The sequence below is a fragment of the Chitinophaga niabensis genome, assembly GCF_039545795.1.
Lineage (GTDB): Bacteria > Bacteroidota > Bacteroidia > Chitinophagales > Chitinophagaceae > Chitinophaga > Chitinophaga niabensis_B.
In genome coordinates this window covers 1677476-1735146 of sequence record NZ_CP154260.1, presented here as the reverse complement: position 1 = coordinate 1735146, position 57671 = coordinate 1677476, and the positions used below count along the sequence as shown (strand labels likewise).

The window sequence follows — 57671 nt, the reverse complement described above, 5'->3', positions numbered from 1 at the left end:
CGGCAAAGATTTCGAACTGTTACCGCATGTAGAAGGTAAAGGTCGTTTCCTGGGTGTGAATGTTGGTGTGAACGCGAACCCTGCTTATAACAATAGCTGGTGGGGCGAGGGAGAAGTGAAAATGTTCATCGATGGCGATAAGGACCTCCCTACTCTCGTAGGCACCGGTACGGAAGATTATATCGGCACCGCATGGTCTCAGGGTTGGTTCTGCAACCAGTATTCCGGTTGCCTGGTAGATGATTGGCCAAACAAACAATGGTCTTTCTACCGTTTTCACATTCCTGATCCCGTGTTCTTTTCCAGCGACTGCCGCGTAACCATTCAGCAGATAGGGGGAGATTTCAAAAAGAATATGATCCCAATCCAGCAGGAAGGAAAAGCGGAAGTGATACCGGTAACTATCGGCGGGGAGTATGCCAAAACCAATCACCTGTTCAGTAAGGATAGTGTGAGGACCTTAACCGATCCCTCCTTACCCGAGGGCTGGACCAATTACTATCGTTCAGACGATGTGTCTGCCACCGCCTATTTCTACCTGGCCACACCATCAAATAATTTACCGGCATTACAAAGCGCCGGCATCCGAACAACGCAGTTAAGAAGTAAAGTGCCGCCGCCGCAAAAGTGACAGCACCGCCAGACGAGGCCGCCGCTTTTTAGTGGCAGCCTTTTATTTGGATAATTGGTTTTAGCGGCTATCTTTGGAACCGGCCCGAAGTGTTAATGGCTGGTATGCAGGAATTCAACCAAGATAAAGAACTATTCCGCCTGATTGCAGCAGGTGACGAAGCAGCTTTCCGCCGCCTGTTCCATTTGCACGTACCTAAACTACTGCCCACAGTGCAGCACCTTACCAAAAATGCTGCCGTTACAGAAGATATTTTGCAGGAAGCCTTTCTCAAGTTATGGCTGAGCCGCGATAAACTCCCTGAAATAGAAAACCCTTACTCCTGGCTGTTAAAGATCGTTTACTACCAGTGTTTCTCCTACCTGCGTCACCAGGCGGTGCATCATAAGGCTATGGGGATCATTGCGGAAAGACAATCCCCTGTGAGCGCTATGGAGGAGGATATGGTTTTCAACACGCTTATGCGAACAGTAGCTGAAGCCGTACAGCAATTACCTCCACAGGCCAAACGTATTTACCTGCTCAGCCGGGAAAACGGCATGAAAATTCCCGAGATCGCCGGAGAACTGCATATTTCGCCCAATACCGTTAAAAATTCCCTTGTCCGTTCCCTTCAGAGCATCCGCCACTATATAGAGCGGGCGGGGCATTTCCTTCCTTTATTTATTCTCTGGTATTTTTTTTAGAACCGATAGGTCCTAATCTTTCACTTGCGCGTCTGTATAATAAACCGATGCAAAATTGACATTCCACGAACGCTTTGCTTACCTGTTGAAACAGGCTGCACAACACTCCGCTACTGCTGATGAGCTGGAAGAACTGGGTGAATTGCTGAAAAAGGAAGAAATCTCGCCTGAACTGCTGCCCGATATGCCGCCGGTATCATATGATGCTGCGCATTGGGATAATATTGCCTCCAATATCCTGGCAGCGGATAAAGTTGCTAAAGAAAATATTATTCCTATACGCGCCAAACGCCGCTGGTTATGGGCGGCCGCTGGCGTGGCCTTGCTCATTACTGCCGCAGGGTACTTCCTGTTACAGCCAAAAGCTGTGCAGCAACCCATTACAGCCGTTAAACAATCCAACACACAGGATATAGCCCCTGGCGGCAACAGGGCTACCCTGGTGCTCGGAGATGGCTCACAGCTCACGCTGGACAGCGCAGCTAATGGTACACTCAGCCAACAGGGGAACACACAGGTAGTTAAACTGGCCAACGGCCAGCTGGCCTACCACACAGCCGGCCAATCATCCACCCAGACCATTCTTTACAACACCATCTTTACGCCCCGTGGCGGAAAGTACAAGGTAACCCTGCCGGATGGCAGTAAAGTATGGCTCAATGCAGCAAGCAGCCTTCGTTATCCCACCGCTTTTACAGATACCCGCAGTGTAGAACTGAACGGGGAAGCTTACTTTGATATAGCACCGGATGCATCACATCCTTTCATTGTTAGTCATGGTAAAACAGTTGTAGAAGTATTAGGCACCACTTTTAACATGATGGCTTATACAGATGAAGCCAGTATCAGAACCACCCTGCTTAGCGGCGCCGTGAAAGTGAACGGGCAAAAACTAACACCCGGCCAATGTGCCAGCATCACCAACGGTCAATTGCGCATTGAAGAAGAAGTGAACACAGAAGCGGCTGTTGCCTGGAAGAATGGGTATATACAGTTTGAAGGGAACGACATCCGTTCCGCCATGCGCCAGATCAGCCGCTGGTATGATGTGGAAGTAACGTACAAAGGAGAAGTGCCTTCCCATTTCAGGGGTATTATTCCCAGTGATGTGCCGGTATCTGAAGTATTGAAAATGATGGAGATGACGGGAGAAGTAACATTTGAGATCAGCGGGAGAACGATCATTGTATCGCCCGGTAAGTAATTTATATCATTCGCCTTTAAAAATCCACGTAGTATGAGTCCCTAGACGAACCGCACCTGTATGGGCCTGAAAAAGCCGGAAGTGTTCTCAGCACCCCCGGCAGGTTTCGGGCTTGTAATTTCACAATCGATTTCGGCAATCATTAATTATTTACCCTAACCATACAAAAGTATGCAATTGACGCTTTTTTCCCAAAGCAGGCCTATGCGCGCTGCCAGTGGTAAAAAACATTTTCCACGATTATTCGTAAAAACGTTCCTGATCATGAAATTAACGCTGTTTTTGATCACCATGGCTATGCTGCAGGCACATGCAGCGAGCTTTGCGCAAACAGTAACCCTTGCTCACCGCAATGCCAGGCTGGAGAAGGTTTTTAACGACATACGAAAACAAACCGGCTACACCTTCCTCTATACAGATGAGCAATTATCCCATGCGAAAGAAATTTCCGTACAGGTAAAGGACCTTCCTTTGAAGGATGCGCTGGACCTTTGTTTCCGGAACCAACAGCTTTCCTACAGCATCAATGGCAATACCATCATTATCAAACGGAAGGAAAAGGTGCCCTTACCTGCAGATATCCCTGTTAAAGGGAAAGTACTGGATGAAAAGGGCAATCCCATTCCCGGCGCTACCATTCAGCTAAAAGGCACTTCCAGGGGAGTGGTAACAAATGGAAACGGAGAATACAGCATTGAGGTACCGGAAGGAGAAGCCGTACTGATTATTTCTTCCCTGGGTTTCAACCGGCAGGAAATAAGCGTGAATGGCAAAACAGAGATCCCTGTTACATTGACCACCTCAGCGGCTAAGATCAATGAACTGGTAGTGATCGGTTATGGCGAACAGAAAAAAGGGACGCTCACCAATGCCATCACCACCATTTCATCCAAAGAATTCCAGGAGCAGCCGGTGAATCGTTTTGACCAGGTATTGCAGGGCCGCTCACCTGGTGTGCAGGTAACCAATGCTACAGGTGCACCTGGTGGCAGTGTACGCATCCGCATCAGGGGCTCCAATTCCATCAATGGAGATAACGGGCCTTTGTATGTGGTAGACGGTTTCCTCGGTGCAGAATTCTCTTCTATCAACCCGGATGATATTGAGAGCATCCAGATCCTGAAAGACGCTTCCGCCACTGCTATCTATGGTAGCCGTGGTTCTAACGGGGTGATCATTGTTACCACCCGGAAGGGATCTAAAGGAGGTTTGAAAGTGAACGTCACTTCCAGGTTCTCTTCTTCCTCCGTGATCAAAAAAATGGACCTGCTGAATGCCGGAGACTTTGCGGAAACAGCAAATACCCGCGCCACCGCATTGGGTACCACACCTCCTTTTTCTGAAGCACAGGTAAATGAATTCAAAGCAAAAGGCGGCACCAACTGGCAGGACGAGATCTTCCGCAATGCCATTGGCCAGGAGTACCTGCTGAATCTAAGCGGCGGTACGGAGAAAGCTGGTTATTTCATTTCCGGTAATTACCTGGACCAGGATGGTGTGATCGAAAACTCATCTTTCAAAAGATATGTTATCCGCTCTAACATCAATGCCAGGATGACTAACAAGCTGAGCACCTTCCTCAATGTCATCGGTACTTATTCCAACGCACAGAATATAGACATACTGCCGGATGGACCGCACAGTCCACTGGCACAGGCCATGACCTGGTCTCCCACCCTGCCGGTTCGCAATGCAAGCGGTGCTTATACCCCCAGCGATCCTGTAAGCTCTGTGTTCTTTAATCCCGTTGCCTTAACTACTGATCAACTGGCCATTACAGAAAGGCTGATAGCCAACCTTACCGGTGGATTTAAATATGAGGATATCGTACCAGGCCTTTCCTTCAACCTGCAATATGGCATCAACTACCTTGATTATGATAACAAATCATTTGCAGGTAAAGTGGTGAACTCCGGTTCTTCTACTACCAGCTGGCGCTCCAACAAAGAGGTCAAATTACAGAATTCCAATACGCTGAACTACCATAAGGTATTTAACGGTAAACATACACTGGACCTTACCGGTGTAGTGGAATATCAGCAATCAACTTACAATTATGTATCCGCCGGCAGCAGCAATCTTGTGTATGAAAGTTTTATGTGGAACAATCTCGCGCAAGGAACACCGGGCATACCATCTTCCGGTTACTCCAAGTGGAGTATCTTCTCCCTGGTAGGCCGCGCTATGTATAGCTATAAAGATAAGTACCTGGCATCTGCTGCTATCCGCCGTGATGCGTCCTCTAAATTCTTCGATGATAACAAATACAGTTACTTTCCCTCTGTGTCCGCCGGCTGGGTGATCTCTGAGGAAGATTTCATGAAAGGCCAGAACAAGCTCAGCCTGTTGAAACTGCGCGGTAGCTGGGGTTTTACCGGCAGTGAAGGCGTAGGCTCCTACAGTACTTTCTCTGCCTATTCCAACCGTACCGGTTCATTCACCAATAACAGTTCAGTTACCGGCATTATCCTCAACAATATCGGCAACCCTGATCTGAAATGGGAAACCACGGAACAAAAGAACATCGGGCTGGAAGTGGGCTTTTTACGTAACCGCTTTATGCTTACAGCAGACCTGTTTGTAAAAGATACGCGCGACCTGCTGCTGACAGAAACACTCCCTTATTACCTCGGTGGCAACCCCATCACACGTAACGTAGGATCTGTGCAGAACAAAGGTTTTGAATTTTCCCTGGAAGGCGCGGTGATTGATAAAGGTGCTTTTACCTGGAACAGCTGGCTGAACTTTTCATTCATCAGGAACAGTGTACAATCCATCGGCAGCAACAAGATCATTTTTGATGCTAACCGCAAGATCGGTGGTGGCATGAGCCCGCAAGCAGAATTTATTGTACGGCCCGGGGAACCGCTGGGTGCTATCTGGGGCCTCACTTACCTGGGTACCTGGAAACCGGCAGATGCAGCCAAAGCTGCTACTTTTGGCGCCAAACCAGGTGATGCACGTTACTTCGACAAAGACAACGATGGTACGATAGATGCCGATGATTACGATGTAATTGGTCATGGTGTGCCCACCTTCTCTTTTGGTTTTAACAATACTTTCAGCTACAAGAATTTCTCCTTTAACTTCCTGCTGCATGCATTAACCGGTTTTGATAAACTGAACTACAATAATGCCGCTACCATGTACCTTGGTGGGGATGCAAGAGAAGCCACGAATGTTGATATCAAAAACAGGTATATACCCGGTGTGAATGAAACATCCGATATCCCTGCATTCAGTTCCACGAACCGCAACTATACACAAAGCACCCGCTTCCTGGAAAAGGCAGACTTCCTCCGGTTAAAGAACATCAGCCTGAGCTATACCATACCAAAAGCCAAACTGGCGAACAAAGTGGCACTAAGGGTATTTGCCAGTGCCACGAACCTGTTCACCATCACCAATTACAGTGGCATAGACCCGGAAGCCAATTCCAGTGCAGGCGATATCCGCCAGGGCATCGATTATGGTGCATATCCTAATTCCAAAACATTTACAACGGGTGTAACACTCAGTTTCTAAAAAGATATTCCATGAAGAAGATATTTATCATCACACTATTATTCCTCGCTACCGGTTGCAGCAAACAATTGATAGAAGAACCGCAGGGCCTTGTGATTGGCTCCGAAGGGCTGAGCAGTGAAGGTGGCCTGGAAAGCGCACTCACCGGTGCATACGGCAGCCTGATGGTTCCCTGGGAAAGTGGATTCACCACGGTGAGCCAGATTGCTATGAGCATGGGCGCAGATGACCTCACCACACATCCCGGCTCTAATAAAGAAGAGTTCAGGGAGTTTGACCTCTTTACCGTGTCGTCCCTCAACAGCCGCATGGTGCCTATCTGGCGGGGTTGTTACAAAACCATTCAATCCACCACTAATATCATCAATAACTATGCTGCTATAAAAGATGGTAATGAAGCCACCATTAAAGTGATCGTAGGAGAAGCCTATTTCCTGCGCGGATTGTGTTATTACTGGCTTACACGTTTCTGGGGAGCAGTACCCATTATTCCTTCTGAAAAGTACAGCCCGGAATACCTGACCCTCAAAAAAAGCACACCTGCGGAAGTGTATAAATTGATTGAAGCAGACCTTGCCAAAGCAGAAGAATGGGTACCCAACACCAAACGTGCAGCTGGCAGGCCCAACAAAGGATCTGTAAAAGCCCTGCTGGCAGATGTATATCTCACACAAGGCGGCTGGCCCATTAAAGATGCCACCAAATATGCATTAGCTGCTGCAAAGGCAAAAGAAGTAATAGACAATAAAGCAGCCTATGCATTTGATCTTTACCAGGGTGGTTTCCTGAAGATCTTTGCAGGCGGTACTTCCGAAGATGTATTCACCCTTTTCACCCGCGGACAGTGGATCACTTATAATTCTTTCTATGGCCTGTCCACCATGCCCGAAGATGAAAGCGGCTGGAGCGATTTCTTCCCTGAGATCAAATTCTTCAATGATTTCCCTGCCGGCACCCGTAAAGACGCAACGTTCTCAACGTCCTTTGTAGTAGCCGGCAATACCATTCCCTGGCAGAGCACTACCACTAAACATCCTTACTATAAAAAGTTCACCATCCAGTCCGGCACCAAGGCTACCTACATGTCTAACAACCCTGTGATCATGATCCGGTACGCGCATGTATTGCTCATTTATGCAGAAGCGCTGGCCCGTTCCGGTACTGCTCCGGATGCTGCAGCTTATACTGCCTTGAACGATGTACGTGTACGTGCAGGCCTGCTGCCGCTCTCAGGTTTATCTTCTGCAGATTTCCTGAATGCAGTAATGGATGAACGCAAATGGGAATTTGCCGGTGAATGGAACCGCTGGTTTGATCTTGTGCGCCTGGAACAGGTGGAAGCTGCCAATGCAGTAAAAGATCCAGGAGATCTGAAGTTCACTGGCACCATTACCAAAGAAGATTACGTGCTGCCCATACCAGGAGCAGATGCACAGGTGAACCCTAATTTGTAATACCCTTTTTACTGCCCCGTAAGGCAGTGTTTCCTTTTAAAAAACCCACAATCCCATCGTTATGAAAAAAAAGATCACTGCACTTTTAATGGTGCTCAGTTTGCTGTTATGCGGCAAACTCCAGGCCCAGTTCCTGCTTTTCGATGACATGGAAGGCAATGGCCCCTGCTCCGGTCACTGGACCTCCTGGATCGGCCCGCCCACTGCTACCGGAAGCATACTGTTTAACGCAGTAAACCCAAGTATTTCAGGATTAAATCTCAGTTCACATGTAGCGAAATTTACAAAAGACACTACCTGTTCCGAATGGATGTCCACAGGCTGCACCCTCACAGATTCGCTGGACATCAGCGTCAACAGCACATTTAAACTACTTGTTTACAGCAGCCTGAAAGAAGATGTGCTCTTCAAATTACAACCCGGTTCAGATCACACCAAAGCCGTGTATTTCACGTACAGGATCAAAAACGCGAACACCTGGGAAGAAGCCACCTATAACTTCTCCAGTGTAAAGAACCGTAAAGACTTCAACCGCATTGAAGTGCATTTCATGGATGGCAGAAAAGCGAACGGCACCCTGTATTTCGATTATGTACAAGGCCCCAACCCCATTACCATCGCATTGAACAATGCTTCCATTGCCATGGGGCAGGAAGACAGTACAGTACTGGTAGCCAACCTGCACGGCAATACTTTCGATTCCGTGTTACATGCTGCCAGCTGGCAGGCACTGAACCTGCCTTCCGGTGTGAGCATCGGTAACGTGGTACGGGTGAATGATACCACAGCCCATATTATACTGGCTGGTAATTCACCTGTTATCTATTCCCGTACTAATTTAAAGTTCACTGTTTCCGGTACAGAACTGGCCAGCCCTAACATGAGCACCTATCAGCTTACCGGCAATGTGGTACTGGAAGGAAACCCCAACTGGACGCTTGTTTTCAGTGATGAATTCAACACCACCGGCCATCCTGATTTCAGCAAATGGACGGTAGATCCACGCCCTAAAGGTTGGATCAACGGAGAACAGCAGGTGTATACTGATACCAGTTATGATAATACCCGCCTGCGGAATGGCAACCTGGTGATCACGGGTAAAAAAGACTATCCCAATATTGTAACCACAGAACCCTGGTCCTCCGGCCGTATCATTACCCAGAACAAGTTTGATTTCAAATACGGCAAAGTGGAAGTAAGAGCGAAGCTGCCTAAAGCACGCGGCTCCTGGCCTGCCATCTGGCTTATGCCTACCACCAGTGCATACGGTGCCTGGCCTGCCAGTGGAGAACTGGATATTATGGAACATGTAGGTAATAACCTGGGAAAAGTACTTTCCACTGTACATACCAAAAATAGTAACTGGCAGAACGGTGGCCATTTGTCCAACACCAAAACCATCCCTACCGCGCATACAGCATTTCATAAATACGCGATAGAGTGGAGCGAAGATTCCATCCGGTTCACATACGATGATACGGTACACGTTTATACTTATCAGAACCCACATACGGATTATAAGGACTGGCCCTTTGATCAGAAGTTCCACATCATCCTTAACCTGGCCATCGGCGGTGGTATGGGTGGTGCCATTACACATGCGGACTGGCCGGACAGCCTGCTGATAGATTATGTACATGTATATCAAAAAGGCCTGGGTACGCCTGTGCTGGATAGTATGGTGATCAGTCCGCTGAGCCGTTCCGTTGTAGCAGGTAAACAGTTACCGTACAGTGTAAGAATATTCGACCAGAACCAGCGGCCAATGAGCATTACGCCCACCTGGAGTATTACCGGCACCGGCAATACCATTGATACGAATGGTGTAGCAACCATTAACACAGCAGGCACTGTAAAAGCAACCGCGATCTATGGCGGAGATACTTTGTCCGTTTCCACCGGTGTTAATATAAGAACCCCCAATTACAAACTCATTCCTGCACGGATAGAAGCAGAGGCCAATGATTATACCAATATCTGCTGTACAGAAACTGCAGCAGACACCAGCGGTGTGCTGAATGTGAGTTATATTGGTTCTTCTTCTTTCCTGGAATATGATATTCATGTACCAGCCGCAGGCGCTTACCGCTTTCAGTTCAGGGTGGCTGTAAGTACAGCCAGCACCATTCAGCTTGTACGCGACAACAATGTACTTTCCACTGTTAAGTTTGCACCTACCGGCGGATGGCAGAACTGGAGAACCTTTACCACTGTTCCCATTAATCTCCCCGCAGGTAATCAGACCATCAGGATAAATGCACTTACCTCGGGCTGGAATTTCAACTGGCTGAAGATTGTGAATGCGGCTGATCTGAATGTGGCCAATATTGATATTACGCCGGACAGTACGAGTGTATTTGTAGGTGGTAAAAAACAATTCACTGCAGTAGTCTACGCATCAGACAATAGCCGGTTGGATGTTACGCCCCTGTGGAGCGCACAAAGCGGAGCAGGTAACTTCAATTACAAAGGAGTGTTCACGGCAGATTCCACAGCCGGTATATACAATGTATATGCATCGGTAGACAGTTTTAGTAATTCAGCGAAGATCAATATACTGCCATTACCCAGGCTGGCACGTATTGAAATAGTGCCTGATACCATCGTTATTCCTTATGGCGCATCACAACTGTTCACTACTAAAGGGTATGATCAGTATGATAGCGCATTTGCCGTTACTGGTGCCACCTGGAGTGTTACAGGTGCAGGTAACAGCATCACACAGGCCGGTGCATTAACAGCTGGCACAAATCCCGGTATTGTTACTGCCACCAAAGATTCCATTAGCGGATCAGGTGTATTTACGCTGGACTACATTTGTACTTTCAACAAACGTTACGAAGCAGAAAGCGCTTCCTCCCGCCATAGTGCTCCCACGCTGGAAACAACCACAGACACCAGTGGTGTACAGAACTTCACCGGTTTGCTTGTGAACCATTGGTTCGCGTATAATAAACTGAATATCCCTGTGCGTGGCAGGTACAATATCCGTTTCAGGGTATCCACTACTGCAGCGGCGAAGATAAGGATAGAAGAAAGTGGTATTAACTATGGCTATATTGCCCTGCCCAATACCAATGGCCAGTGGGCAACCATTTCTGATACCATCACTTTACCCGGCTTCAGTTATGCGAACGTAAGGGTGTACCAGGGCAGCTTTAAGTTTAACTGGTTCAGCATCGATAACTGTGCTGCAGATCCCGGCGCCGGCTTCATGGCAGCAAACAGCAACCAGCACTTTAAATTTGAAAATCTCAGCAATACACTGAAGGTATATCCCAACCCGGCCACCGGTACCATTACCATGGAACTGGGCGAACATGATTACCAGTTAGTGGAACTGCTGGATATGAATGGAAGAATGATACGCAGATGGAATATCAGCAAAGGGGATACAAGATTCACCAAACCGGTGGATTTCCTCGGAAGCGGTACTTATATTTTGAGATTGGAAGGGAAAGCAGGATCTAAATCCGTACAGTTCATCAAACTGTAATACATGAAAAAGGGTCCGTTTAATACGGGCCCTTTTTTAATCTGATATTCTTATATATCCATAACCAACGGTGCTATCTGTAGCATCTGCATCCTTCTTTTTTGAACAGGCAGCCAGCGGTAATACCATTGAGGGAAAGTTCGTATCTTGAGGTTAATCTCCTCTTAAAGCCCTCCTTTTCTAATACTATTTTAACACATCTTCACATAGGGTTCTTGTTCGGTTCTCCTTCGGTTCAGGTTCGGTTCACGTTCGGTCAGGGTATATGGGTAATATAGCATCATTGCATAGAATGCAGGGAAACAACATTTCCTTCGGTATCCTCAAAAGTACCCAGGCAGCCGAATGAAGGAGATACCTTCTTTTTAGGTTTGATCACTTTACCTCCTGCCTTCTCCACACGATCTAATACTTCCCCAAGATCCTTACCGCCATTCAGCACGATCTTTATCCCAATATTTGCCGGTGTATAATCCGGCCCTGATACAATAGCTGCACCAATACCTCCTGCATCTCTATCGTGTGGCAGAAAGCCCATACGGCCATCACCTGTATCGATATCCGGCATATCATAATCATAAATAGTGCTGTAGAATTTCTTTGCCCTGTCAAAATCAGATACGGCAATTTCTACCCAGAAAATGGAATCTTTGAAGAGTTTCATGAGTTAGCTATTAAATTGACGAAGATGATGATCTGTATGTTTGTAGGCTAAGCGCCCTACCTGGTCTCTATTCAGTTTACCGAAGAAAGGATGCATAATACTATGATGAGCACTTAAATGCGGATACGCTTCTATCAGGCTGATCCATTTCTTTTTTTCTTCGGCTATATTCACAGTGACAGGTTCTTTCACCTGCACTTCAGGACTGGCAGGCACATTTTTATCAAAAGGCCGGTCATTACGCATAGTAGCCCACCAAGCGAACTTTCCGAAGATCTTTCCGAGGAATTCCTGCTTTAAATGCAACCTGCCCTGCGGCAGATCTTCCCACAATGTACAATGCCTCAACATTTGATGAAAGTTCATTTTACCCCATTGCGCGGTACTGTTTTCATCGAGAGCAATGATCCGGTTGATCAGTTCATCTCTTGTTGCTTTATCGAATATTGTTTTCATACACCAAAGGTATTGTCTAATTCTCAGCCGTATGGGGTGTTAAATTGACATAATGAGGGGTTGTTTTGGACAATGCACGTGCTTAGCTTTACAATATGAAAAATCTGGCCATCTTAATCCCGGAAAATCATTCTAACCTGAGCAGCGTGATACTTGCTTACGAAGTATTCACGAAGGCGAATGAATATCATGGAGAAGTGTTTTCAATAAAGCTGGTGAGCAACTCCCGCAAAACAGTACTGCATAAAGGTTTGTTCTCCATACATCCGGATGTATTGCTAACCGATAAACCCAAAGCAGATCTCATCTTAATACCTGCTTTGGATGAACACGTCAATAAAACACTCAAACATAATAATCCGCTGATTGAATGGGTGACCGCAAAATATAAACAGGGTGCTGAAGTGGCCAGTCTTTGTACCGGCGCTTTCCTCCTTGCTGCAGCAGGGATACTGGACGGCAAACAATGCTCCACGCACTGGCAGGCTGCAGAAGTGTTCAGAGAGATGTTCCCCGAACTGGAATTGAAAACAGAAAAGATCATCACAGATGAACAGGGTGTTTATACCACGGGTGGCGCGCTTTCTTCCATGAACCTCATACTGTACCTCGTGGAGAAGTATTACAACCGGCAAACAGCTATCTTCTGTGCCAAGTTCTTTGAAATAGACCTGAGCAGAAGCAGCCAGTCCCCTTTCACCATTTTCACCGGGCAAAAGAATCATGAAGATGAAGCCATCAAAGCAGTGCAGCAGTATATGGAAAATAATCTCAGTGATAAGATCAGTATGAAAGAACTGGCAGCTGCTTTTAATATCGACCGGCGGAATTTCGACAGGCGCTTTAAGAAAGCCACGATGAACACACCTGCGGAATATTTACAGCGCATAAAAATAGAAGCAGCAAAAAAGAGCCTGGAAACAACAAGGAAGAATATCAATGAAGTGATGTACGATATAGGATATAACGATGTGAAAGCATTCAGGTTGTTGTTTAAAAAGATCACCGGGTTATCACCGCTGGATTACAGGAACAGGTATAATAAGGATGCACATCATTCCTGAGCAAAAAAAACCGCTGACACCAATCAGCGGTTTAATAAGTTGATTACTGCCAGGACTGGCAAGTACCTTTCATGTTGAGTATTATCGTTGATCCGATATCAGCCTAAAAAAAGTATATTTTACCATTTTACCCGCAATTCAGAACGCCTGTTTGCTTTATACTCCTCTTCATGGCAAGGCACACCATCCTTACACCGGTTCACAGGCTCCTGCTCTCCTTTGTTACTATAGTAAAGGCGTTTGGGATCAATACCTTTGCTCACCAGGTACTCTATAGCAGCAAAACAGCGCAGCGCAGACAGATCGATGTTATATTGATCGTTGCCACGGCTATCAGCATAGGAAGCTATTACTATCTTCCAGTCCGGATGTGCCCTCAATACATTTGCTACATCATCCAGCACGCGGCGGGATTCAGGAAGCAACTTTGTGCTGTTATAGTCATACAGGAACTTTAATTGTTCCAGCCGTTGTTTATCTTCTTCCTCTTCTGCGGTATGTTGCCGGGCAGGAACCGGTTGCTGGCCTGAGCCGCTTGAAGAGGTAACAGGAGGTTTGTTTTGATCGGGTATACCCACCAGAGGGGTGATATGATTCACCCTGTTGAAATAACCAGGATCATTAAAGTAATAGATATCATCCCGGCCCATGCCTCCCTGTTTATTGGATGCCATGTAACCTTCTGTGCTATTTTGTTTTAAGATCAGCCCGATATCGTCAGCACCGGAATTAAATGGCGCTTTCATATTCTCAGGTGTTTCCCAGCTGGTCTTCATGCCTTTTACACGGTATATATCGTAGCCCCCTAAACCGGCGTACCCCCTGCTGGAAAAATACAGGATGCCGTCCTCGTTTACTGTGGGAAAAGTTTCTGCAGCAATGGTATTGATCTTATCTCCGCAGTTCACAGGTGTTCCCCAGCTGCCATCAGCCTGCTTTTCTGCGTACCAGAGATCCATTCCTCCAAAACCGCCGGGCCGGTCTGAAACGAAATACATGATATTCCCTGTTGTGTTTAACACTGCATGGCTGGAAGAGTAACCGGCCACATTAATGCCTGGCAGCAATACCATCTGGCTCCATTTCCCATCTGTTTTTACGGACTGGTAGATCTGCAAGCGGCGTACCCCATTCACTGGTCCTTTACGCGTGCCGGGTATATCTTTCCCTTGTAAATTAATTGTTGCGTACAATGTGTCTTCAGTTCTGTTCATGCAAACCGGCCCGATATGGTAATCGTATTTACCAAGCAACCCCGGCACCAGTTCTTCCAGGTACATATTGGCATTACCCTGTGTGTATTGCTGGTATACGTATGCTTTGTAATAGGGCTGCAACGTACGTTTATCTTTGTCCGGATGCTGTTCTGAACCGCCATTAAGCAACAGCGTGCGGTATCCGTTGGACATCAGCAGCAAGCCCTGGTTGATCACTCCGCTCACCAGGTCAGAACCAGGTGTATTCAGTTCTTTGAGTGGCTTTAACTGAACAGGAGCAGGTGCCTTCATCCATATCGCTGCGCTGTCGCAACTTTGAAGTGCGATGGCTTTTAGTTTAGTACTGTCTGCATTGCTGGTATTGAACATAGCATATTGCTGGCGGGCAGAGTCATACTGTTCCATCTGCCGGAGTGCTTCCCCATAGGCAAAGTACGCGGAGGAAGGATGGTCCGGCCGCATAATGACCTGGCGGTAAATATCTGCTGCATCCTTAAAGTAACCTATTTCCTGGTAGCTGTGTGCCATCTTCATCAGCAGCGCAACCGGCGTTTTGTTTCCCTTGCTGCGGGCCTGCCGTTTATAAAGTGCTCCCGCTACTGCATATTCTTCCCGGGCATAGGCTTCTTCCGCCAGCTTTGATATGCTTTTCTGCTCCTGTGCATACAGGTTAGCTGTCAGCAATATTGATAAGGCTATAGTTAAACTGCGTTGTATCATACTCGTGAGGTTAAAAATACCGTGGGTTCTGTACCGTGAACTTTTTTGAAGGGAATAAAAATCCTAAAGACATTTCATGAGAGCCTCCCTGGTAACCAGCCATCTTATTTACATTCAGATCGTAGGAATAACCGATGCGGAAGGTTGGCGTTGCATAAAATTCTACCATAGCACTGGCTGCATTCAACTGGCTCAGGTCCTTCGGCAGGTTACCTTTTTTCCAGAGCTTCGCATTCGTACGGTAAGATCCTCCCAGCCATATTTTTTCACCGATCAGAAGAAAAGCATTCAGATCCACACTTGTAGGGCCTTTAAAGTCTTCCTTGATCAGGATGGAAGGTTTCAGCTGCAGCATTTCGTTCAATTGAAACATTGTACCTGCGGTTAAATACATATGCTGCGTTTTACGGATAGTGGAATAATTATTCCCTTTCCATGTGTAACGCGAGGCATCAGTATACAGCGAGAAAAGGTCCATTACGGAAACACCGGCATAAAACTTAGATGTGTAATAGTAGATCCCGAAACGTGCATCCGGCACCCATACGCTCTGCTTACCGGTGGGGATGGCTTCATCATCGTTATCTACATAAGCCAGGGCCGTACCGTCAATAGCGTACTGTGTAACGCCGGCGCCTATACCAAGGCATAAGCGGCGGGTATCTTCATCATCCAGCGGAATACGGTAGGAATAGGAACCATATAAGGACAGGGCGTCCTGCGGACCCAGCCTGTCAAACAAAAGCTGCATGCCCAGCCCTACCTTTTTGTCATTACCCGTGGCTCCGTCTATGGACGCCCCTCCTGTTCTCGGCGCGCCCGGAAAACCAGCCCATTGATGCCGGTAAGTGGCATTCACATACAAATCTTCCTTATACCCTGCATAAGCCGGGTTAACACTTAAACCGTTGAATACGTACTGGCTGAACTGGATGTTCTGCTGCGCCGCAGCACGGAAACTTATGTTTAACAGCAGGATCATTATTCCTGCCCTGATTACTGTTCGCATCTTTTAAACTTTAGATCAACAGATGATACATTATCTTATTTCAATTTCTTCTGAGGCAGATGCCGGGTGCTGCTTTTATTGCAGCACCCTGGTCCGCAGCTGCTATTATCTCAGTATCGTTACCCAGCCTTTATACTTCTTAATGCCATCCGGTTTTTTCACTTCGAGGATATAGTAATACGTGCCTTCATTCAGGTTGGAACCATCCCAGTTGTTGCGGTAATCCTTAGACTGGTACACCATGCCGCCCCAGCGGTTGTAGATGTAGATAACAGATCCGGGATATTTTTCGAGACCGCCGATCACGAACTTCTCATTCTTACCGTCTCCGTTCGGGGTGAACACATTCGGGAAGTTGAAGTCCTCTCCTGCCACACTGATAGCAGCCAATGCCTTGTTATCGGCAGAATCCAGATCCGGCATTGATGAACTGTATGCACTGGCTTCGTTGATGAGCTGGCCACCTTCTATTATGCGGGTTGTCAGTGTCATTTGTACCCTGGCGCCAGGTAACAGGTCTCCGATGTTCCACTCTACCAGCTTGCTGGCAGGTATTACCGTTGCCTGACCTCTTTCAGCGGAAATGCTCGTTGGCAGGTCCAGCTGTACAGGCAGACGGTCTTCCGCTCTTACCCCGCTCACCGCTATAGTACCTTTATTGATCACGGTGATGCGGTAGGTAATGTCCTGACCCATCCGGTATGGACCTGTTGCAGGTGTTACCACTTCTTTGGTGACGAGCAGATCACCTGATTCATTATCGGTGATGGTCACTGTTGCCTGCGCCGCTGTGCCCGGCGTGTAAGTGTAGCTGGCAGAGGTGCCGCCCGTAACGATGAACACAACAGTTTCTGCGTTTTCCTGATCGTTATCATCCTGAACAGTTACCGGTACCGTTACACTGCTGGCGCCGGCCGGGATGGTGATAGTGCCGGTGATGGCCCTGTAATCCGCATCCAGTGTTGCGGAACCACTGATCATGTATTGAACCGTGATAGGATCTGCAGTGCGTTTGCCGCTTGCCAGCCTGATCGTGAATTCACCGTTGGTGGCCGGCTCTGCTGCATCCCTGCTGGTTATTACCTCCAGGAGCAGATTGGTATTATCGTCATCGCTGATGTTCACGGTGGCCACATTACTGCTGCCGGGCGTAAAGCTGAGGCCGCTTGCGCTGCCACCTGTGATAGTGGCTATCACTGTTTCAACTCCTTCAATGAGATCGTCATTTAGTACCGGCACCGGAACAGATACACTGTTATTGCCTGCAGTGATGATCACAGTACCCGTGAGTGCGGTATAATCTGCACCGCTGGCAGCTGTACCACTGATGATATAATTGGCCGTGATATCCCTGGATGAAGTGAAACCTGCCGGCAGGCTTACCGTAAAGGAGCCGTTGGTGCCAGGTTCTGATGCATCACTGCCTTTCGCCACATGTAATACCTGGTTAGCCGCTGTGTTATCATCATCTGTAATATCTATCGTTGCATTGCCATTGGTAGCGCTGGCTGTGAAGGTAAAGCTGGTACTGGTACCACCGGTGAGTGTCACGATCACCGTTTCTGTTCCTTCTATCACCTGGTCGTTGTTAACTGTTACCGGCATACTTACACCATTGCTGCCTGCTGGGATCACAACCGTACCGGTAGTGTAATCTGCATTGGCTGTTGCTGTACCGCTTAAAGTATAAGTTACGGTGATCGCTTCCGTTGCTGTTACCCCGCCAGGCAGGCTGATATCAAAGCTGCCATTGGTTCCCGGTTCCGCACCGTTTGCTGCCCTTGCTATGCTCAGCACCAGGTTACCCGGGTTCATTTCATCGGTGATATTCACCGTAGCATTACCGGTACCCGTGAATGTAAAGCTGGTGGAGTTGCCGCCGGCTAAGGTCAGGATCACTGTTTCCGTTGGTTCAATAACCTGGTCGCCCATTACGGCAACCGGCAGGGACACGCTGTTCTGGCCGGCAGGGAGGATAACTGTGCCGGTGAGGGCAGCGTAGTCCGCACCTGCAGTAGCAGTACCTGCAATAGTGTAGTTCACCGTAATATCTTCCGACGAAGTAATATTTGCCGGTAAACTGATGTTGAAGCTGCCGTTAGTGGAAGGTTCTGATGCATCGCCGCCTTTGGTAACAGTCAGCATGAGGCTGGCTGGTGTTGTGGCTTCTTCATCCGTGATATTCACCACAGCGTTACCTGTTGCTGTGAAAACAAAGCTGGTAGAATTTCCGCCGGCAAGCGTCATGATCACGGTTTCTGTGTTTTCTATGATGCGGTCATCTGTTACGGCCACCGGTACAGGCACGCTGTTCTGTCCTGCAGGGAGGATGACTGTGCCGGTAAGAGCGGTATAGTCTGTACCTGCGGTTGCCGTGCCTGTTATTGTGTAGCTCACCGTGATATCTTCGGATGAAGTTATACCTGTTGGTAAGCTGATGTTAAAGCTGCCGTTGGTGCTTGGTTCTGATGCATCACCGCCTTTGGTCACACTCAGCGCCAGGCTTGCAGGTGTAGTGGCTTCATCGTCTGTGATATTCACCACGGCATTACCAGCGACTGTGAAAGTAAAGCTGGTAGCTGTTGCACCGGTGAGGGTGGCTATCACTGTTTCTGTATTTTCTATGATCCGGTCGTCTTTTACGGCTACCGGCAGAAGCACGCTGTTCTGGCCTGCGGGGAGGATCACACTGCCGGTGAGGGCGGTATAATCTGCATCTGCTGTTGCGGTGCCGGCTATCGTGTAGTTCACCGTGATATCTTCTGATGAAGTGATACCACCAGGGAGGCTGATATTAAAGCTGCCATTCGTAGCCGGTTCTGATGCATCAGCACCCTTGGATATGCTCACCACAAGACTGGCCGGAGTAGCGGCTTCATCGTCCGTGATGTTCACCGTGGCATTACCTGCCCCTGTATAAGTAAAGCTGGTAGATGTTCCGCCCGCTAATGTCAGGATCACTGTTTCAGTGTTCTCTATTACCTGGTCATCTGTTACGATTACTGGTACGTTTACACTGTTCTGGCCTGCCGGGATGATCACCGTGCCGCTCAGGGCTGTGTAGTCTGTGCCTGTCGCTGTACCACCGATGGTATAAGTCACCGTGATGTCTTCAGATGGAAGAACACCTGCTGGCAGGCTGATCGTAAAGGCGCCAGGAGTGGAAGGTTCTGCACCGTCCGCTGTTTGAGCTACGCTCAGTACCAGTTTGGCAGGGTCCGTATCATCTGTGATATTCACAGTGGCGCTACCGGTACCGGTGAAAGTGAAGCTGGTGGATGTGCCACCGTTCAGCGTCAGGATCACGGTTTCTGTAGGTTCAATCAGCGCATCGCCAGTTACTATAACTGGGATGGTTACACTGTTCTGGCCTGCCGGGATAATAACACTGCCGCTGAGGGCGGTGTAATCTGCACCCGTGGCTGTGCCTGCCACCGTATAGTTCACCGTGATATCTTCTGCTGAGGTAATACCCGCAGGCAGGCTGATCGTAAACTCGCCATTGGTAGATGGTTCTGCACCATCCGCTGTTTTAGTGGCAGTGAGTGCCAGGTTAGCCGGCGTGTTGTCATTGTCTGTAATATTCACAGTAGCATTACCGGTACCAGCAAATGTAAAGCTGGTAGATGTACCGCCCGTAAGGGTCATGATCACGGTTTCGGTGTTCTCAATCACCTGGTCATCTTTCACAGGTACCTGCACGGCTACACTGTTCTGGCCTGCCAGGATAACCGCACTGCCGGTAAGGGCAGTATAGTCATCACCGCTGGCAGCTGTACCACTGATCGTGTAACTCACCGTGATATCTTCAGATGGGAGAATACCTGCAGGCAGGCTGATGTTAAAGCTGCCGTTGGTAGCCGGTTCTGCACCATCTGTGGCATTCGTAACATTCAGTACCAGGTTGGCAGGGGTATTTTCATCATCCGTTATGTCTACCGTGGCGGCACCATTGGTGCCATTGGCCGTGAAGGTGAAGTTAGCAGAAGTACCCCCTGTAAGCGTAGCTATGACTGTTTCTGTTTGTTCAATTACCTGGTCATCCGTTACAGTAACTGGTATGGCTATACCATTTTGACCCGCGGGGATCACTACGGATCCGCTGAGCGTAGTATAGTCTGTACCGCCGGCAGCTGTGCCGCTGATGGTATAATTCACCGTAACGTCCTCCGGTATGGTGATGCCTGTTGGAAGGCTCACCGTGAAGCTGCCATGAGTAGCCGGTTCTGCGCCATCCGTTGTTTTTACAATACTCAGTGTGCGGTTGGCCGGTGTGTTTTCATCATCGATAATATTTACCGTAGCATTTGCATTTGCGGTGAAAGTGAAGCTGGTAGAAGCACCGCTGCTAAGCGTGAGTATTACTGTTTCCGTGATTTCCAGTTCCGAATCATTCAATACCGGTACCGGTACAGCAACACTGTTCTGGCCAGCCGGTATCACAGCCGTATTGCTGAGCGCCGTATAGTCTGTTCCAATTGTAGCTGTGCCGCTGATTGTGTAATTCACGGTGATAGCTTCGGTGGAAGTGAACCCGGAAGGCAGCGCAATGCTGAAGCTGCCGTTTGTTCCTGGTTCCGTTGCATCACCAGTGTTACTTACATTCAATATAAGGTTAGCCGGTGTATTGTCATCATCCCCGATGATCACCGTTGCGTTTGCGTTGGTAGGATGAGGAGTAAGCGTAAAGCTGGAAGAAGATGCACCTGTAACCGTCAGTATCACGGTTTCATTACCTTCTATGATCTGGTCATTTATAACCGCCACCGGCACCTGTACGCTGGTCTGGCCGGCTGGTATTACCACAGAGCCGCCCAGGGCTGTGTAATCACTACCACCTGTGGCTGTACCGCTTATGGTATAGTTCACCAGGATATCCTGCGATGCAGTGTATGTAGCAGGCAGGGTTACAGTGAAGGCGCCGGGAGTATTCGGCTCAGCCGCATTGGCAAAATTCGCAACGCTTACCACCAGGTTGGCGGCAACATTATCGTTATCCAGTACATTCACGGTTGCGCTACCATTGGCAGGACTGGCCGTGAAAGCCAGGTTGCTGGTTGTTCCGTTCGTGATTGTAAGCACCACCGTTTCAGTGATCTCTATGATCTGATCATCGATGATCGGAACAGGTACCTGCACGCTGTTTGAGTTTGCCGGGATGATTACCGAACCGGTCATTGCGGTGTAGTCTGAACCGCCTGTTGCCGTACCGCCGATCGTATAGTTCACCGTAATGTCTTCAGGAACTGTTACGCCTGCAGGCAGGCTGATCGTAAATGCACCATTGGTGGCGGTTTCCTGGGCATCCGTTGTATTTACAACGCTGAGCACCCGGTTGGCCGCGATGTCGTCATTATCGGCTATGTTAGCTGTAGCGCTGGGGGCAACAGGATCGGGCGTAAAGGTGAAACTGGTGGAAGATCCGCCGGCAACTGTAATTATCACTGTTTCTATCCCCTCTATGATCTGGTCATCTACCACAGTAGCACCTGTGAAAGCACTCCCTGTTCCCGGCCCCATGAGCACTGTTCCGGTAAAATGTACCGGTGTAAGGCGGTTATAATCCGTGCCTAAGATCGCAGTGCCACCTATCGTATAATTTATTGTTACGTTCTCAGAAGTGGTAACTCCCGCAGGCAATAAGAAATTAAACCTGATAGTGCTGCCACCGCCTTCGGCTACATCGCGCACTGACACTACCCTTATTTTAAGATTATCCGGCGTATTGTCATCATCCGTAATATTTACAGTAGCAGATCCATTTGTAGCACTGGCTGTATAAGCAAAACCTGTAGCAGTACCGCCGGTGATTGTCATGATCACTGTTTCTGTATTCTCAATGATCTGGTCGTTTATCACTGGCACCGGTACCTGCACGCTGTTCTGACCAGCCGGGATCACTACCGTGCCCAGGGCCGTATAATCCGTTCCGGATACAGCCGTCCCGCCAATTGTATAATTAACCGTTATTGGTAATGCAGAAGTGATATTCGGTGGCAGGCTCACCGTGAAGGCACCATTAGTAAATGGTTCTGATGCATCGGTCGTTTTAGTGACACTGAGCACCTGGTTAGTAGTAGTATTATCATCATCTGCAATATTCCTGGTAGCCGTCGTTGGGCTCACAGTGAAAGCAAAACTGTTGGAGGTGGCTCCCGTGAGGGTAAGCACTACACTTTCTGTACCTTCAATGATCTGGTCGTTTATTGGAGCAGCGTTTACGAACACCTCCGTAGCACCGGCAGGAATTACTACGCTACCGCTTAAGGTCGTATAATCCAGGCCATTTGTCGCTGCACCACCAATTGTATAATTAACGGTGATGGGTTCAGCAGCCGAAACACCGGTAGCCAGATACACCCTGAAGGTTGCATCGGCAAGGGGGCTTTCGCTACCATCAGCATCCGCAGCAATGGCCACTACGTTGTTAGCCGGCGTGTTATCATTGTCCGTAATATTTACCGTAGCGTTATCATTGCCGGCACTTGGTGTGAAATTAAAGTTGGTAGAAGCTCCGCTGGTAATGGTGAGTAACACCGTTTCTGTATTCTCAATGATAGCATCGTTTGTTACCAATACATCCACATCCGCACCGTTCTGCCCAGCCGGTATCACTACCGTTCCACCCAGGTTCGTGTAATCCGTACCATTGATGGCGCTTCCTGTAATCGTATAGTTTACAGTGATGTTTTCAGAAGCAGTAATACCTGCCGGCAGGGTTACCCTGAAAGCGCCATTAGCACCGCCTTCCACACCATTTGCAGTATTGGTCACCAGCAACACTTTATTATCCGTAGTGTTATCATCGTCTGCAATATCCATAGTGGCGGTAGTACCGGTAGGGTCTACTGTATAGTTAAATCCATTCCCGTCAACGCCGCTGGTCAGCGTCAGTATCGCAGTTTCAATGTTTTCAATGATCTTATCGTCTATTACCGCTAACGGGATCGTGACGCTGTTGCTGTAAGCAGGCAGTGTTACCGTGGTAACGGTATAATCCGTTCCGGGACCGCTAGCCGTGGCCGTACCCGTCATCGTGTAGGTGAGCGTGATATCGCTGCTGGAGGTAACATCCGTGGGCAGGCTTACGGTGTAAGTACCCTGCGTTCCTGGCTCTGCGGCATCTGTAGTTTTCACCACTTTCAATACACGATTGGCCGGGATGCCCGCATCATTATCTCCTATATCCACAGAGAGTGTTTGACTGGCAGGGTCCGGCATGAAGACGAAGGCATTGCCGCCCCCTATAGCGTTACCCTGCAGGATCGTGAAGACCATTGTTTCGGTAGGCTCTATGATCAGGTCATCTTTCACAATCAGGTCTACATCAACGTCATTAGTATTGGCAGGGATGGTGATAGTGCCAAAGCTCTCATAATCCACTCCTGATGTGGAGGTGCCGGACACGCTGTACCCTATTGTAACAGGGTAGGCTGATGTGGCACCACTTTCCAGCCGCACTGTGAACTGGCCATTGTTACCTGGTTCAGACGCGTTACTGCCGGCTATCACCTGTAATCTTGTGCTGCTGGGTGGATTGGCATCTATAATAGCCACTGTTGCACCTCCATTGGTAGCGTCAATGGTGAACGGATAACTGGAGGAAGAAGCATTGGTAAGATTCATTATCACATCTTCAGGGCCTTCAGTAGAGCCATCATTACCCGCATCCACATCAATGAACACTTCGTTAGCACCTGCGGGGATCACGATATTACCGCCGGAGAGACCGAGCAGGCTGTAATCCAGGTTATCTGCAGATCCTGCAAGTGTGAACGTGACCACCACATCCTCTGAACTGGTTACACCAGGTTGCAGGGCTATCCTGTACTGGCCATTCGTACCACCTTCTATCGCATCGGATACTTTGGTGATCAACACCACGTTACTGTTACCCGCAAAATCATTATCCGCAATGTCCACAGTTGCGCTTCCGCCACCTCCGGCTACGGTATAGGTAAACTGTGCATCATTACCACCGGTGATATTCAGGATCACGGTTTCAACCGGTTCTATGACCGTGTTATCTATTACGGTTACAGGAACGGATACACCATTCTGGCCGGCAGGGATCACTTTAGTGCCTGTAATAGCCTGGTAGTCTGTTCCAGGTGTGGCTGTGCCTGCACCAATTGAATAGGTTACCGTAATATCCCTGCTGGCAAAGATGCCTGCAGGCAGGTGGATATTAAACGCGCCAACCGTACCCGGCTCTGCCGCGTCGGCAGTTTTGGTAACGGTTAATACCTGGTTGGCTGCGATATTATCATCATCAGCAATAGTCACCGTGGCATTACCATTAGTAGCGCTGGCAGTATAGCTGAAGTTAGCAGAAGTACCGCTGCCAATGGTCAGGATCACTGTTTCATCACCTTCAATTATTTGATCAGGGCTCACCGTTACAGGAACAGACACACTGTTTTGCCCGGCTGGTATCACTACCGTTCCGGTAAGGTTAGCATAATCCACGCCACCACCGGTAGCCGTACCGCTGATCACATAAGTAACGGTGATGTCTTCTGTAGGTAATACACCACCCGGCAGGCTGATGCTGAAGGAACCATTCGTATTGTCTTCTGTCGCATTGCCGGTGTTAGTTACGCTTAGGGTTTTGTTAGCCGGTGTATTCTCATCATCGGTGATGTTCACTGTAGCATTTCCACCCACTGCCGCGGCAGAGAATGTAAAGCTGGTAGAAGCGCCGCCCGTAACTGTCAACACCACTGTTTCAATATTTTCCATAAATGCATCATCGAGCGCTGCAACAGGAACCTGCACACTGTTCTGGCCGGCCGGTATTACTACTGTACCGCTCAGTGCTGTGTAATCGGCTCCACTGGTGGCTGTGCCGCCGGTAGTATATTGAACGGTGATATCTTCAGATGCAGAAATACCGGCAGGCAGGCTGATGGTGAATGCACCATTGGCACCCGCTTCTACCGCATCCGTTGTTTTCACCACACTAAGCACACGATTGGCTGTAGTGTTATCATCATCTGTGATGTTTGCCTCCGCACTTCCGGTGGTAGTGCTGGCGGTGAAGGTAAAGTTAGTAGAGACGCCACCTGTAACAGCTAAGAGCACCGTTTCTGTATTCTCAATGATCTGGTCATTGGTAACGGCCAATGGCAGGTCAATGTTGTTTTGGCCTGCAGGCAATGTTAAGGTGCCGCTGAATGTAGTATAATCGGTACCGTTAACAGCTGTACCTGCAATCGTGTAGCTGACAGTAATATCTTCTGAAGGAAGGATACCCGCAGGCAGGCTGACATTGAAAATGCCGTTGATGGCAGGCTCTGAGGCGTCAGCATTTTTAACGATGCTCAGTACACGGTTGGCAGGTGTATTTTCATCATCCGTAATGTTCACTGTAGCGTTACCATTGGTAAGGCTTGGCGTGAAGTTAAAGCTGGTGGAAGTTCCACCGGATACGGTGAGTATCACTGTTTCCGTATTTTCCATCAGCGCATCATCAATCGCTGCAACTGGCACTGCCACACTGTTCTGGCCGGCAGGGATCACTACAGACCCGCTCAGCACTCCATGGTCTGTACCAGGCGTGGCCGTACCGGCAATGGTATAGTTCACAGTAACATCTTCAGAGGAAGTGACATTTAAAGGCAGGCTGATAGTGAAGGCGCCGTTAGCACCTGCTTCAATGGCGTCGCTGCTGTTGGCCACTGCCACAACCATCTTCGCTGGATCAGTTCTGTCGTTATCTTCAATCACCACAGTAGCATTGCCCAGTGTATTACTGATCGTATAGCTGCTGCTGCTGGTATTTCCGGTAGCAGTGTTCAGCGTAACGATCACGTTCTCTGCCAGCTCTATCACATTGTCATCAGTAACAGTAACGGGCAGGGTTATACTATTGCTGCCTGTAGGGAAGATAACAGTACCCGTAAAGCTGGTGTAATCTGTACCGTTCACGGCAGTGCCGGTTACAGTGTAGTTCACCGTAATGTCCTCTGCGGCCATAACGCTAGCCGGCATGCTGATACTGAAAGAACCATCCTGTGTACCTTCTGTACCGTCCTGCGTTTTTTGGATACTCAGTACCTGGTTAGCGGTGGTTACACCACCAAAGGTGGAGAAGTTCTGTATGCCGCTGAACTCAACATAATCTACACCATCTACCTGGCCGGTAGCTGTTGGTGTCAACTCTGTGATATTGCTTAATCCTTCAGGTGCGAGGTCAGCCAGTGTGGCGGTGATATCGCCGGCATGTTTAAACCAGGCCCATTTTTGTGCGCCGGTTACACCACGGGTGGCAGATAAAGTTGTTTCAGCATTAGTGCGTTCTGCCGGGTTCCAGAAGAGGCGCAGGGTTACGCCTGCATTGGCGGTAAGGTCCGCACCTCCATATGTGATTTGTACCAGCCTGCGCATCATTTGCGTACCATAATCGGTACCACTGTTTTTGCCCAGTGCGGTGGTCATGTTCCTGCTCACATCTATTACCGCGTTCAGCTGGCTGACATCCAGGTTATTACCGTTCAGGTCAATAGCTGCAATATATTTATTTATGTCAGCTGGATCTATGAAATATAACCAGCCGTTTTCAATACAAGTGGATAAAACTGTTTTGGAGGTATTGTCTGCTACCAGGCCCGCGGTACGTTGCGGATGGCTGGTGGCCAGGGTGAACACCACGCCGTTGGTCAGTGCGGTAACGCCGTCAAAGCCTACAACACCTGCGTTGAAATCAGTTGCAGGGATCTGAGTCACTGTACCAGTCGCAAAATTACCATCGCCATCCTGGTCTACCAGCAGGATAAAATCAGCGGCAGCAGTACCTGTTACGGTAATGCCGGCCAGGTCGAACTGCAGGCGCAGCGGCTGGGTGCTGATATCATAGTTAGTGAGCTGAGCTTTCCATTCCTGTGTCAGGCGTTCGCTGATACAGCTGGCTTTGGGAAGATCTGTACTCATAACAGTGAGTGCTGCACTGTTGCTGCCGAATAAGAGATAACTTATATCCGCACCGAAAGTATTGACATTGTCTTCATTGCTGGCAGCAATGGAACGAAGGCCGGCAGTGAGGATAGAGCCGGTGTGTACACTGCGTGATTGTTTCTGCACAAGCGCTTCCGCATCGTCACGGCCGATACCAAAAATGTTGTTCTTATACGTGTTGTTGGCCGTAGCGTTCCAGATCACCGAACCGTTGGTGGCCAGGTAATCCTGTGCTGTAGCCTGGTCCAGCGTGACACCATATTTAACACCGAGGTATGACTCTACCTTCTGTGCCTGCGCAGGTGTGAGAGCGGATTTGTATACGATCACTTCCGGGATCTTACCATTGAAGATCCGGTTGTCAAATGTATTGTCAGCTGTAGTACGGCCGCCCAGTTCAAAGAAAGAACCGTCTGCTTCCGGTATACAGTCGGTGCCGAGGAAGACGCTTCGCTTACCGTTCAGCCAGGTGCTTCCGTTGAGTGAATTGGCAGCGTTTACATAAACACCCCTGGCGATGATCGGCCCCGCATAAGGAGGGGTGGATTGCGCTAAAATGCATCCGTTACCGTCAAGACCAAAATTGCTGGTGGTCGTATACACTAGCCCCCTGCCGGATCCACCTGCTGCTAACCAGTTACCGTTGCTGGCGAAAATACCTGCAAGGGTGTTTGGAACAACACTCTCAGGCGTATTCACAGAAAATATAGACAGGTCGGCTGATGTGTTCCAGTTGGTAGTAGCATTTCCTTTAAGGGATTTACCTAATGCCCCGCTGAAATCAAGGGTCGGGTTGAAGTTGATGCCAACAGGCACACGAACGATATCTGCCGAAGTAGCGATGGCATCAGTATGGGCAGGATGCGCAGCGCGTAGCTGGGTAGTAACAAGGCCGCTACCACTTTGATCGATCCATTCCTGTACCTGGTTGCTGCCATCTACCTGTAAACCGGCATTGGCTTTCACCCACAATACATCACCCAGAACACCACCCGGTGCTGTTACTAATGCGGCAATAGTGAAATACTGGCCGCTGGTCAGATCAATGGAAGCAGTGTAATAATTTGTACCATTTATAGTGGTCTGTGAAAGCGGGATATATTGATCAGCTGCATCTATGGCAGCATCGCTGCTGATAACAATGTTAGCCGATGAAACGTTCACCGGTATGTCTGTTGCCGGAATGGCAACCTGCACATCCCCTACCGTTCCGGTCTCCTGCACTTTCCATATCCTGGCCATGCGCGCAGTAATACCAGGTTTCCCTGTAACGGTAGTGGTGAAAGCCGTGCTGGCCCCATCATCACCCCAAACCAGGTAAGACTTGTCGGCCGTAAAGTTGTTGGTATTGCTCAGGTTGTCCGCTGCAAGGCTAACCAGGCTGATGATAGGCTGGAAGCCACTATTGATGCTGCGGGATTGTTTTTGTGCAAGCCCTTCCACATCATCACGCCCAATACCGGCAATGTTATTTTTATGGGTTGCATTGGCTGCTGCATCCCATACTTTGGTGGTGCCGTCAGTAGCAAGGTAGTCTGTAGTGCCGTTGTTCAGCGTAAGGCCGTATTTGATGGCCAGGTAACTTTCCACCCTTTGCTGTTCAACTGGAGTAAGTGTATTGCCATACACAATGGTTTCACCTAACGAGCCGCTGAAAGGCAGAACGCCACTATTAACTGTATTATCGCCTAAGTAGGCTACTGCTTCGGAGGTTGTGTTAATCGCAGGATTACCTACCGCTATAAATGCATTTGCTGCTGCGGTGCCATTGATCCTTATCTGCGTCGCAGACGGCGTGGTGCCGGCAGCGTTACTAAACATTGTAATGCCCGGAAGCGTGGTATTGCCTCCTGTATTACCGTACCGACCATTGGAAACCTCTACAGAACGCTGGCCGCCGCCAATTTCCATACTATAACGGGTGCCAACAGAGGCTGCAACATGGCTACCCCAGCTGATCACGCCGCGGTTAGCGATTGTGGCGTTGGCAGTCATTGCAAAGACAGTTCTTGCACTGGTGCCCAGGGGCAGCCTGGTGCCATCGAGTATCATGCGATGGCCTGTACCATTGAATTTTACAACTGGGTTAAAGTTGACATTATCGGTTAAATTATTCGCATACAGCGGCTGATTAGCCGGTGTAGTCTGTACTGCATTATTCAGGTCGGAAGCATAATCCGTCCAGCCATTGAGAGCAGTATTATCTGTTGTGCCGGATGTACCTTCATCGGCCCGCAACCAAAGTGAAGTGCCCACTACGCCGCCAGGAGCTTTTATAGAAGATCCAAAGCTGAAGAACTGCCCGTTAACGAGGTCAACAGTGGCAGCGTAGTGTTTTACTCCATTCAGGGTGGTTTCGGTTAATTGGAGGAACTGATCTGTTCCATCCAGGGTAGCATCGTTGCTGATGATCAGGTAAGTTTCTTTTGCATTGGGTAACGCATCAAATGGCACTGCAATTTGTACATTACCTACGGTGCCGCTTTCCTGTACTTTCCAGATCCTTGTCATGCGGTAGTTCGCTACTGCATGGCCTGTGAGCGGAGTTTTAAAGAGCGGGGAAGCACCATCATCACTCCACACCATGTAAGTTTTATCAGCTGCAAAAGTGTTGGTATTCAGAGTATTTGTTTCAGCCAGATTACCTAACCCTATGGCTATCTGCGTACCTGTATTTATGCTGCGGCTCTGTTTTTGCAACAGGTCTTCCGCATCATCGCGACCTATGCCGGCAATGTTATTCTTGTAAGCACTGTTGGCTGTTGCGCTCCATACTGTGCTGCCATCGGTAGCCAGGTAATCCGTAGCTCCGTTGTTAAGCGTAATGCCGTACTTAATGGCCATGTAGGTATTCACACGCTGCTGCTCATTTAACGTAAGCGCATTGGCATAAACGATCAGGTCGCCCATACGGCCATTGTAGGATGCGGCATTGGCACCCAACTGGAAAATAGCATTGTTACCGGTAAATGTACTGGTATTATTACCGGTGGCCACACTTAAGCCATTCCTGTAAATGGCCTGCTTGCCGGCAGCAAGGCTAATATCGTTGGTTGCAGTCCAGAGAATAACCTGGTTATTAATATTTCCTGCGTTGTAAGTGAGACGGTTACTGATATAAGGAGCATCCCAGTAAACAACATTATCGCCCCAGGTGGCATGCAGCGTAAACTGTGTGCCTGTACCCGCTTGTTCCGTAAAAATAACGGTGTTAACAGGAGTGGTCTGACTGGCTGCAAAGAAGGCGTTAGCAGCGGTATAAGAGCCTGTTTTCAGGAACGAGGCACCTGTCATAGAATGAGGAGCGCCATTAAACCTCACCACAGGGTTAAAGTTCATATTGCTGCCTGCGTTATTCAAATACAATGGTTGACTGGCTGGTGTAGCCTGCACCAGGTTATTCATGTTGGGGCTATAATCGTTCCAGCTGCTTATTGGTGTATTGTCTGCAGTGGCTGAAGTTGCTATATCGGCACGCAACCATATCAGTGTACCGCTGCTTACACCACCCGGATATTTAACAGGGGCGCCAAAAGTAAAGTAAACACCATCTGGCATCAGGCTGCTGTTCAGTGTTACTGACTTATCTGTATTCAAGGGAAGTTCCTGGTCAATAGTAGCAAAAGTAGGGTCCGTACTAATAAGCAGGGATACAGAAGTACCTGTGGCATTTGCTTTCAGGGTAATAAGCTGATCCGTCCAATTGGTTTTATCCACTTTCCATATACGGGTCAGGCGGCGGGTAACATTGGTACCGCTTACTGTAGCTGAATAAGATGTGGCAGACAGTCCGTTATCCGCAAATACAAAGAATGATTTGTCGTTGGTAATAGTATTGGTGTTCAATTCATTGGTGAGCGCTATACTGCTGCCAAGCGCCAATGTAACAAACCCTGTATCTACGCTCAGGGATTGTTTGGTGTTCAGGCTGGTTGCATCATCACGGCCGATACCTGTAACGCGGTTTTTATAAGTAGCGTCTGCCGTCCAGTAAGGAGAACCGTCCGTAGCCAGATAATTCGTGGCTCCGGCGTTCATCGTAATACCGTATTTGAGGGACAGGTATGATTCTACTGACTGGCGTTCTGCATCAGACAATACGCGGTTATAAACAATCGCTTCACCGATGTTACCCTGCCAGAAGAGTCCCCTGCCGGCAGTAGTACGGGAGCCTATGGAAACAAGATTGGTGGTAGTTGGGGCTAAAGCCGAGGTGCCCTGGTTATCAAAAGCATAGTTTTGAAACAGGCGGATTCCATTGGTTGCATTTGTCTGAGTAACACTAAAAACATAGGGTCTGCCAGGCAGGTGAGTTTTAAGGCCAGTTGCACCTAAAACCTGTGCTGCATTTTCCAGGTAAGTCATCCTGCCCACATCCAGCCGGAATTCCATTCCCTGGGAACCACCTACCGCGCCACTGCCTATCAGCTCTCTCGGTGTATTATATCCCGAGCCGCTGGCAACGGCAAAAAGAGTAGAAGTAGAAGGGTCTACGCGGGCTGTAGTAATATCCAAAAAGTCGTCCGTGCCATCTAATACAAAGCTATAGTTGAAGTTCAGGCCACGCGCATCCGTGATTGGCTGGCTGCTCACCACACTTTGTAATGCGTTATTGCCGAAGTTACTAAAGTCATTCCACTGGCTGCCATTAGAAATGCCGTCATCAGCACGTAACCAGAATGTAACACCATCGCTTACTCCATTCGGTCCTTTTATCATCCTGGCAAAAGTAAAGTAGGAACCATTAGCCACTAAACTGCTATTAACAGTAACGGCGCCGTCTGCATTCAATGCATAAGTAGCATCACCTGCGCCAAAGGTTGCGTCAGCGCTCACCAGCAGATAGGTTTGCGCATTGCCGCCAGATAATTTAAACGTAACATCCTGATCTGTCCAGTTAGTTTTCTGTGCTTTAAAAATGCGGGCCATACGGTTGCTAATGCCCGTAATACCCGTAACCGGGGTAAGATATGTAGTAGCCCCGCCATCATCGCCGAAGGTGAGGAAGGAAAGATCGTTGGTAATAGTAGTTGTATTAGCTTTGTTGGTAGCGGCAACAGTTGTGCCTGCAGCTATGGTAACAATACCGGTATCCGCACTCAGCGATTGTTTCTGATACAACATGCCTCTGTCGTCACGGCCAATGCCGGTGATATGTTTGGCATAGGCGCCGTTAACTGCAGCATCCCACATTTTAGTGCTGCCATTGCTGGCCAGGTAGTCCACAGGCGTGCCAATACCAAGTGTAAGGCCATATTTAAGGGCCATATAGGAGTTTACCTGCTGGCGTTCAAGACTGCTCAGCTTCCTGGAGTAAAGTATTATTTCAGATATATCCCCGTTAAAAACGCTGTTATGACCTGCCCCGAGATAATCCTTACCGCCTGCAGGTGAGAGGAAACTCACAGCATTAACGTTGGCAGTTGCAAGCATACTACCGTCAATACCTGCAGCCCAGTCGTTGGCCGCACTCCAGGTATTCAGCAGATGCGGGTTACGTACATTTACTGTAGCCGGGTAAGCAAAATTCCTCTTCGCAGTATTAGAGCCAAAATAGGAATAATGATTGTTGTTGCTCCAGGTGTATACAGCCTGAGCGCCGGCATAAGTACCTCCAAACTCAAAAGGATAATGTGAAACGGCAGCAGTATTATCCAGATTGGACAACTGAACTGAAAACACTTCACCTGCCGTAAAAGTATTCGCAAACTCTGGCAACGAGAAGTAGGTAGCAGCGCCAAAGCTGAGGGCCGGGTTGAAATTGATTCGCGCGGCATTCAAAGGAAGCGCAGTAGCATTCACCTTTGCCCATAAACGGCCTGAGGGGGCCTGATCCGTCCATCCTGTTACATTTGCGGCTGTGCCTACAATGCCGGAATCTGCACGGGCCCATACTTCCAGGCCAGACGCTATGCCTGCCGGGCCACGTTGTGTATTTCCAAAAGTAAAATACGTGCCATCCGGCAAGAGGTCGCTGTCCAGCGTTACCTGTCCTGCCACATCCAGTGCATAAGTCACATCTCCTGTTCCAAAGGTGGCATCATTACTCACAAGCAGGTAGTTCGTGATGTTTCCTCCCTCCAGTTTCAGGGTTATATTACTCTTAGCCCAGTTTGTTCTGTCAATTTTATAAATGCGTGGCATGCGCAGGGTAACAGCACCCAGACCTGTAACCGGGGTGTTAAAAGCAGCTGCCTGCCCGTTATCGCTAAACGTGAAGAAAGAAAGATCATTAGCTATGGTGTTGCTGTTTTCTCCATTGGAAGCGGCCAGCACATTACCTATAGCAAGGTGTACATTGGCGCCATCCAATTGTGAGCGGCTTTGCTTCTGGAACAAAGAACCGTTCTCATCTCTTCCAATACCGGTGATACGTTCCCCATAACCGGCGTTTTTGGAAGCAGTCCACATGGTAGTGCTGCCATTGCTGGTCAGGTAGTCACTCAGGGCACCTGCAGCAGTCTTCAGTGTTAATCCATATTTCAGGGCCAGGTAACTGTTCACCTGCAGGCGCTCGTTATCATTGAGCCGCCTGTCATAAAAGATCACTTCTGAAATGCGGCCATGGAAAATAGAACTATGTCCTGCGCCAATGGCCGTATTAAAGGCTCCTCCCCGCGAAAAACTAACAGCAAACGCAGCACTGCTGCCTACTGTTTTCCCGTCAAAGTTGAGCGCCCAGTTTCCTGGCGCACTCCAGTTATTTAACAGGTGGGGGAGCTGCATATTGAGCGTGCCCAAAGGAAAGTTCCGCCGGGTGTCCGTACCAAAGTGCGTGTAATGGTTTGCGTTATTTAAATGATAATAGGTAAGTGCAAGCGTGGTAGGATCTCCTCCAAATTCAAACGGGAAGCTGGCTATCGTTGAAGTAGATGCCAGGTTGGAAAACTGCACGGAGAATATTTCTCCCTGCGTTAGCCCCTCCGTGAATTTGTTTACTTGGAACCAGTTATCGTTAAGGAAATTAACACCTGGATTATAGTTAATAGCACCCTTTTCCCAGGAGAGGGGAATGGTGTTGGCTGGCAGCCATTCTCTTTGCACGGCTGCCTGGTCCGTCCATTTGGTAGCTTTACCACCCGCAACATTTACACCGGCATCAGCCTTCACCCATGATTGCAGGTTAGTGGCCACACCGCCCGGAGCTTTTTGCTCCTGGCCAAAAGTGAAATAGGCGCCGTCTGTAAGGTCAGCGCTGGAAAGCGTTACAGTGCCTGCACCTGTTAAGCGTAGTTCACGTGTAAGCGTGCCAAAAGCACCATCCGTGCTGATCAGCAGGTAATTATTTTCCGTTCCGCCTTCCAGTTTCAGTGTTACCTGCTGATTATTATCCCAGGCGGCGCTTTTCTGTACCTTCCAGACGCGGCCCATGCGATGGGTTACGTTTGTTCCGGTTACTGCTGTGAAATAATTGGTGGTACCGTCATTATCGCTAAAAACCAAAAAGGTCTTATCTGTTGTGAATGAATTGGCATTCGCGGCGTTGGAAACGGCGATTGTATTTCCCAGTGCAATCGTTACGATACCTGTATCCTGGCTCAGCGATTGTTTCTGGAAAACCTGCGCACAGTCATCCCGACCTATACCTGTGATGCGTTTGCCATAGCCGGTATTAGATGCGGCTGTCCACATTAATGTTGTGCCATCGCTGGCCAGGTAATCTGTTGCGCCGTTATTGAGGGTGATGCCATATTTCAGCGCCATGTAGGATTCTACCCGCTGCATTTCCAGCGGTGTAAGGTCGCGGCCGAAGATAAATACTTCCGGTACCAGTACCTTCGAAAACTCACCGTTAAAAGCACCGCCCACATCCAGGGTCCATACGCCTGCATCCGAAGTGGCGCCGGTTTTCAATGCAGCGCCGTTTCCACGGAACTCATAAGCCCCGGTATTGGTTCTTTCATAGGAATACAATTTGCTCCTGGCAGTGACCGCATTACCGGTATTTAACCAGGCTTCCACGAAAAGCCGGTTCTCCATGTTAGCATGCCAGCCAAATAACTTATTGCCGGTAGAGCTGGTAAACACACGACCGTTCTGGGTACCTTCCAACTCAGCCATACCCATTAAGGTATATGCGCTGTTCTCTGCAGCGCTGGCAGGTACACGGTGCGCATCGTTGCCATCGTAATAAATAGCGGGGTTGAAGTTTACGAGGTGGGTAGTCCCATCCGGGTCACCCACGACCGTCATGTGATTGGCGTGGCCGGAAATATCACCCCAGTTTATGCCATTCACCGCCTGATCCGCCCGGTACCACGCAACAACTGCACTGTTCACACAAGCAGGGCCCACTATACTCATAGGTATGCTGTTCCCGAATTCAGAAGTACCACAGTTATTGGCAGGTATGCGCAGCGTAGCCGTCCAGGAACCAAGCCCGGTAATGCCCGGTCCGGCGTTATAGGTGATCGTTTGAGTAGATGTGCCTGCACTCAGTCCTGTTAAGGACGTAACAAAATATTGCCCGCTCGTTTTGTTCGTAGCGGGATCGTTGGCATAAATGTCTACGGTGTATTGTGCACCAGCCGTTATATTAGGGATCGTTATCTGCAACTGGTACTGCCCTCCTCCCAACGATGCTGAGGACACCAGCACCGGGGTGCGCCCGGCGGCGGCAGTATAAGCACAGTTGCCCGTGGGATTGGCAATTCCAAAACCGGTATTATTATAAATGGAGTTATTGGTAATGAGTACCTTGTTGGGCGCATCGTTATTAATACCTGCACCGCCATTATTATAGATCACGCAACCGCTAACCTGTGCATCTGTAATACCAGCGCCTCCGTAAAACCAAACAGCATGACTGGTATTATTCACCAGGGTATCTCCTGCCAGGTCCACATCAGTAACCGCGTTCGCTCCATTCACTAAAATGCCTGATCTTGTATTATTCCTGAAAGAAGAATTTATGATATCTACATTATTGCGCGCAAAGTCGCCGGCAAACTCAATACCATCAACGTTGTTGGTGAATGCAGCATTCTGCAGGGTGAAGCCGGTTGCGGACGCGTTTACAGAAACACCATCTCCGTCAAATTCGTTGAAGGTGAGATGGTCCAGCATCACGTTCGTAGCTGCCCCGGCAAATGAGATGCCATAGTCAGAATCATCGGTTGTGCCCGGTTTATCACCATTCAGCACTGTATTACTGATATTGAGCGTGTTAACCGTACTTTCAAAACGTATCATCGTACCCGCATAGATACCAGGGATCCTGTTCTCCAGCGTTGTATGATCGATCGTAATATTGCTGGCTGCACCATTGAACCAGATGAAGAAAAGATCATCCTCATTTATATTAATGGAATCCAGCGTAATATCATTAGTGGTATTATCGAACCTGATGGCATAATCTCCATCGTTATCAGTATTAACCGCATCCATATCAATCTCTGTGCTTTTGATCTGGATGTTGGTATTGACAAAATCTGAATAAAAACCTAAAGAGCCACCACCGTATAAAGAGTCTACAGATATGTTCCTCAGTAAAACATTATTGGCTGTTTCTACGGCGCCACCGGTATTATCCAGTACTATAGCGTGAACAACACCGCTGATATTACTATTAGTTAAAGTCCAGCCATTTACAGATGCATCACGGAAAACAATCGCCTCGCAACCTCTTGCATTGTTGGCAGACCGGATGTTTATATTATCCATTACAAGGTTGGTCTGCACTCCTCCTGTAAAGTTAAAAGCCCTTCCGTTCGCAGCTCCACTGCATGGTTCCATATCTGAAGATGTAATATTCCTGATCGTCAGGTTTGTGGATGCACCTGTCACATATACCACATTATTCAGGAAATTACCCACCGTACTGTATGCCACTATATTTTCTATGGTAACGCCTGTAGTATTGGCAAGTATATCAAAATCACGGTCCCCGTTATTGGTTAACGTGAAATTGCGGACAGTTACACTATCCGCATTAATCACAAAGGGATTGACTATTCCGTTGCCACCCGTAGAATTGATGGTGATCCTGTTCTGTCCGTCTATGGTCAGTTTTTTTGCCGTAATGGTAGGCAAAGAAGTTAAAATAGTGATCTGTCCATGCACATTGAACACCACAGCGTGTGGCCCGGAGCCTGCAGCGTTTGCATCCAGGATAGCCTGCCTTAGCGAACCAGGCCCGGCATCATTCGTATTGGTTACCGGGAAATTATTTGCAAAGGAAGTGCCGGCCATAATAATGCCAAGCAGTAATAGGAATAAGCGTTTGCAACGTTTGCTGACAAACCTGGGGCTCCGGTTCAGGATAGTGTTCAAGGACATGGTATATAGTTATCTTGGGTAAAGAGATTCCGCCCGGCCTGCTATTATCATCAGCAGCCGGAAACAGGGTTTCTTACAGGACCTGTTTTAATACAATAAGGTATAATTAATCACATTCTCGGTTAGACGCAAAGATCATAACAGCTGTAAAAGCTACAATGTTGTGCTGAAAAAAAATTATTAAATGGTGATAGAGTAAATGCTACAAAATCTCCATGTAGCGGAAGGAGTGTAAAATTATTCATATGGACCTGGTTAAAATAAAAAATACGGATTGGTTAACCTCAGATAATAGTTCTCGAAATTACTGTCTTATGCAAAGGAAGGAAAGCAGGCAATATCTTGTTGTCAAACTATTCCGAAATACTTGTAGTAGTTATTCTACATCCAGCAAGTGTGCTTAATTACCATAACCTGTTTTAAAATGAAAAGAGCACTGTTCCCGGTGCTCTTTTCACTTAGATTAAAAAGCCCCCAACTCCGCCAGCACTGCATAATGAGAGCCGGAGTAATTCGAAGCCGTTACGATCTTGATATACCGGCAGCTAACCGCCGATGCAAATGTCTTATACTGTATGGTATTAACGTTCTGCAGGGTGTGCGAACCCTGGGAAGTGTAAGTGATGTTATCAGCACTTGTGTGTATGGTGATATCCTTTAAAGAGCCATTCAGGTTTTCCCTTTGCAGGAATGAAAGACCTGCTATGTTTTTGGAAGACTGCATATCCACAATCACTGTATGCGGATGTGCGGGCTGTGTGCTCTTCCATTGTGTGTGCCATACTGTGGAAGGATTATTATCGAGCAGATTAGCGGCAGGGCCGTCATTCTCCTGGCTATTCACGTAATTGATGGTCCAGCCGGTTTTGCTGAGTTCATCTTTTGTATCTATATCCAATACAGGCAATCCTCCGCTGTAAGAATAGGAATACGATTTCTCTGCGCTGGAACCATTGGTGAACAGGAAACGGATGCGCAGTTTGTAATTATTTGTTTTATTCTGGATCTCGCTGATTGGCATACTGAGCTGTATGCTGTCCCCTGCTGGTACCGCCGTCCATGCTACAGCATCATAATCTGCACCATCTTCTCTGTCGTGATAGATAATTATGTTGTTCACTGTTTTTGTAGCAGTGTATTTTACTTTCAGGTTGATGTTACCACTGCTGTAGCTGGCCTTGAGCGTGTTGATGGTAGCACTGCCGCCGCCATAGATGTCTGTTGCCGTGGCAGCGCGGAATACCTGGCAGTTATTGAGGATGGCTGCGCTGGCTTTAGTGAGGAAGGTAGCTGTTTTACCATAGGTATAGTTACCACTCCCCATAAGTGCTGTACCCATGGCAGGGTTAGCGCCCTCAGATACTTTTTCTTTATTGTGCGGCAGGTTAATACCATGCCCGAGTTCATGCATCAGGCCACCGATCCATTTGGTGGCCCTGTTACCGAGGGTGCTATTCTGCCCCAGGTAACTGGTATCCATTTCTGCATAATCCAGCGCAAAACACCAGCGGCCAAGGCCATAAAAAGGTACACCACCTGGATCTCCGTCCGGCGCATAGGTACTGGCGGGCATAATTACCAAAGTGTGTTCACTGCTTTTCTCCGTAGGATGTGCGGCAAACCAGGTATTCATTTCCGTGATCACTTTATTGCCTCCGCCTTCATAAGGGTATTGATCTTTGGTAAGGTTGCCCCTTACTACAATCACTTTTACCCGGCCGGAACTATCGCTTGTAAGACCAAAGGTGCGGTCACCAAATCCATGGTAACTCATCCATTTGTTATAGAAGGCCTGTCCGTGCCGCAATACGCCATTCAGCCTTGCGCGGTAATTAACGATGGTATCCCCATCGGAGGGAACGAAATAGATCACATTTACATTGTAAGCGTTGCTGCTGGGTGCGGTCATAAACGTGTCTGTACGGGGTGCTGCTGTGTCTGCAGGCGTGATCTCCCGCCTGCAAGCTCCAAAAATGCCGGATAGACATAACATTCCTGAGAGCATTAGATGCTGGTTGTGCTTTTTCATACTCGGGTTTTAATGATGAATTGATTAACAAAACGAGAGTAGCCGGGGCTACTTATATCATACAAACTGTGCGCTCGATTTCGGTTTTCAATAATTAAATCAACGTTTTTATTCTGAGGCTGCAAAATACCGCTTATTCGTTTTTACCTGAGCGTGACAATCTTCGGGTTTCGAAATGACTAGCTCAGGCGCGACTTTGTCCACTTTGCCCCTTTGTGGTTGGAACCCGCCTGTTACCGGTGATACTTTTGAGAAAACAATCACCATGAAAGTAAAAACAAATGGCGGAGGAAGTTCGTTCTGCCATAAAAGCCTAAAAATGAAAGGGTTCATTCTTGCCATCCTGCTCCTGGGTTACACCAGCACACAGGCCTCCTCTTTCGATGAGATCAAACAGATCAATGCAGGGGTGCTGAATGTTGGCTATGCTGAAGTGGGCCCTGCTAACGGTACGCCTGTGATCCTGCTGCATGGCTGGCCTTACGATATTCATAGTTATGCAGATGTGGCCCCCATCCTCGCCAAAGCAGGTTACCGCGTGATTGTGCCCTACCTCCGGGGCCATGGCACCACACGCTTTCTATCTCCCGCTACTTTCCGTAATGGGCAACAGGCTGCGGTAGCGCTGGATATCATTGCATTCATGGATGCATTAAAGATACCCAAAGCTATCATCGGTGGTTACGACTGGGGCGCACGTACAGCAGATATCATTGCCGCATTATGGCCCGAACGCTGTACAGCCCTCGTTTCTGTAAACGGCTACCTGATCAATAACCTGGAACGCAATAAAAAGCCCCTGTCACCTGCGGCAGAATGGGGCTGGTGGTACCAGTATTACTTTGCCACAGAACGTGGCCTGGCAGGATATGAAGCTAACCGGAACGATTTTAATAAACTGATCTGGAAAAATGTTTCCCCTGAATGGCATTTTGATGATGCTACTTTCAGCCGCAGTGCTGCAGCGTTTTCCAATCCGGACTATGTAAGCATCGTGATCCATAATTACCGCTGGCGCTTGAGCCTGGCGCCGGGAGAACCGCAATACGACAGTATCGAAGCGAAACTAGCCGCAGGGCCTGTGATCAGCGTACCTACCATTACCCTGGATGGTGATGCAGACGGTGTAGCCCCTGCTACGGATGGTACCGCTTATGCACAGAAGTTCTCCGGTAAACGCATTCATAAGATCATTAAAGGCGCAGGTCACAATTTACCGCAGGAAGCACCGGAAGCTTTTGCGGCAGCTATTATCGAAGTAAATAACTTATCAAAATAATTCAATCATGAAATATATCCTTATGTATTTGCTCACGTTCACCGCTGTTTTAGCCGGAATGGCACAATCACTTAATGTCCGCACGGCCGCACCTGTTATAGCCCTGGCAAATGAACCGGCAGCCAAACTGGTAGTAGACCCTCCCCTGCCCGGATCACTGGCACAGGGCCGGGTAGTGATCCAGTACTATGCAGAAAACCTCCGCATACTGCCGGTATATGGCAGTGGGGCATTGAATGTTTCTCCCCGCATTGGTCATTTACATGTGACCGTTGATGATGCTCCCTGGCATTGGGCAGATGGCAGCAATGAACCGTTGATCGTAAACGGCTTAACTCCCGGGCCGCATCGCATCCTGTTGGAACTGGCTGATCCCACCCACAAAGTGATCGACAGCAAAACAGTGTCTTTTGTGATACCTGAGCTGACCGGTAATGCCCATGCGCATCATGCAGGATCGGATATTCATGGCACTACGGCAACTTCCGGCATACAACCTTCTGCCACTCCTTTAACCGCACGTGAATTTCGTGGCCCGGCTCCTGTAGCCCCCTTAACCAATGAGCCGGAACCAGTGCTGATGGTTGACCAGCCCCTGGCGGAACCATTGGCAGCAGGCCGTGTGATAGTGCAATACCGCACACAGCACCTCCGCATCCTGCCTGCTTTTGGACCTGCAGCACTGAGGGTTTCACCACGGATCGGGCATATTCATGTAACCGTTGATGGCGGCCCCTGGCGTTGGGCAGACAGCAGTAATGAACCTATTATCATTGTGGGTATGAAACCCGGACTGCACAAGATCCTGGTGGAACTGGTAGATCCAACGCATAAAACCATCACGCAGCAAAGCATTTCTTTTACCGTTCCGGAGGTAAGTAATCCACATCATTAATTTGTTTTATTAATTTTAGAGCAGACTCCATTACCATGAAAAAGTTACTGCTCCTTACCTTTGTGCTATGCTTCCTTTTTCTAAGGGGGCATAGTCAATATTACCCTGGTGCCAGAAATGTAGACGCCAAAGATATTCCCGGTTTTCTCAGCCAATTAAAAGGCAACAACACTGTTCAAAAAAGAGCAGATCTCCTGTTGAGCCTTGGATTCTGCTACCTGCTCAAGATCGGTTCAGAAAAAACCGACATGGATAGCGCCAGGTTGTGTGCGCAACAGGCAATGGCATTAGCCAAACAAATAAACAATACACCGCTGCTGAACGAATCCCAGCTGTTAACAGGTATCACATTTGTAGAACAAAGCCTTTTTGGACCTGCCAGAAAGGCCCTGCAGACAATGAATGATTCCACCAGGGTAAAACTGCAGCTTTCTTTAAGTAAACACATTTACTATAACCAATTCGCTCCCGGGAAGGATACGTGCTGGTTAGATTCAACAGCACATTATGCACACCAGGCCTTCAAACTGGCAACAGATATTCAGCACTTCGTTTTACAGGAGGCAACCATGAGATGGCTGGCAGTTATAGCAATAGAATATAAAGACCGGAACCTGGTTGAAAAGTCTGAAAACGAATATACATTTATGCTGAAGCACTATGTCCCGCTACCCTATCCAACAAAAATAGATCTACTGGCAGAATTATGCATTCTTGCTTTAAGGACGGGAGATCACCATAAGGCATTAAACTATGCGATACAGCAGGAAAAGGAACTAAATGACAACAGTACTAACGTGGAGCGTTATCGTGCATATATCGCCCTGGGAAATGTATACAAATTCCTGGAGCAATATGATAAATCCCTGATCAACTATGGGAAGATCTCTAATGATCCGGCCAGGTACTCTTTCTCCAATGTTTACGTCACAGCCAGCGCCTATTTGCACTGTTTAAGGATGCTGAAACGCAATGATGAAACAATACCTTACCTGGAGAAGCTGCATCAAAAATTTCCTCCAAAAGACGATGTGGATAGAAGCTATTATCACCTGGACCTATCCTTTTCATACAGGGAAATGAATAAGTTTGAACTGGCAGAAGAAAATATGCTGAAAGCCATAAGATACCTGGACCTCTCCAAAAATACCACTGCTATTTTTTATTCCTATCTCGGCACATTGTATGATAAATTCAATTATCCTGAAAAAGCCATCATCGCACTAAGAACTGCTGAAAAAAAATTCACAAAGGAAAATGAACTGGTAAAGGGCACCACCTACCGCTTTATTTCCAAAACAGAAGCCGCACTGGGCAATCATGAAGTTGCCTATAACTATTTACTTAAAAGCAAGAACATAACGGATTCTATCTATAATATCACTAAGGAAAAATATATCCAGGAGCTGGAATTTCAATACCAGACACAGAAAAAGGAAGCGGACCTGCGCGTAAAAGAAGAAAACATCCGCTACCTCAACAAGAATGCAGAACTGATGGTAAAAGATGCCAACCTGCAGAAGGCCAAACTGAATGAGGCTTCACTGCTCGCTGCGCAAAAGGAAAGTGATCTGCAACTGAAAGAAAAGGATATAGCCCTGTTAACCAATAGCACAAAACTGCAAAAGGCAGAAATTGAAAAGGCCGAGATACAGATTGAACAGGAAGCCGCCAGAAGGAAGATCACCGTCCTGGTGATCGTATTACTCGCAGTGATCATTGCTTTGCTGATTTGGCTCTTCTGGACTAAGCTCAGATCCAACAAATTAATCACCAACAAGAACGGGCAACTGCAGCAACTACTCACAGATAAAAGCTGGCTGCTGAAAGAAATGCATCACCGGGTAAAGAACAACCTGCACATCGTTATGAGCCTGCTGGAATCACAATCCGCTTATCTGCAGGATGATGCCCTCGCCGCCGTAAAGAACTCACAGTCCCGCATCTTCTCCATGTCCCTCATACACCAGAAGCTCTATCAGACAGATGATGCCAGAACAATTGATATGGCCTTCTATATCCCGGAACTGATCTGTTACCTCAGGGAATGTTTTAACCTGCAACGCAATTTCCATATCAATATGGACATAGACCATACCGCCTTCAATGTAACGGAAGCAGTGCCGCTGGGACTGATCATCAACGAAGCCGTGACCAACTCTATGAAATATGCTTTTAAAAACAATCAGAACGGAGCCATCCATATCAGCCTCAAAGCCACCGGCATCAATGAATATGAACTGATCATGGCAGACAATGGTATCGGTTTAAGCGAGGGATTTGATATGGATAATGTGACCTCATTGGGCTTTCAGCTGATCAAAGGATTGAGTGATCAACTGGAAGCACGGCTGCATATTGCCAATGAAAACGGGTTAAAGATTATCCTTTCCGCTATTTCTGTTCACAATACCGTACGTTTCGAAACCATGGCCAGTGAGTTCAGCGGGCAAATGACTGCGTAGATCAGGTTATCCAGCGAAAGTAAATAGCCACCGGCATCATGGCGAGTATCAACGGAACAATAATGGAAAAAGCTACTCCGGAAAAAGAGATGAGCCCGTTATACTTTACGTGGTTTAAACCCAGGGATTGGAATGCGCTTTTAAACCCATGCAGCAGGTGCCAGTAAAGCGCAAAGCAGCCTATCAGGTAAATGATCACTTCCAGGGGTTGCTGAAATTTCTCCTGCATCATATCATACAAAGGCAATTCTTCTCCGTGAAAGAACTGATGCGTACGATTAGGGATCCAGAAATTGGAAGTATGTACCACCAGGAATAACAGGATAATTGTACCCATCAGGGCCATACTCCGGCTGTACCAGGTGCTGTTGGCATTCCCCTTATTCACCAGGTATTTCACAGGCCGGGCATCCCGGTTCTTCTTCCACAAATAAAGGCCCTGGCCGATATGCCAGAGAAAACCGGCTATCAGCACAATTTCAATGGTACGGATAATAGGATTGGTACCCATGAAATGTGCCCCGATATTGAAGGTTTTACCGCCATCATTATAAAAGATCAAAGCATTGATGGCACAATGCACTACCAGGAAACTGATCAGGAACAGTCCCGTCAATGCCATCATCACCTTTTTACCAATAGAACTTGAAATGAATTTTACAAACCAGCCCATATTATACAGGTTTACGTTGAGCAGCCATCCAGGCATCAAAATTAGTAGTACCAAGATACGCACTTTCTCCCGGAACCAGTACCCTCCCGGTGAGCAATGCACCGAAGTAACGTGCCTGGGGATCTGCCACCACCGTGTGGGGATCATTGATCTCAGTAAAGTACTGCCTGCCTATAACTACAACTTTCATATTTGCATATTTAGCAGCTACTATTGCAATACACGGACCAACGAAACAATACATTCATCTTTAATTACTTAAGCATTTCATGCACTGTAATGATCACACTATATTTCGTCAATTAACTAAATAAAGCAAGAGAGGCTGTATCAAAAGAATGATACAGCCTCTTTTTATTTTCGATACAACACCCTTTATTTGAGCGTTAAGGTATCACTGTACGCCACACGAAATGTATCCACGGCATTACGCACCGGCACATAAGAGGAACGTATGGCTACTTTGGTACCTGCCTTTACCTGGTTCAGCACAACAGAATCTGTTTTTGCATTCAGGTTAAGCGTAACAGGGTTCTGCAGGTTATCCAGGTAGGATATGGAAGTGCCTGTATTCAGTATCGTATCCGGTTTCGAAAAGAACACCTTGTAGGTATTCGGGTCCAAAACCACGATTGGTTTGCTGGCATCTACCGGCCGGTTGATAAGAGAGGAAACATATAAGGGTCCAAAGATCCTTACCCCGGAAAGCGATTGCCCTATTGATCTGTTCCCTTTAGCATCGAAAGTATACAATACAAAGTTCTGCACATACTCTCCAATGCCGGTGATCATAGTACTGATCGTGTCCTGCGTATTATTGCTGGAAGCAGTCAGCGTCATCGAATCTGTGTTATTATTCCAGTAAATAAGATATTTTGTTATGCTTGGGTCCGGGCTTGGGTTCCATTGCAGTTTTACCCGCAGGTTTCCCTGGAATGCTTTGAAATTGCCGGTGAGGCCCGGATATATTATTTCGTTGCCGCCTAACAGGTCCTTGTATTCCACTTCGCCTTTATTACAGCTGAAATACAGGCAGGAAGTAAAAAGCAGCAGGATGATACTTCTTTTCATAAACGTTCTTTTTAATTAGTATTTCCAAACAGGGTGATTTCCATGGCATGCGCAAAGGTGGCGCCTGACCATGATTCGGTAACGGCCATTCTGATGAACCTTGTTTTAGGCGCCGTGAAGAGAACATTGAATTCCATACCACGGTTAAACACAGCCCTGTCTGTTGCCGTAGGTGAAGCAGCGGGTGCTCCTGATGGCGGCCCTGGCCATACATAATTACCCATGTTCACCCAATCACCCAATACGGCTCCTTCTTCTGCAAATACAGGCAATACCTGATCTGCGGGAGCTGGTTTGTCTGAACCCCATATGGAGAATACCTTGGGATTTCCATGACCATATTCATAACCGGACCTTCCATATAATACAAAGCGGCTTATTTTGGCTGAAACGCCTAATCCAAAAGTACATACGATGGGTAAGGGCACATTCTCCTGTACCGTATGCCAGCCGGTACCACCGGTATTGCCGTTCCACAGATTGGACAATGCCCATCCGAAACCTATCCTGCCATCACTAGGTAAGGCATTGCCGAAGAATTTACTTTTATCCAGCTCTTTTTCAAACAAGGGTTTGATGGTTTGAAAAAGCGTATCGGAATTGTTGCCCCATTGGTCCGTAATGTATACGGCAAACTGTTTGGGCAGCGTGTCAAATCCACGCGAGGAAAAACTGAGGGCGGCAAAATCACTGAACTTTTGCTCATAGATGGAATACCTGTCTGCACCAGCTGGTTTATACAACACAATCACGCCTACCGGTTTTTTATTGACGTTTTCCGTCTGAACATTGAGTCCTCCAAAATCGGGTTGTATCCTGATAGTTTTAGCCACCTGTTTGTATACCGGCGTATCCGGAAAAACCTTTACCGTTACGGGATCAGATTCTACATTGGAACGGGTGACGGTGGTGAGTGTTACTGAGTATTCTTTTTTTTCCGCAAAACCCTGTACCATGATACTATCACTGTAGTAACTGGACTTTGTCTGCCGTTTCTTTCCTGTTTTCTCATCGATCACATATTCCGCTTTCACATACAACACGTTTCCCGAAGAAGGCAGGCTGTAAGTGATGTGAGAGCCACCGTTGAAGTTGGCCACTTTTATATTGCTGATCACACCCGGCTTTGTTTTATCTCCTGAAATAGGATCATTGTAATCCTTTACTTTGGTACAGGCTATAACCGCCAGCAACAGAGTGAATGTTAAAAAGATATATTTATTATTCATAACAGTCATTTTGATACGATGAAACGATTACCAATACAGTGTTTGTACCAGATTGGGGTTATTGGACAATGCAGCGTCTGACAATGGCCAGAAGTAGTCCCTTACAGTCATTCCAGGTATGAACAAAGTTTGCAGCGTGTAAAAATTGCTATTGGTTTTCTGGAAGATGCTCCAGCCCTGTATAGGCGGCGCCAGTACAGTAAGCATTTCTTTCCATCTCCTGAGGTCCCATCCTGCTTTTCCTTCAAAGCATAATTCCACCCGGCGTTCCCGGTGGATGATCTCACGCAGGCCTTCTTTGGTGGTTGGCTTATTAGGTGCTGAACTGAACTGCGCCCAGGATTCCACCACACCTTTGAGGCCTGCGCGTTGGCGTACGAGGTCTATATAGTTATATACATCCGGAGAAGGCCCACTGGCCTCGTTCAGGCATTCTGCATATAACAGGTACAGATCTGCCAGGCGGGTGCGTGGCAAACGGAAAGCTGATTGCTGCACACCTTCATTGAAAACAGTGAGGTAATTCACCAGCTTTTTAGGCCACATAGCCAGCATATTGATCCGCACACGGTCTTTAGGACCTGCCTTTGAATCAGGGCCTTTTGCTTCAATGTACAAGGGGTTATTCTGATCTGTTACGCCATTCCCAAACCATACACCACCATCGAAACCGATGTTGGCATAATACCGTACTTCACGTTTGAAATTATTTCTGATAGTCGTGTAGCCACTCTTGATAAAGTACTTGTTGGCGTTATCACCTGTCTGCAGCTCAAAACGGCGGCCATAATCCCAGGTCTTATCTTCATTGATGGGTACACCATTGTCCGTATAGAAAAGATCTGTTGTGGATAAGGGAACAGTAAAGCTGCCTGCCGCCGCAGTTGAGTTTTCCACTGCTTTGGTGGTAAGGCGGGGAATACAGAAGTTCTGGTAACCGAAGGTACCATTGAGTGCCCAGATCACCTCTGCATTGAAGTCCCACTTCTCGGTCACCGCATTCTGAATGGTAAGCACTTTGCGAAGGGAATCCGTCAGCACCGGCAGGTTAGCGGGTTGAATGAAGGTGTATAATTTCATGTTGAGGCTGACTGCTTCATCAATAGCAGCCTTACAGGCAGCAGCGGCGCGTTGCCATTTGGCAGGATCTGCCGTTGCAGAGAATAACACCTCTCCGTCTTTATTCTTAAACCTTGCATAGTCAGGATTACCATTGAATAAGGGGCTTGCCTGCGTAGCCAGTATTTCAGCCTTTACAGATAAAGCGATCACCTTTGTGATCCGTCCCATTTCCTGTTGAATGTTTGCTATCTGCACCGGCAGATCAGGAATGGCTTCATCCATCAGCTGAACAGCGTAATTGAATACGGAATCCACCGGCGCCCTTTTCACCCTGATCTCTTCTATCGGGGCCGTAACGTTTTGATTCACTTTATAGATGGGAACGGGGCCATACATCCTGGCGAGGAAATAATGGTAATATCCTTTCAGGAATTTTGTTTCCGCAATCCATCTTGCTTTTTCTTCCTCAGAGAGATCAATAGGTTTATCGATGTTCTCCAGCATGATGTTGCAGCGGCGGATAGCCTGGAAGATATTGGGTGCCATATTGCTGCCATCCCAGTAATTGAGGATAGGATTGGAGATATTCTGTGTTGTTCCCCTGATCAGCTGGAAGCCTTCATCAGCAATAGGTCTTTCAGACAGATCATTGGGATAAACGATCTCTGCCGATGTAGTAAAGCCAGGATCACCCAGCACATTGCTCATTTGCTGCAGGTTATTGTAACAGGTGAACAGGTAGTTCTCTGCTTCGTTCCTGTTCCGGAAAGCATAGTCTATGGTGCCTACATTCTCCGGGGTAACATCCAGGTATTTATTGCAGCCTTCATTTGTGATCCCCAGCAAACACAGTATAAACATGCACCACGCACGGGCTGTTGTATTTATTTGATAGCGCTTCATAATGCTTTGTTTATAAATTGATGTTGATACCTAAATTATAAGCCTTCTGAATAGGATAGTTGAACCCATTCCCTCCCAGTTCCGGATCCCACAGGTCAAATTTGGTAATGTTGAAAAGGTTAAGGCCATTCACATATACACGGCAATATCTCACACCCAGTCTTTTTAATAATTGATTGGGTATCACATATCCTATTTCAGCAGTTTTCAATCTCAGGAAACTACCATCACGCATCCACCAGGTGCTTCTCTGGAGGTTGTTCTCAATGGCCTGTGCACTAACACCCATACGGGGGTATAACGCATAGAGGTTTTGATTTTCTTCAGACCAGTGATCATCCGCAAAGGCCTGCAACGGCTGGCTCTGGAATTGGATCTGGGGCGATGGCGGTATAACGAAAGGACTTACGGAACGCGGGTCTATGAAGAAAGAAACTCTTGACTGGCCCTGGAAACGTGCAGCTATTTCAAAGCCTTTATAAATGACGGAAAACCCGAAGCCATACATTACCTGGGGTGTTGTGGGCAAACCTATCGGGGCCTGATCAGCTACTGTGATGCGGCCATCTCCATTCAGATCGCGGTATTTGATATCCCCACCTCTTACCGGGTTACCACTGCCTCCAAACTGCTGAACAGGGGAAGCAGTTGCTTCCTTGTCATCCACAAAAAGACGCTCTGCAATATAGCCGAACTGCTGGCCGAGCATGGTGCCGGACCTGTACCGCCATGGTTCGTCATACTTCGGTTCTTCATATACGCCGTACTCGCCTTTTGAATATGTAAAGTTGGACATAAACATCACCCGGAGGTTCCTGGAAAAATCCTTGTTATAATTAGCAGTAAGATCCAGGCCATTTACTTTCACCGTACCCACATTCGTGAGGATGGCTGCTTCCAGTCCCATGCTGGAAGGGATGTTCCGGCCCATCAGGATGTTGCTGCGGTCCTGCTTCCAATACTCCGCAATGAAGTCAAAATTCTTAAACAGGGTGAGCTCAATACCAGAGTTCAGGATCTTCGCGGTTTCCCATGTTACATTCCTGTTCTCATAATTATTGATCCTTACGCCAGGCCGGTTATATATATTGTTCAAACCAAAAGTGCTGCCATTACCCGCCGTGAGGTTTACATTAGATAAATAAAAGAAACGCTGATTGCCGATATCATCATTACCACTCAAACCATAGCTGGCCCTTAGTTTAAGTGAGCTTACAATATCCGTTAAACCATCGCCCCAGAACTTCTCCCGTGAAACGATCCAGGAAGCGCCGATGGTAGGAAAGAACCCATAGCGGTGATTTTCAGAGAAACGTTCAGAACCGTTGTAGCCAAAGTTAAACTCCAGGAAATACCGGGAAAGGTAGTTGTAAGTTGCCCTGCCTGCAAGGTTCATATTCCTGTAAGGCAATGAGTATTGAAGGTCTTCCTGATTTGTATTAGGGTTTATACCATTGGCCACCAGCCTTTGCTGCCTTACCCCGATCAGCGAACCGGAAACGTTATGATCCCCCAGTTGTTTGGAGTATTCCAGTTGCGCCTGGAATTGCAGGAAGGTATTCGCGTCCTTTCTTCCCGGCGTGTATACCAGGTATTCTGTGGCCGGCCCGCTATTACCGGAACCAGGGCCACCCAGGAAGGAACCGTTCGGCAGTGAATTCAGCCAGGTGAGCTTATAGGTATTACTTGCCCTGTTATAATCTCCGGGCAGAATGTTATAATAGAATGGGTTATAGGCCATACTATTATCGAAGTAAGAATACCGGTTGGTATTGAAGAAACCATGCGCTTTTAATCCGGGTATTATGAAATCAAGATCCTGGTGCAGTTCCAATGTGGCAGACATACGGGACTCAGAGAATCTCTTATATCCTCTCAGCATTTGTGCATAAGGGTTGGCATACCCCACACCATTTGCCTGGTCTGCGCCACCGCTGGCATTACCGAACAGGATATGCTGCACCAGGCGGTTGGCAGAATCCGGCTGATAATATGCCGGGAAAAGTACCGGGCTGGTATGCACCGCCGCACTGTACAGATCGGAAGAGAAAGAAGCATCGTTGGTCATGGGGCCGCTGTAGTCATTGAAATTCCCCCACAGTCTTAATACCAGCTCCGTTGTTTTAGTCAGCTTTACGTTTACATTGGAGCGTAGCTGGTAATTCTTGTACTTGATATTGTTATTAAAATTATTGGCGACATTCCGCTTTAACATCCCGTTATCGTTACTCGCAGAAGCAGATACCAGGTAACGTGCAAGGTCTCCGCCACCGCTGATATTCACATTTGCCCGCTGGGTAGTGGTGGATTTCTTGAACAGCATATCCAGCCAGTCCACTGCCGGGTATACATAACCGTTACTCCCCGGCGCATTTTTCAATGTTTGCTCCGTATTGTATATTTTATCCGCATCAAATACGATGGGTTGAAGCGGATCCCGTGTGGTACTGGCTTCGTTATACAACTTCATGTAAGTAACCGGGTCTGCCAGCTTAATGGTTTTGGTGGGCTGTGAGATGGCATTTTCCAGTGTTACATTCAGCGATGTTTTACCAGCTTTACCTTCCTTTGTAGTAACCAGGATCACACCATTGGCTCCTCTCGCACCATATAATGCCGTAGCGCTCGCATCTTTCAGAATAGAGAAACTGGCAATGTCCTGTACCTGCAGGCGGGCCAGATCATTAGTGGTTAATTCCACGTTATCGATCAGGATCAGTGGATTCTGCCGGTAACCAAATGTTGTTACCCCCCGGATGAAGAAGTTGGAGTTATCCAACCCGGGCTGACCGCTGGACTGAAAACCGATCACACCAGCCACCTGCCCGGCAAGTGCATTGGTGAGGTTACTTCCTCCTGTTCGCAGCGCATCTGGTTTAATTGTGGATACAGACCCTACTACAGATTCTTTGATCTGTTTCTTACCAAATGCCGTAATAACAACATCACTAAGAACAGTTTCCAACGAACTCAATACTACAGTTAGTTCCTGCTTAGGATCTCTTACTGTTACCGTTTGTTCTTTGTAGCCAATGAACTTAAATAGCAATATTGCACCGGGATCTACTTCCAGTACAAATTTACCATTCATGTCTGTAGCTGTTCCCTGGGATTTTGCACCGGATACGATCACACTTACGCCTGGAAGTGGAGTACCGGCACTGTCCTTCACAGTTCCGATAACGGAAGACCGGTTCTGGGAATAGACATCTGAATAGCGTAAACAGCAAGATAGGAGCATACAAAGGCATGCCATGCCGAAGCGTAGCTTTTTACTCATACACATCATGTTAGGATTAAGAAAAGGTTGATAAATTAAAGGGCAGGTAACGTGGTTCGGCTACAGTACACTTGGATCCGGGCATACTTTCCCCGCTCCGTTTCGTGCCTCAGTTGAGAAAACAGATTATTGGTTAATAATGGTTAAAAATGAATACCAGCCTTAGTAGTTTGATTGATAAGTAAAATGATAAGTGCTTTGCCGGGCGATGTGGCCGCTTCTACATGCATCTGTTCATGCTTGTACACGTGGAATTTTTCGCAACTGTCTCAACCGGTCTTTCAAAAACATTGAAAACGTGAATGAATGTTAGGTCTGTTTAACTTTAATTTAGCTGTAGGACTTTGGAATTTTGTAAATCAATACACACAAGATAATAATCTTAACTAAACTAATTCAATTATTAAGAAGAAAAAAGAAACCTTTCGATTTGGATAAAAAAATATTAGCAATGGCTACTATTCTACAAAAACGGGGCTATAGATTCAGATGTGTATTCAAGACGCTTGTTTCCATCAGCAGTAAGCTCATGCTGAATGTTTTCAACTCTTTCTCCGGGGTTATTGCTATATACGCATGCCAACCACCTTCGTGGCTGAAAAATTCTTTATAAAGGCTGTCCATAAAACCTTGCCTTTCCCTTAGGCTTTGTTCCAGTATTTTTTTGATATCACTAAAATACCTGGTCACTTTATTCTCTAAAAAATCTGCCACCGCCCTGGTTGGGGTATCCATACTATGATAAAACTGTTCGTAGTCAGGCCATACATCGTTGATACTATGCATTAAAAGCGCATGCTTTAATGCATTAGGCCTGAAAGTTCTGTTCTGCCGGAAATGATTGATCAGGATCTGCTTCCTTGCACCAGTAAGGTATTGTTTGAATTCTTCTTTGAGGTAGTTAAACTTTGTGTCTCTCATGCGGACGATGGTTACATACCTTCTCAGATCTTCATTCTTTTGTAATCCCGGAACTAATTCATTCCTGTAATAGGCAAGTATGCTGGTCATATAGGCCAGCTGCTTCATTTGCGTCTCACTATTATCCTGTTCGGTAAGCTGCTTTTCATAAGCCTTTACTTCCGCTTCATGATTAACCAGGTAAAGTGCCAGTTGTTCTTCATTCAAGATCTCCCTGAAAGTGACCATTTCAAAATCCCATTCTTCCCATTGAGAAAAGAAATGTTCCATTGAGGATGCATCCCTCTCCTGCTCAAACCGGTTAACCATTTCTGCCTGCTCAAAAGAGAGGTTATAAGCCTGGTATCTCGACTGTATCATTTGTAACAGCCACTTATTTTCATCAGGTGTTGCCATATACTGTTAAAAATAAACAAATCCTTTACATGCAGTCTTTTCCTTATAAAATAAAAATGGGGCCTCTGCAGGTACCCCATATCATTTCCAGGAAAATTGCCCCGGGAAGAATCCAGCGGCTTATGCTCCATTAACTGTTTCTATTATAGATGATGTCATTATAATAACCCCTCCCACTCAGGAATGAGGGGAGGCTTTAAAACCATGTATATATATTAATAGTGAATTGTCCCGATAAATAGAAATGTTCCCTCCGCTTTTATTTATCGGGGATTCGCCTTGGGCTAAAGTTCAAGGATATCATTTCCTTTACCAGGAATGGTAACGGCCCTGCTGCTTTAGATTCCCTATCCAATAATTGCGCATATGAATTATAGCTGCATATTAATCAACTACACTCTCATGTGCTGAGAGGCAAAAATTATGAAGGAATAAAACTGATTAAAAAAGATCCTTCTTCGCTGTAATAGTAAGATTGCCGTTCCTTGCTGTACCGGATGGGTGCACCGGCCTCTTTCATAAAAGCGAGTATGCGGTACAGTGATGCTTCTGAGATCTTCAATCTACGTGCGAATTGCTGAGGAGAACCTGTTCCCCTGATCCGGATCAAATGATCAATACTCCTGATCCGCTCAAAATGCTGCAGTGACATACATTAGGCTAAGTGATAACGCAGCATACTTTCATGGTAGCATGGCATGCTATAGACGGGTAATGCTCATCATACGTTGTGTTACAATAATAGGTTAACGCGGCCGGTTCAATTGTTAATAGTTGCGTGTCTGTTGGTTAGATCTCTTCATGTGCTCATCGTTTCTGAAATTAAGTGTTTCAAAAAATATGATCAAATAAAAAAGCCCGGTTTAGAACAATTAATCAGCCTATGATAAAATACTACTATTGTATTGAGACACTATCGATTGCAGCATCATGGGGGGCATCTATGCCAAAATGAGACGATTATGCTAGAATCTGATACAAAATGACGAAGTGCATTGCGTTTGATTTTGTTCTTTCGTGATTGCATGTTGTCCACGATGAAGAAAAAACTGATATTTATTATGCTTGTGCTTTCCTGCGGTCTGGTCCTGCTGGCCTTAAGGAATTCGCCTTCCCCGAAGCGTCCTAATATCATTGTTATCATGGCAGATGACCTTGGTTTTTCAGACCTTGCCTGTTATGGCGGGGAGATACATACTCCCAACCTGGATTACCTCGCTAATAACGGTCTGCGCTACACTCAGTTTTACAATACTTCCCGCTGCTGCCCCACCCGGGCCTCTCTGCTTACCGGTTTATATAATCACCAGGCCGGCATAGGCAGAATGACGGATGCTGAAAGCGAGCCGGGTTACCTGGGCCGTTTGGGAGATAACACAGTTACACTTGCAGAAGTATTGAAGGCTGACGGATACCATACGGCGATGTCCGGCAAATGGCATGTATCCAATACTATCCGGCAGAAAACACCACAGGAGCAAATGGACTGGCTGAACCACCAGCGGGATTTCGGACCATTCTCCCCTATTGAACAATACCCCACCAACAGGGGCTTCGAGAAGTTCTTCGGTACCATTTGGGGCGTAGTGGATTTCTTTGATCCATTCAGTCTTGTCAGTGGCACGGAGCCGGTCAAAAACGTACCGGATAATTACTATCATACAGATGCAATCAATGATACCGCGGTAGCTTACATTAAAGAGTATGCCCGTTATTCACAACCCTTCTTCCTTTACGTAGCCGAGAATGCGCCACACTGGCCTTTGCAGGCACTGCCGGAAGATATTGCCAAATATGAGGATACCTACAAAGCAGGCTGGGATGCCATCCGTACGGCCCGGTATCAACGTATGATTAAACTGGGGCTGATAGATCCAGCGAAGACAAAATTACCTGTTAATGGAAATGCACCCTCCTGGCAGGATAATCCTACCAGGGAATGGGATGCTAAAGCCATGGCTGTGCATGCCGCTATGATCGACAGGATGGACCAGGGTATTGGCCGCATGATCAATGCCCTTAAGCAAACCGGACAACTGGAAAATACACTGATCCTGTTCTTATCTGATAATGGTGCCAGTGCAGAGAACTGTGCTGCTTACGGACCTGGCTTTGACCGCCCTGGTAAAACAAGGGATGGCCGCACCATTGCATATCCCACACAAAAAAGGGTGATGCCGGGGCCACAAACCTCCTTTGCATCTATTGGCCCGCGGTGGGCACAGGTGGCTAATACGCCCTATCAGTACTGGAAAGAAGAATCTTATGAAGGAGGTGTTCACACACCAATGATTGCGTTCTGGCCTAAGGGGATCACTGCTAATAAAGGCGGATTCAGTGCACATGTGGGGCATGTGATGGATTTCATGAACACTTTCATTGAACTGAGCGGGGCTAAATATCCTGCAGTCAGAAATAATCAACCTGTCCCCCGTTCAACCGGGATCAGCCTGGTCACTTCATTCAATGACAAACGATCTGTTGGGCATACGGCACTTTTCAATGAACATTTTGGTGCAAAGTACGCACGCGTAAATAACTGGAAATTGGTGGCTACACGCAGAGACAGCGTTCCACATCTCTATAACCTCGCGGAGGACAGAACAGAGATGAATGATCTTTCCGGCAAGTATCCTGAAAAGGTGAAAGAGCTGGACAGTTTGTGGCGGCATTGGGCAACGGCGAGCCAGGTGGTAAGGTCAAGATAGGACAACATGACGCCCCTCCTGGTAAGCCAGCCCACCCACCACCAGTACCTGCAATATCAAAAATATTGCACCGAATATTGTTGCCTCGTTAAAATACAGGAACAATAATACCACGCTTATTACGGCCCATATCCAATTTGCGCCGATCAGTATCCTGAGCGGCAAAACCGGCGGAGTGCTTTTACGGGCAAGGCTTAAGGCCAGCAATGCATAAGCCAGTGTAACGGAAGCTATGATGATAATTAGGTTGGCGGGCAAGCCTAAAAAACCTGCCAACACCGGGTATAAGAAAAGACCTGCGAGTGCAGTTCCTCCTCCTAACACGCTATCCACCCAAAGTACTTTCTTCAATAATGGAATATTCCTGAGCTGATGTTTCATTCCATTAAATTAAGCAAATGGCCGGTTTTCTTTGCAGAAAACCGGCCATCAACCGACCAATCACTTATATCCGTCATTCTGCTTCAGGTTGGAATTATCCAGGATCTCCTGCGTAGGGATTGGAAAGAGCAGTTCTTTTGCAGACACCACCGGTCCATAAGAAAACTTATGCCCTACGTATTCATCAAATTGCCGGGTTCCCACATTAAATGCCTTACGGAGCCGCACCATATCAAACCAGGTGGTATTTTCATAACACAGCTCAAACCAGCGCTCACGCCATACCGCTTCACGGAACTGTTCCTTACTGAGGCCAGATAATTCCGGCAATTGCGCACGGTCCCTGATCTCTTTCACGGCACTGTAAGCCTTTGTACCCGGGCCGGCAGTCTCATTGGCAGCTTCTGCATAAGTAAGCAGTACATCCGCATACCGGATAACAGGCCAGTTAAGATCACTGTTGGCAGTGCTCAGTTGGGCGGCATCATCAAAATGTTTGTAGATGTAATAACCTCCCAGCTCTACCGTTTTAGTACGATCCGATTCCGAGGTGTAGCTAGTGAAGAAAAATTGTTTTTCCTTTACCCGCAGATCTCCCGCTTCAAATGACCTGATGAAATTGATATTGGCATAAATGCCACCTGTTTCATCAGAATAAGCAGAGATGTTTTTGTTATAGGGAATAATAGCTACCTGCCAGTTTGAAGGGATGATCTGTGTACGGAATTGCATCATAAAGATGTTCTCTCCGATGTTCTTCTTAGAAGGATTGTGCAGATCAGCGTATACCGGGAACAGGGAGAACTGTTTGGAATCTATTACTTCCTCCGCTTTTTTTGCAGCCAGGTCATAGTATGCTGCACCTTTCTGCAAGGGATAACCGGCCATGGTGAGGTACACCTGTGCCATTAACGATTTCACAGCACCCAGGCTTACCCTGCCTGATACATCCCTCCATGGTAAACCTGCAGCCTCCGCCTCTTTCAGGTCTGCATCAATAGCTGCATATACATCTTCCA

Annotated in this window: 27 protein-coding genes (2 of these 27 running past the window's edge); 11 read left to right on the top strand and 16 right to left on the bottom strand. The window is 47.5% G+C overall.

The genetic code is table 11. The features are described from left to right. The 6 genes from AAHN97_RS07075 to AAHN97_RS07050 form a co-directional block, all read left to right on the top strand. A protein-coding gene (locus AAHN97_RS07075) for a glycoside hydrolase family 172 protein (protein ID WP_343306861.1) crosses the window boundary here: on the top strand, window positions 1-631 show its 3' portion. It extends 611 nt beyond the left edge of the window; the window shows 631 of its 1242 coding nt (coding positions 612-1242); its start codon lies off the left edge, out of view; it ends in the stop codon at window positions 629-631. A gap of 104 nt (window positions 632-735) precedes the next feature. Next, window positions 736-1317: an RNA polymerase sigma factor gene (locus AAHN97_RS07070; protein WP_343306860.1), complete on the top strand. Its 582-nt coding sequence runs from the start codon at window positions 736-738 to the stop codon at window positions 1315-1317. 55 nt (window positions 1318-1372) lie between these two features. After that, entirely contained in the window at window positions 1373-2521 is a 1149-nt protein-coding gene (locus AAHN97_RS07065) for a FecR family protein (protein ID WP_343306859.1), read from the top strand. 171 nt (window positions 2522-2692) lie between these two features. Next, complete coding sequence (locus AAHN97_RS07060) at window positions 2693-6046, top strand: TonB-dependent receptor (protein WP_343306858.1); 3354 nt, start codon at window positions 2693-2695, stop codon at window positions 6044-6046. 11 nt (window positions 6047-6057) lie between these two features. Then, window positions 6058-7500, top strand: coding sequence for a RagB/SusD family nutrient uptake outer membrane protein (locus AAHN97_RS07055; RefSeq protein ID WP_343306857.1), 1443 nt, complete (start codon window positions 6058-6060; stop codon window positions 7498-7500). Window positions 7501-7561: 61 nt separating this feature from the next. Then, the gene (locus AAHN97_RS07050; protein ID WP_343306856.1) at window positions 7562-10996 is read left to right on the top strand and encodes a carbohydrate-binding protein; all 3435 of its coding nucleotides are present in this window, start codon (window positions 7562-7564) and stop codon (window positions 10994-10996) included. A 280-nt stretch (window positions 10997-11276) separates the two neighbouring features. Here AAHN97_RS07050 and AAHN97_RS07045 read toward each other — a convergent pair whose 3' ends face one another. Next, on the bottom strand, window positions 11277-11660 hold the full coding sequence (locus AAHN97_RS07045) for a VOC family protein (protein WP_343306855.1): 384 nt from the start codon (window positions 11658-11660) through the stop codon (window positions 11277-11279). 3 nt (window positions 11661-11663) lie between these two features. Further along, window positions 11664-12116, bottom strand: coding sequence for a DUF1569 domain-containing protein (locus tag AAHN97_RS07040; protein ID WP_343306854.1), 453 nt, complete (start codon window positions 12114-12116; stop codon window positions 11664-11666). Between the two features lie 95 nt (window positions 12117-12211). On the opposite strand from AAHN97_RS07040, the gene AAHN97_RS07035 reads away from it, so the two are divergent. Beyond that, window positions 12212-13180 carry a GlxA family transcriptional regulator gene (locus tag AAHN97_RS07035; RefSeq protein ID WP_343306853.1) on the top strand — a complete coding sequence of 323 codons (969 nt, stop codon included), beginning with the start codon at window positions 12212-12214 and terminating at the stop codon, window positions 13178-13180. A 119-nt stretch (window positions 13181-13299) separates the two neighbouring features. Here AAHN97_RS07035 and AAHN97_RS07030 read toward each other — a convergent pair whose 3' ends face one another. The 4 genes from AAHN97_RS07030 to AAHN97_RS07015 all read right to left on the bottom strand — a co-directional run bounded on the left by AAHN97_RS07030 (window position 13300) and on the right by AAHN97_RS07015 (window position 39389). After that, window positions 13300-15117, bottom strand: a complete 1818-nt coding sequence (locus AAHN97_RS07030; RefSeq protein ID WP_343306852.1) for an OmpA family protein — start codon at window positions 15115-15117, stop codon at window positions 13300-13302. A gap of 10 nt (window positions 15118-15127) precedes the next feature. After that, the gene (locus tag AAHN97_RS07025) at window positions 15128-16126 is read right to left on the bottom strand and encodes a PorP/SprF family type IX secretion system membrane protein (protein WP_343306851.1); all 999 of its coding nucleotides are present in this window, start codon (window positions 16124-16126) and stop codon (window positions 15128-15130) included. Window positions 16127-16231: 105 nt separating this feature from the next. After that, entirely contained in the window at window positions 16232-37360 is a 21129-nt protein-coding gene (locus AAHN97_RS07020) for a Calx-beta domain-containing protein (RefSeq protein ID WP_343306850.1), read from the bottom strand. Between the two features lie 463 nt (window positions 37361-37823). Beyond that, window positions 37824-39389, bottom strand: coding sequence for a discoidin domain-containing protein (locus AAHN97_RS07015; protein ID WP_343306849.1), 1566 nt, complete (start codon window positions 39387-39389; stop codon window positions 37824-37826). Between the two features lie 265 nt (window positions 39390-39654). Here AAHN97_RS07015 and AAHN97_RS07010 point away from each other — a divergent pair, with 265 nt between their 5' ends. Genes AAHN97_RS07010 through AAHN97_RS07000 form a run of 3 tightly spaced genes read left to right on the top strand, consistent with a single transcriptional unit; the run spans window position 39655 to window position 44028 of the window. Beyond that, the gene (locus AAHN97_RS07010; protein ID WP_343306848.1) at window positions 39655-40668 is read left to right on the top strand and encodes an alpha/beta fold hydrolase; all 1014 of its coding nucleotides are present in this window, start codon (window positions 39655-39657) and stop codon (window positions 40666-40668) included. A 7-nt stretch (window positions 40669-40675) separates the two neighbouring features. Continuing rightward, window positions 40676-41563: a DUF6130 family protein gene (locus tag AAHN97_RS07005; protein WP_343306847.1), complete on the top strand. Its 888-nt coding sequence runs from the start codon at window positions 40676-40678 to the stop codon at window positions 41561-41563. 35 nt (window positions 41564-41598) lie between these two features. Beyond that, window positions 41599-44028 (top strand): tetratricopeptide repeat-containing sensor histidine kinase, encoded by a 2430-nt coding sequence (locus AAHN97_RS07000; protein WP_343306846.1) that lies wholly within the window; start codon window positions 41599-41601, stop codon window positions 44026-44028. A gap of 1 nt (window position 44029) precedes the next feature. On the opposite strand, the gene AAHN97_RS06995 is transcribed toward AAHN97_RS07000, so the two are convergent. The 8 genes from AAHN97_RS06995 to AAHN97_RS06960 all read right to left on the bottom strand — a co-directional run bounded on the left by AAHN97_RS06995 (window position 44030) and on the right by AAHN97_RS06960 (window position 54215). Beyond that, entirely contained in the window at window positions 44030-44701 is a 672-nt protein-coding gene (locus AAHN97_RS06995; protein ID WP_343306845.1) for a succinate dehydrogenase cytochrome b subunit, read from the bottom strand. Window position 44702: 1 nt separating this feature from the next. Beyond that, window positions 44703-44891: a hypothetical protein gene (locus AAHN97_RS06990; protein ID WP_343306844.1), complete on the bottom strand. Its 189-nt coding sequence runs from the start codon at window positions 44889-44891 to the stop codon at window positions 44703-44705. A gap of 185 nt (window positions 44892-45076) precedes the next feature. Then, window positions 45077-45772: a DUF4998 domain-containing protein gene (locus AAHN97_RS06985; protein WP_343306843.1), complete on the bottom strand. Its 696-nt coding sequence runs from the start codon at window positions 45770-45772 to the stop codon at window positions 45077-45079. 11 nt (window positions 45773-45783) lie between these two features. After that, window positions 45784-47001: a DUF5000 domain-containing lipoprotein gene (locus AAHN97_RS06980; protein ID WP_343306842.1), complete on the bottom strand. Its 1218-nt coding sequence runs from the start codon at window positions 46999-47001 to the stop codon at window positions 45784-45786. Window positions 47002-47028: 27 nt separating this feature from the next. Continuing rightward, window positions 47029-48966, bottom strand: a complete 1938-nt coding sequence (locus tag AAHN97_RS06975) for a RagB/SusD family nutrient uptake outer membrane protein (RefSeq protein WP_343306841.1) — start codon at window positions 48964-48966, stop codon at window positions 47029-47031. Between the two features lie 10 nt (window positions 48967-48976). Then, entirely contained in the window at window positions 48977-52246 is a 3270-nt protein-coding gene (locus AAHN97_RS06970) for a SusC/RagA family TonB-linked outer membrane protein (protein WP_343306840.1), read from the bottom strand. Between the two features lie 477 nt (window positions 52247-52723). After that, window positions 52724-53563 carry a hypothetical protein gene (locus AAHN97_RS06965; RefSeq protein ID WP_343306839.1) on the bottom strand — a complete coding sequence of 280 codons (840 nt, stop codon included), beginning with the start codon at window positions 53561-53563 and terminating at the stop codon, window positions 52724-52726. 421 nt (window positions 53564-53984) lie between these two features. Continuing rightward, window positions 53985-54215: a hypothetical protein gene (locus AAHN97_RS06960; RefSeq protein WP_343306838.1), complete on the bottom strand. Its 231-nt coding sequence runs from the start codon at window positions 54213-54215 to the stop codon at window positions 53985-53987. 409 nt (window positions 54216-54624) lie between these two features. Here AAHN97_RS06960 and AAHN97_RS06955 point away from each other — a divergent pair, with 409 nt between their 5' ends. Beyond that, window positions 54625-56271, top strand: coding sequence for an arylsulfatase (locus AAHN97_RS06955; protein WP_343306837.1), 1647 nt, complete (start codon window positions 54625-54627; stop codon window positions 56269-56271). Here AAHN97_RS06955 and AAHN97_RS06950 read toward each other — a convergent pair. Further along, on the bottom strand, window positions 56263-56652 hold the full coding sequence (locus tag AAHN97_RS06950) for a hypothetical protein (RefSeq protein ID WP_343306836.1): 390 nt from the start codon (window positions 56650-56652) through the stop codon (window positions 56263-56265). The two genes, AAHN97_RS06955 and AAHN97_RS06950, sit on opposite strands and share 9 nt — an antisense overlap. A gap of 60 nt (window positions 56653-56712) precedes the next feature. After that, window positions 56713-57671 carry the 3' portion of a RagB/SusD family nutrient uptake outer membrane protein gene (locus AAHN97_RS06945; RefSeq protein ID WP_343306835.1) on the bottom strand. It continues 547 nt past the right edge of the window, so 959 of the gene's 1506 nt are visible here — the last part of the coding sequence; its start codon lies beyond the right edge, outside the window; the stop codon is at window positions 56713-56715.

Coding starts and splice junctions, on each gene's coding strand:
- AAHN97_RS07015 (WP_343306849.1), bottom strand. CDS start 39,389: ATGAAAAAGCACAACCAGCATCTAATGCTCTCAGGAATGTTATGTCTA.
- AAHN97_RS07010 (WP_343306848.1), top strand. CDS start 39,655: ATGAAAGTAAAAACAAATGGCGGAGGAAGTTCGTTCTGCCATAAAAGC.
- AAHN97_RS07060 (WP_343306858.1), top strand. CDS start 2,693: ATGCAATTGACGCTTTTTTCCCAAAGCAGGCCTATGCGCGCTGCCAGT.
- AAHN97_RS06985 (WP_343306843.1), bottom strand. CDS start 45,772: ATGAAAAGAAGTATCATCCTGCTGCTTTTTACTTCCTGCCTGTATTTC.
- AAHN97_RS06950 (WP_343306836.1), bottom strand. CDS start 56,652: ATGAAACATCAGCTCAGGAATATTCCATTATTGAAGAAAGTACTTTGG.
- AAHN97_RS06980 (WP_343306842.1), bottom strand. CDS start 47,001: ATGAATAATAAATATATCTTTTTAACATTCACTCTGTTGCTGGCGGTT.
- AAHN97_RS07005 (WP_343306847.1), top strand. CDS start 40,676: ATGAAATATATCCTTATGTATTTGCTCACGTTCACCGCTGTTTTAGCC.
- AAHN97_RS06990 (WP_343306844.1), bottom strand. CDS start 44,891: ATGAAAGTTGTAGTTATAGGCAGGCAGTACTTTACTGAGATCAATGAT.
- AAHN97_RS06960 (WP_343306838.1), bottom strand. CDS start 54,215: ATGTCACTGCAGCATTTTGAGCGGATCAGGAGTATTGATCATTTGATC.
- AAHN97_RS06995 (WP_343306845.1), bottom strand. CDS start 44,701: ATGGGCTGGTTTGTAAAATTCATTTCAAGTTCTATTGGTAAAAAGGTG.
- AAHN97_RS07055 (WP_343306857.1), top strand. CDS start 6,058: ATGAAGAAGATATTTATCATCACACTATTATTCCTCGCTACCGGTTGC.
- AAHN97_RS07025 (WP_343306851.1), bottom strand. CDS start 16,126: ATGCGAACAGTAATCAGGGCAGGAATAATGATCCTGCTGTTAAACATA.
- AAHN97_RS06975 (WP_343306841.1), bottom strand. CDS start 48,966: ATGAAGCGCTATCAAATAAATACAACAGCCCGTGCGTGGTGCATGTTT.
- AAHN97_RS07070 (WP_343306860.1), top strand. CDS start 736: ATGCAGGAATTCAACCAAGATAAAGAACTATTCCGCCTGATTGCAGCA.
- AAHN97_RS06970 (WP_343306840.1), bottom strand. CDS start 52,246: ATGAGTAAAAAGCTACGCTTCGGCATGGCATGCCTTTGTATGCTCCTA.
- AAHN97_RS07000 (WP_343306846.1), top strand. CDS start 41,599: ATGAAAAAGTTACTGCTCCTTACCTTTGTGCTATGCTTCCTTTTTCTA.
- AAHN97_RS07020 (WP_343306850.1), bottom strand. CDS start 37,360: ATGTCCTTGAACACTATCCTGAACCGGAGCCCCAGGTTTGTCAGCAAA.
- AAHN97_RS07050 (WP_343306856.1), top strand. CDS start 7,562: ATGAAAAAAAAGATCACTGCACTTTTAATGGTGCTCAGTTTGCTGTTA.
- AAHN97_RS06955 (WP_343306837.1), top strand. CDS start 54,625: ATGCTTGTGCTTTCCTGCGGTCTGGTCCTGCTGGCCTTAAGGAATTCG.
- AAHN97_RS07035 (WP_343306853.1), top strand. CDS start 12,212: ATGAAAAATCTGGCCATCTTAATCCCGGAAAATCATTCTAACCTGAGC.
- AAHN97_RS07045 (WP_343306855.1), bottom strand. CDS start 11,660: ATGAAACTCTTCAAAGATTCCATTTTCTGGGTAGAAATTGCCGTATCT.
- AAHN97_RS07040 (WP_343306854.1), bottom strand. CDS start 12,116: ATGAAAACAATATTCGATAAAGCAACAAGAGATGAACTGATCAACCGG.
- AAHN97_RS07030 (WP_343306852.1), bottom strand. CDS start 15,117: ATGATACAACGCAGTTTAACTATAGCCTTATCAATATTGCTGACAGCT.
- AAHN97_RS06965 (WP_343306839.1), bottom strand. CDS start 53,563: ATGGCAACACCTGATGAAAATAAGTGGCTGTTACAAATGATACAGTCG.